This is a genomic window from Collinsella sp. AF39-11AT, assembly GCF_003474585.1.
Lineage (GTDB): Bacteria > Actinomycetota > Coriobacteriia > Coriobacteriales > Coriobacteriaceae > Collinsella.
This window is the reverse complement of sequence record NZ_QROG01000017.1, coordinates 1-48,238: the sequence shown is the minus strand read 5'-3', so window position 1 is coordinate 48,238 and position 48,238 is coordinate 1. Positions and strand designations below refer to the sequence as shown.

Genomic DNA, 48,238 nt, shown 5'->3' with positions numbered 1-48,238 from the left:
ATCCGGTCCGACCGGGCCGCGCGGCAAGGAGATATATTGCCAGACCGCGAAGCGATGTGGGACGTCAATTCAACTCTTCACAAGTCCTACACAATGTATCGCTTCCTATATAAGAAATAGAAAGGCTGGTGCAGAAATACTGCACGTATCAGATGATGACCCTTCGGTTTAGAGATATATAAAGATCGGTCACCTGTAACTGTCTATCTACCCGCGCTTTTGCTAAATAAACCAGCGCTTTAGATAAAAAGAGGGAGCGCCGCGCACAGCGCGACACTCCCCTAGCGATTCAAGAGAATCAATTAGGCCTCGAGAGCCTTCTTGGCGATGGTAGCCAGCTCGTTGAAGGACTCGATGTCCTCGTAAGCCATTTGAGCCAGGACCTTGCGGTCGAGCTCGATGCCGGCAACCTTCAGGCCGTGCATGAACTGAGAGTAAGAGATGTCGTTCAGGCGAGCAGCAGCGTTGATACGGGTGATCCAGAGAGAGCGGATCTCGCGCTTCTTGTTGCGGCGATCACGATACTGATACTGCAGGGAGTGCTGGACCTGCTCTTTAGCATGCTTGTAAGTACGCGAAGCGGCACCGTAGTAACCCTTCGCACGGTGCATAACGGTACGGCGCTTCTTCTTGGCGGCAACAGCGCGCTTAATACGTGCCATGTTCTATCAACTCCTAGACGGTAAAACGAAAAATGGGAACGCGAACTTAGGCGAGACGCGACTTGATGACCTTGCGGTCGGCAGCGGCAATCTCGGTCTCCTGACGGAAGCCACGCTTACGCTTGGTGGACTTCTTGCTCAGGATGTGGCTCTTGAAAGCCTTGGCGCGCATAAGCTTGCCGGTACCAGTCTTGCGGAAACGCTTCTTGGTGCCGCTGTGGGACTTCATCTTAGGCATGAAATACTCCTTAATCGGTTACAGAACACTAGTTACTTGGTATCGCTTGCCGCTTTATCCTCATCGAAGGCGCCCTTAATCGGGGCGAGCAGCATAAGCATGTTACGGCCTTCCATCTTAGGCTTGGACTCGACCGTAGCGTAAGGCTTGAGATCCTCGGCGAGACGCTCGAGAACGTTAAGACCCTGCTCCGGGTGAGCCATCTCACGGCCGCGGAACATGATGGTGATCTTAACGCGTGCGCCCTTCTTGAGGAAACGCAGAACGTGGCCCTTCTTGGTCTCGTAGTCGCCAACGTCGATCTTGGGTCGGAACTTCATTTCCTTGACCTCGACCTTGGACTGGTTCTTACGAGCGGCCTTGGCCTTCATGGCCTGCTGGTACTTGAACTTACCGTAGTCCATGACCTTGCAGACCGGCGGCTCCGCGTTGGGAGCGATCTCGACCAGGTCGAGACCCTGATCGTCGGCGACGCGCTGGGCATCGCGGATGGCGAACAGGCCGAGCTGAGAGCCATCGACGCCAATCAAACGGCACGAAGATGCAGTGATCTCGTCGTTGATGCGGGTGTCATCAGACTTAGCTATTTTCCCTACCTCCATTCATAAAAAAATAACCCGGCGCTTCTTTGCAACCAGGTCGTACACATAGACATCCTCGGTATGAGGAAGGGAATCTAAGTTGTATGACCAGTCAGCTGCTCATTGGCGCCAAAAGGTGGGAACCCTCAGGTTCCTCTTTAGGGCATTGCGGGAACAACGCCTTGCGAATAATAACACGTACCGCGCGTTATCACATTACGTACACGAAAAAGGGGGCCGCAACCCCCTTGAAGCGCAGGTGCATGTATGGTGCCCGAGGCGAGACTCGAACTCGCACGTTGTTGCCAACGGTGGATTTTGAGTCCACTGCGTCTGCCAATTCCGCCACTCGGGCACGTAATGCGTGAGTTAGTTTATCACAGCTTTCTGTTGATTAGTCCGAAAATGGAACTTCGAGCATTTCGATGAGTTCGACCGAACGGAGCATCTCACGCTGGCGGCACCCGCGTCCGTTAACCGAGGCTTCGCCCATCTGGTTGTCGTAGGGATCCTCGCGCATGCCGTCGAAAGCAGGCACAAACTCAGCCTGGAATCGATCGTTGGCCACCATACGCCACGGGTCGAGATTGCCAAAGTAGTGACGACGACGCCACTCCTCCCCCATCCTGCGTGCGGAGGAACCAAACGATACGTCGGCGTTAAGCCAACCGGTCTGGGGTGTATAGAACTCGGCCCAGTCGTGCGGTCCCACCGAATCGGGCGCAACATACAGGCCGCTCTGCCAACGGGCAGGAACGCCCGCGATGCGGCACATGGTGATAAACGTGAGCGCCATAACGCCGCAATCGCCGCGGAGCGAGTGTGCGCAGTCGTCGGCAATAGATCCCAAAAGCAGGTACGGTGGCTGATAGCGATAGTCGATATGCTGTGTCAGGTAATCATAGATAGCACGGGCGCGATCGAGCGGATCCTCGAGCCCGTCAACGACATGTTCGGTCAGTTGTTGTAAATATGGCGTGAACTCAATGTGCGGACGGTCCTCGGAGGTGTCCTCGGGCAGCGGCGCGTCCATACACGGATGCGCCGGAAGCGCACCCCCATAGATATCGCGATAAGCGGCATCGATTTGATAGCGATAGGTCACTGAGAACGAGCGATCAGTCAAGGAGACCCACGAGGCAGTACGCGCCGAGGCGCTCGCAGGAGCAACGGCCCCCTCCGGCGTCATATCAAGCATCTCGACCTGAGATTGCTGGCGGCAGGCGGCGGCAACGGGAAGCCACGCGCGAACAGTCTCTCCCTCCAAAGCACCGGGGACAGACACGCATGCCTTAAGCGTGATGGCGCGAGACAGCCCGCCCCGCGACTCCATCTCCTCGAGCATCTGGTTGCGCAGCGCAATTCCATCCGTAGAATCGGGACGCAGACCCGGGACCTCCTTGGGGTACACGCGAAGTGAATCGAGGAAGTTATCGAGAACAAACAGCTCGCCATCGATAAAGCGCCAGTCAATACGCTTACGATTAATCAGGTCATCGAACTGCTCTTCGGTAAACTCAGGCCACTCCTCGCGAATCATCGCAATGGCCCGATCACGCGACACCGAAAAATGAAGCGGCGTCTCGAGCATGCGATACCGCTCTGCACGAACACAAGCAGCCAGCGAAGGCTCAGGGTTCTGCTCCAAAAGGCGATCGCAGGCAGCAACAGCCTGCGTCAAATATCCGGCATCCTTAAGACGAAGAATCTCAGGCGTTAGCCCAATATCGAGATGGCGAAAATCATCACAGCAAACATCGACAGAGCAACCAACAGGGCCCTCGTCAATAACCTTCTCATCCGAAGGCAGTACATCAATAACAGCCATACCAAACTCCAAGTCATTAGAACTCTTGAAGCACATTGTAGCGAGATAAAAAAGAAAGCCCCAATAAAGGAGCTCTCAACACCGATAAACGGTACCTCTAAAAATGAATTCAGACTTGTAAGCCTGCGGCGTTAAACGAAGGAAGCCCCGTCCCCCGGAACCGTTTCCTTGGCGCGACTTCTGGCGAAGCCAGTAGCCATTTTAATTCAGCCCAGTAACCCTGTAGCGAGTTAACAAAGGAGGCCCCGTTTCCCCGGAGCTGATTCCGTCGCGCGACTTCTGGCAAAGCCAGGTGAGCGCGAGGGAAACAGCGTAGGGGAAACGGGGCCTCCGGCGGGAAGTTAAACCGCTACTTACGCCTTGTTGACGGAGCCAAACTCCTCCATGAGCTCCTTGGTGCGGGCAACGATGTTGTCGCGACCAGGCTTGAGGAGCTTGCGGGGGTCAAAGCCCTTGCCCTGCTGATCCTTGCCAGCCTCGATGTACTCGCGGACGCCCTTGGCGAAGACGAGCTGCAGGTCAGTGTTGACGTTGATCTTGGAGATGCCCAGGGAGATGGCCTTCTTGATCTGATCCTCGGGGATGCCGGTGCCACCGTGCAGAACGAGGGGCAGGTCACCGGTCTGGGCCTTAATCTCGCCCAGACGCTCGAAGGAAAGACCAGCCCAGTCGGCGGGGTACACGCCGTGGATGTTGCCGATGCCGCAGGCGAGGAAGTCGACGCCCAGGTCAGCGATCTGCTTGCACTCAGCAGGATCAGCGAGCTCGCCGCTGGAGGTCACGCCGTCCTCGGTGCCGCCGATGCCACCGACCTCGGCCTCGATGGACATGCCCTTGGAGTGGGCAAGCTCAACGAGCTCCTTGGTGCGGTCGAGGTTAAGCTGGAAGGTCTCCTCGTGAGAGCCGTCATACATGATGGACGTGAAGCCGGCCTCGATGCACTTGAAGCAGTCTTCGTAAGAACCGTGATCGAGGTGAAGGGCGACGGGAACGGTAACGCCCGTGGCCTCGACGGCAGCCTTGACCATGTCGGCGCAGACCTTGAAACCGCCCATCCACTTAGCGGCACCAGCGGTGCACTGAAGGATCAGCGGAGACTTGGCCTCCTCGGCGGCCTGGAGAATAGCCAGGGTCCACTCGAGGTTGTTGGTGTTGAAGGCACCAAGACCGTACTTGCCGGCCTCGGCCTTCTTGAGCATGTCTGCTGCGTTGACGAGCATAAAAGAAACCTCCTGTAAGGTTGCTCCGATAACGCCTGAGATTTTACCACGGCGCACCCGAGCATAAACGTTCGTTTGTTCACGAATATCGTCCAAACAGACTTTTTTGACCGTTTGCCCTACGAAATCGACCCGTTGGGGAAAAATAGCTTGACGTTTGGACGCTTCTCGTGCTTCAAAAGCCGACTATTAAGCTACATCTGCATGAAAGGGCTCTGCATGAGCTCGCGTGCCATGGTGGTCGAATCGCCATGGCCGGTTAGGCAAACGGTATCGGGCGGGAGAAGCTGGGCGAGCTTGGAGAGCGAGCGCAGGATCGCCGCCTCGTCTCCTCCAGAAAGATCGGTGCGGCCATGCCCACCCGGGAATAGCGTGTCGCCCACAAAGGCAATGTTCCCCTGCTCAGTGGCGGCGAACAGAACGATGCCGCCCGGTGTGTGCCCGGGCACCTCAATTACCTGCAGGCAAATGTCGCCCAGCTCAATGGTGTCGCCCTCGGCAAGCAGCCGCGTCGGCTCACCTGGATCGGGCGTCTCGATGCCCCACATCGCTCGCTGCTCCTCGATATTCGCATGCGGCACTGCTGCGTCCTTGCCACACAGCTCGTACAGGACGTCGGCGCCAACGGCGGCCCGAACTCCAGCGACACCGCCAACATGGTCGGCGTGACCGTGCGTGCAAACGGCGCCGAGCACCTGCACATCGGGGTGTTCGGCTCGAATATGCTCCACCAAGCGCTCGCCTTCCCATGCGGGGTCGATAATCACGCACTCATTGTCCGAAATGACAGCATAGCTATTGGTCTGAATGGGACCGTTTACGAGCGTCTCGATCTCGACCGATCCCTTGGGAGTTAAATCCAAGGACACAGCACTCATGTCCCTCTCCTCTCTATAGAACTCGAGGCATCAAACGATGCCTCGAGTGTAGCGAATATCGATAATATGGCACGTTCGTCGCGACTAAACGCGGCGCTTAAGCTGGGCTCCACCCTCGCCGGGCATCAAGCGACGCGCGTCGTAGACCGAGTCAACGCTGCTGATAGAGGCCAGCAGCGGATCCAGACCACTCGCGTCCGAGATCTCGACCATAAAGCGCAGGGTTGCAATACCCTCGCGGTTGGTCGACGTGGCGGCAGAAAGGATATTGCCACCCGCATCGCCAATGGCAATGGTGACATCCTTGAGCAGGCCCATGCGGTCCAGGCACTCGACCACGATCTCGACCTGGAAGAGGGTGTCGGCAGCGCCGTCCCATTCCACATCGATCATGCGCTCGGGATGCTCCATAAGACCCTTGACGTTGGGGCAGTTGGCGCGATGCACCGAAACGCCACGACCGCGCGTGATGAAGCCGACGATGTCGTCGCCCGTCACGGGGTTGCAGCAATGGGCCAGACGGACCAGCAGGCCGCTGTTGCTCTCGCCCTTGACGATAATGCCGTTGCTGGCGCTCTTGCCGCGCTTTTGCGGCTTGCGGTTGGAGCCGCGGGCAGGCTGCTTGACGACCTCGGCGATAGCCTCGGCCTTGGTGAGCTGTTCCTCGGGTTTGGGGTCCAAGATTTGCTCGACCTTATTGCCAACGGCACGTGGGGCGACTTTGCCCGCACCAACGGCGGCAAACAGGTCCTCGAGCTGCTTATAGTTAAACTGCTCCGCCACGGCGTTGAGCGCACGCGTGGATCGTGGCGTAGAGATGCCATATCCGCGCTTGCGCAGGTCCTTAGCCAGTATATCGCGGCCGGCGGCAGCGTCGTCGTCCTTGGTCGCGGCGGCGAAGTAACGGCGGATCTTTGACTTGGCGGAAGGTGTCTTAACGATCTTGAGCCAATCACGCGACGGCTTGGAACTCTTGTTGGTCAGAATCTCGACACGGTCGCCCGTCTTGATCTCGTGCGTGAGCGGGGCCACCGCACCGTTGATCTTAGCGCCGACGCAGTGGTTTCCCACCTCGGTGTGAACGGCGTAGGCAAAGTCGAGCGGCGTGGAGCCGGCACGAAGCGCCATGACCTCGCCCTTGGGCGTAAAGACGAAAATCTCCTGATCGAAGAGGTCGACCTTCAGCGAATGCAGGTATTCCTTGGCGTCGGTGATCTCATCAGACGCAGCCCAATCGAGCGAATGTTTGAGCCAGTTAATCTGGTCATCCAGACGCTGGGCATCATTGGTCTTAGACGCAGACGATCCGCCCGATTTCTTATACAGCCAGTGGGCGGCAATGCCGTACTCGGCCTGCTCATGCATCTCGTAGGTTCGAATCTGAATCTCGAGCGGACGAGCCGTGGGTCCGATAACCGTCGTGTGAAGCGATTGGTAGTTATTGACCTTGGGCATGGCGATATAGTCTTTAAAGCGACCGGGCATGGGGTGCCACAGCGTATGCACCGCACCGAGCGTGGAATAGCAATCGCGCACCGAATGGGTGATGACGCGCAGCGCCACCAGGTCGTAAATCTCGGAGAACTCCTTGCCCTTGCGCTTCATCTTTTGATAGATAGACCAATAGTGCTTGGAACGGCCGTTGATCTGAAAGCCCTCCAGGCCAATGCGGTTGAGCTCATCGGTGAGCGTCTTGATAGTCTCGGCCAGATAGCGCTCGCGAACCTCGCGCGACTCGGCTACCATGCGCGAGATGCGCTGGTAGGCATCGGGCTCCAGGTAAAAGAAGGACAGGTCCTCGAGTTCCCACTTGATAGAGCTCATGCCCAGACGGTCGGCCAAGGGCGCGTATACGTCCATGGTCTCGCGGGCCTTAAACAGGCGACGGTCCTCGCGAAGGGCCGCCAGCGTACGCATGTTATGCAGGCGGTCGGCAAGCTTGACGATAATGACGCGGATGTCCTTGGACATGGCAAGGAACATCTTGCGCAGCGTGAGGGCCTGCTTCTCGTCCATGCTGTCGACTTCGATGTTGGTGAGCTTGGTCACGCCATCGACGAGCTCGGCCACCGTATCGCCAAACAGGCCGGAAACATCGGCAAGCGAGGTCTCGGTATCCTCGACGGTATCGTGCAACAGCGCGGCGCACACCACATCGCAGTCCATCTTGAGATCGGCCAAAATGATGGCCACCTCGACGGGATGGTTGATGTACATCTCACCCGAGCGGCGCTTTTGGTTGCAGTGCTTCTCGGCAGCAAAGCAATAGGCCTGCTCCACCTTAGAGAAGTCGTCCTCATTCATATATTTGAGGCACAGGCGCTCTAGCTTGTCGTAGCTGTCCGCCATAATCTCGGGCGGCAGCTCATCGGCATGCTTATAGTGCTCCATCTCCGAAAACGGCTGGAGGGTGGAATCATGGGCGGTACGGGCTGCGGCATCCATCGAGGTCCCCTTCCCCTAGGCCCGCGGTACGATCGGGCGGTTAACTTTGGCTAGCATATCAGAAGCGCACGAATCGAGCGCCCAGCTCCGGAAAGCCGAGAACTCCATGCGCGAGCGCAAGCCCTCCAAATAGCGAATTGACCTGCTCAATTGCACGCGGCCAGGGTTTTCGGCCATCGCGATGCGACGCGTATCGTCAAACCCCGAAACGCGACAGAAACCGAGCTCTTCGAAGATTCCCAGGCCGCTTTCCACCGAGCGCTCGTCGACCGGCGTGCGAGCATCGATGGCAAGGCACATCTGCGCAATGTCGATATCGCTTGCGCAGAATGAATCGTCCCCCGTCTTGCCACGGTTGGAGCGCCACATGGTCTGCAGCGCTCGATAGAGCGTGACAAGCTCATCGCGCTCGGGCGCGTAACAGTCGAGTAGGCGCTCGTTAATGCGAGCGTCACGCGACGAATAGAGCAGGTGAATCACGGCAGGTTGGCCGTCGCGACCGGCGCGTCCGCTCATCTGGTTGAACTCGATGGCGCCAAAGGGCATGTGGTAGAGCACGACATGGCGGATATCGGGCAAGTTCACGCCCTCACCAAAGGCAGAGGTCGAAACGATGCAACTGAGGTTTCCGTCACGAAACGCTTCCTCTACGCGGCGGCGATCGGAACGCGCGAGCCCGGCGTTATAGAACGCGATATGGGTCGCACAGTCTGGCACGCGTTTGCGCAACGTCTTGGCGAGCGCCACGGACTGGTCGCGCGAATTGACGTAAATGACGGTCTTCTCCCCCGTCGCCACGATCGACACCAAACGATTCTCGCGGCTCGCAAGGTCGCGGTCGTCCTCGAGCTGCAGGTTCTCGCGCACCGTCTCGTCGACCACCGTGCGAGTAATCGGCAGCATGCGGGCAAGCTCGGCCACGACCGGAGCCGTCGCGGTGGCCGTCGCAGCCATAACAACCGGGTCGCCCAGGGCTTTGAGGATATCGGGCATGTCGAGATAGGCGCTGCGGTCGCCGCCCTTGGCAAGGCCGGCGTGGTGCGCCTCATCGATAACGACAAAGCCGATGCGGCCCGAACGCGCGAAGCGGTCACGGTGGATAGATAGGAACTCGGGCGTCGTGAGCACGATACCGGTGCGGCCCGAAGCTAGGCCGGCGAACACATCATCGCGTGCGGCCTCCACGGTCTCGCCGGTCAGCACGCCAACGCCAATGCCAAGCGCTGCCATCGTCGACGAGAGGTGATAGGCCTGGTCGGCAACAAGCGCACGCAGCGGATAGACAAAGATGCTCGCACGTCCGCGAAGGACAGCCTCGCGCGCAGCATGTACATGGAAGATGAGAGACTTGCCGCGGCCCGTTCCCATAACGGCCAAGACGCTCTGGTGGTCGGCCAAGGCATCGAGCGCCTCAACCTGCGCGCGGTGCGGCTGGTTCGATCCGATAAAGCTATGGATAAGCGAGCGCGTGAGCTCGGTATAGGAAAGCTGGGCGAGCGTCTCGCGCTTACGCGACTCCAGGCGCAGGCCGGAATCCGCCGGCTGCACGCCACGACGAAGCTCGCATGCCGGATCGTCGACGCTGGGCAGCGTGGTATCGCGGACCAGAACATCCTTGATCATGAGCTTGGGCTTCACACGCCCCTGCCAATGCTCGGCAACGGCCTCGAACACCAAGTCGACAGCGCTATCGCAGTTGATGAGCTTATCGATTTGCGGCACGCGGAACATAATGGCCGGCACACTCGCGGCGCCATCGGTCGCCACAAAGCGCATGTGCTCGCCGGTTTTGCCCACCACGGCGCGGTCGCACATCGTCACGCCCTCGGCAGCCAGCAGCGGCACCTTGTTGCCCTGGCCAAACGGCTCAAGACGGGAGATCTGCTCGATGGTCTCGATATTCAGCTCGGAAAGGTCGACGGTGGCGGCGACCTCGTCGGTGTCTTCAAAGTCCTCGGCGGGAAGCTCCGATAGCACGGCGGAAAGGCGGCGGCGGAACTCATCGAGCTTGGATGCCTCGATGGTCACACCCACCGCACCGGCATGTCCGCCGCGACGAATCAGCAGGTCGGAACAACGCTCGACGGCGTCGAACAGGTTGACCTTGCCCACCGAGCGACCCGATCCGCGCGCAACGCCGTCCTCAATCGAGAAGAGCAGCGCCGGCACGTGATAACGGTTGGTCAGGCGGCTCGCTACGATACCCTTGACGCCCTCGTGCCAGCCCTCGCCACCCACGACGATTGCGCGACCGCCGTCATAGGTCTCCTCGACCTTTGCCATGGCGTCGCGTGTGAGCTCCGCCTCGATCTCGCGGCGCTGACGGTTGATTTCCTCGAGCTCGGCTGCCAGTGCACTTGCCTCGATAGGATCGCGGGCAAGCAGCAGGTCGAGCGCCAGCTTGGGATCAGCCATGCGGCCGGCAGCATTCAGACGAGGGATGAGCGAAAACGACAGGCCGTCGGCCGTAATGGTAGAAAGGTCGGCCTTGGCAAGTGCGGCAAGCGCGATATAGCCGGGACGGGCCGTCACGCGCATCTGTTGGATGCCCTCGGCGACCAGTGCGCGATTCTCGGGCGTGAGCGGCATCATGTCGGACACGGTGCCCAGCGCCGCGACCTCGATCAGCGAACGCCAATACGACGGCTTGCCCAAACGCTCGCCCAGGACCTGCACCAGCTTGAGCGCCACACCGGCACCGGCAAGCTCGCGCGAGGGACCCTCGTCCTCGAGCTTGGGGTCGGTCAGGGGCACGCCCTGCGGCACCTGGTCGGACGGCTCGTGATGGTCCGTGACCACCAAATCGATCCCCAGGCTCTCCAGATAGGAGACCTCCTCCTTGGCGGCAATGCCGTTATCGACGGTCACGATCAGGTTGGGTTGGGCGAGCTCGTTGACGCGGTCGAGCGCCGCACGCGACAGGCCGTAGCCCTCGTCAAAGCGATGCGGAATAAACGGCGTGACGTTGGCGCCAAACGAACGTAGCGCCTCGGTCAACAGACAAGTCGACGTAATGCCGTCGACGTCAAAATCGCCAAAGACCGCGATGTGCTCGTGGTTGCGAATAGCGCGCTCGACGCGGTCGGCAACGACCGCCATGCCCGGAATAATGAGTGGGTCGGCCCAGTCGCGATCGAGCGAAGGCGTCAAAAACAGCTGGCCTTCCTCGATGGATGTTATGCCGTGCGCAACCATAATGCGCGCCACCAGCCCGGGTATGCCCAGGCCAGCCGAAAGCTCCTTTTCGAGCTCGGGGTTTTGCCGAGCGACTGCCCAGCGATGCGTCGTCTTAAGCGATGACATAGGCGCCCACCCCCGATAGGGGCAGGTCGCCGCGATACCTCTCACGGTTCATAGCGATGAGTCCTCTGTGTATACCCGCTTCGGCAGGCAGATCTGTTGAACGGATTTATTATACCGTGCAGCGCGGACGCACAACGTCCAGCACGCCGCGGTTTCGATAAACGAGGGCGGTAATACCCTCGAAATAATCGAGCGTTTCTGACGCACGGACGCATGCGAGCGTCTAGCATATCCATTCAAAACGGATTCACGAGCAAAGGGAGTCACAAGAGCATATGAAGCAATGGGTTGGACTGGGCAAGTTTCTTGCGGGGCACATGCAGGTCATCGTTCCGATTTGCGTGACGCTCGGCGTGCTCTTTCCCCGGCAGATCGGCGTGCTCAAGCCCATCGTTCCCGCCCTGTTTGCCTTTATGACGTTCCAAGGTGCGCTCAGCAACACCTTTCACCAGGTGGCCGAGGTGTTCCGCCGTCCCCTACATTTGATTTTGGCGTTATTTGTCTCGGCCGTGCTCATCCCCATCGCGGCGTATGCCATGAGCTCACTGTTCTTTGGTTCCAACCCAAACCTTGTCTGCGGCATCGCGCTCGAGTACAGCGTACCCGTGGCAGTCACCGCCTTTATGTGGATTAGCATGTTCGGCGGCAACGGCCCGCTCGCGCTCACCATCATCCTGACGTCCTCGGTCATCTCGCCCGTGACGATTCCGCTCACGCTGAAGCTCCTGCTGGGTGCCACCGTCGCAATCGATGTTCCGGGCATGATGCAGAACACGGCCTTTATGATCGCCATCCCTGCCGTGTTCGGCATCGTGATCAACGAGCTCACGCGCGGATGGGGACATGAGAAACTCTCCCCCGCGCTTTCGCCCGCCTGCAAGTTCATGATGATGGGGGTCATCGCGTCCAACTCCACCGCCATGAGCGAGTACGTGTTGCACATGAATGTTGAGCGCTTGGAAGTCGCCCTCTTTATTTTGGTCTTCGCCATCAGCGGCTTTGTCGTCGGTTTTCTGGTCGCCCGTGCGTTGCACCTGCCGTATAGCGAGACGACCACCATGTGCTTTACCTGCGGCATGCGTAACATCTCTTCGGGCGCCGTCATCGCCACGCAGTACTTTCCAGGCGAAGTCGTGTTTCCCGTCATGTGCGGAACGCTGTTTCAGCAGGTGCTCGCCTCGGTTATCGGACATCTCTTTGAGCGACTGACCGGCGAGGAGCGCGCCGCCCAACGCAAGCGCGTCGAGGCCGGCCGCGACGCCATGGGACGCTAGACCGTCCGCGTTACGCGGGTGTTAGTCTTGCTATACGAGCGTTTCCAGATGCGCACGCAGGCGATCAGCATCGATATCGAGCGTGGTCTCGGCATTAACCTGGGCCAAACGATAGCCGACAAAGTAGGGCGAAACCACCCAACGCGGAAGCGCCTTGGCAATGGTCCGGCCGTCCATGTGGTAGAAGAACAAGTTGTACGACTCCGCGCGGCCGCCGTGGTGCTCGTGCAGGATATAGCGCAGGGCCACCTGAATCGCATCGGCAAACAGGTCCGCTTCGGCTTGGTCGCGGGCGTCGTCGCTGGCGGCGATTCCCTGTGGAGCCGAGACGTTGACCTCAAAGAATCCCATAATCGGTTCGGTTGAGATGTTGACCGAGATTCTCCCCTGCTGCCAGACAGCGATGCCTTCAAAGTTGGCTAAGGTCAGCGCCGCATAGCCGTCCTCCTGTTCCAAGCCCACAATCTGCATGTGTGGATGGACGAGGCTGCCGCCCGAAAGCGGACCTTTGTTCTTATACATGAGTACACTGCGGTACTGCTGGGAATCGATCATCTGCTGCCAACAGCCCAGAGCAAACCGCATCACATGGTGGAGTTCATCCGGCTCATAGGTCACCAAGTCGGCATCGTGATCTGCCGATTCAATCAACACGGTTTGACGGGTGGCGCGCAAGGTCTTGAACCTATTCTCGAGCCAGATGCAGTCACCATCGCGCTGGATGATGTTGGCGAGCCCCTCCGTGTCACAAAAGGGGCACGCGGTGCCAGGGCGACGATTATCGTCGGGCTTACCGCTCGCCTGCTGGACGTCAAATACCAGCGCCACGGGTTATACCTCCAGCGGCACGATCTTGGTGCCATGGAGTTCGGAGACGCCCAGTGCCGCCGCCACGGTATCGCGATTGGCCGTGGAAATGCCGCCACCGGGAAGAATGGTCAGGCGGTCGCCCGCATACTCGACAAGACGCGACAGGTGCTCCAGGTTGTCCTCGATCGGCGTTCCGGCAGCACCACCATGCGTCAGGATGCGCGTGATGCCGCAGTCGGCGAGTGTGTCAATGGCATCGAGCTGAGCCTCGAGCGAGAGCTGGTCAAAGGCCATGTGGAAGGTGATATCGATGACCCCGCGCTTGCACTCCTCGGTCGCGCAGCCCGTAGCCATCACGAGGGCGCCGAGGGTGAGCTCGTCGAGCGCCCAGCCGCCGGCACAGGGCTTGCAGCAGCCAAAGACCAGGCCGTCAACGCCGGCGCTCACGGCAAGACCCAAGTCCATCTCCATCATGCGCAGCTCGTCCTGATTGTAGTGAAAGTCACCGCCACGCGGGCGAATCATGCACATCACTCGCGCGTCATGCTCGTGAGCATAGCTGACCGTAGTGCTGATAACGCCGGCCGAGGGCGTAGTGCCACCAACGGCAAGGTTGTCGCACAACTCGATGCGCTTAGCACCGGCATCGATAGCCGCCGGCACACGCTCAAAGTTCTCGGCACAAAACTCGTACAGCATAGATAGACCCCCAAAGACAGCAGATGTTTTCCGACGGGCATTGTCACACACCCCCATGAAGTTGCGGTGGAATAAGGACTCTTTTGACCTCTGAGGCTCCCATTTAGTCCCTATTCCACCGCAACTTAAAGGGAATAGTCGTTGGCATCTGCCACAACGTCGATGTTTTGGCAACGACAGCGAAAACCCGCCAGAGCGAGCAAGGTGCCTTGAAACGAGGCGGCATTGACCTTCTGGTCATGCCGCCGAAGTTGAAAGGCAGATTGCCGCTCTGGCGGGCTTGCAGCGTCGAGCCGTTACGCGGTTTGGTAAAACCGCGTAACTAGTTAACCGCCCAGGTAGGCTTTACGCACGTTATCGTCGTGCAGGAGCTCTTGGCCGGTGCCGGTCATGGTGATCTTGCCGGTCTCGAGCACGTAGCCACGCGTGGCGATCGAGAGCGCCATCTGCGCGTTCTGCTCGACCAGAAGCACCGTGGTGCCGGCCTTGTGCAGGTCCTCGACAATCTGGAAGATCTGCTCAATCAGAATCGGCGCCAGGCCCATGGAAGGCTCGTCAAGCATGAGCAGTTTGGGGTTACTCATAAGGGCGCGCCCCATAACGAGCATCTGCTGCTCGCCGCCTGAAAGGGTGCCGGCGACCTGGCGACGACGTTCCTTCAGGCGCGGGAACTGCTCGTAGACGCGCTCCAGGCCCGGAGCCACCGTGGACTTGGGCTGCGTATAGGCACCCATCTCCAGGTTCTCCTCGACCGTCATCTGCAAAAAGGCGCGACGTCCCTCGGGAACCTGAGCCAGGCCCTTACCAACCAGCTTATCAGCGGGCGTATGGGTAATGTCCTCGCCCATAAACTTGATGGAGCCGGTCTTAGAGCGCAGCAGGCCCGAGACCGTCTTGAGCGTTGTGGACTTGCCGGCACCGTTCGCACCGATCAGGGCCACGATCTCGCCCTCGTTGACGTTAAAGGAGATGTCCTTGATGGCGTGGATGGCGCCGTACCAGACGTTGATGTTGTAGACGGAAAGCATCGGCTCTGCCATTTAGTTCTCCCCCTTATCCTGCTTGCCCAGATATGCCTCGATAACGGCATCGTTGTTCTGGATTTCCTCGGCCGTGCCCTTGGCGATAACCTTACCAAAGTTGAGCACGCAGATGCCCTCGCAGATGTTCATGACGAGCGACATATCATGCTCGATAAGCATGATGGCAATGCCAAAGGTGTCGCGAATCTTGACGATGTTCTCCATGAGCTCGGCGGTCTCGGACGGGTTCATGCCGGCGGCAGGCTCGTCGAGCAGCAGCAGCTTGGGGTTGGTGGCAAGCGCGCGGACGATCTCCAGGCGGCGCTGAGCGCCGTAAGGCAGCGAGCCGGCCTGTTCGCTTGCCAGATGCTCCATATCAAAGATGGACAGCAGCTCCATGGCACGCTCATGGGCGGCCTTCTCGTGCTTCCAGTACGTCGGCAGGCGCAGCACGCCCTCAAAACCGGAATAGCGCTCCTGGTTGTGCAGACCGACCTTGACGTTGTCCTCCACCGTCATGGTGTTGAACAGGCGGATGTTTTGGAACGTACGGGCGATGCCCATGCGGTTGACCTGATAGACCGACTTGCCCGAGGTGTCCTCACCGTCGAGCAGGATGGTGCCGTGCGTGGGCTGGTACACCTTGGTGAGCAGGTTGAAGACCGTGGTCTTACCGGCACCATTGGGGCCAATCAGGCCGGCGATCTCGGTCTTGCCGATAGTCAGGCTAAAGTCGTCGACTGCCTTAAGGCCACCGAACTCAATGCCCAGGTGGATGCACTCGAGCGCCGGGCGCTGGCCCAGATCGCGATCGGGAACGATGGCGCCAGAAGGATACGGGACCATCTTGCCCTTGTTGAACTCAAATTTACTGGGCATCGGCTGCCACCTCCTTCTTGGAAGCAAAACGGTCCTTGACGCGACCGAAGAACGCTTTAAGCTGCGGGTTGTTGGTAAAGATCATGACCAGGATCAGCACGATGGCATAGATGAGCATGCGGTAGTCCGAGAACTGACGGAGCAGCTCGGGAAGTACCGTGAGCAACGCCGCTGCGATGACGGAGCCGCGCATATTGCCCAGACCGCCCAAGACCACGAACACCAGAATCAGAATCGACGTGTTGAAGTCGAACTTAGTGGCGGAGAGCTGCGAGAAGTTGCCGCCGAAGAGGGCTCCGGCAGCGCCGGCGAGAGCGGCGGAAACCACGAAGGCGATCATGCGGTACTCGGTGACGGAGATGCCCACGGACTCGGCTGCAATCTTGTTATCGCGCACGGCCATGATGGCACGGCCGGTACGGCTGCGCACCAGGTTGAGCACGATCACGAGTGCGACCATGACCAAGATGGCACCGGCAAGGAAGGTCGAGTACGTCGACACGCCCGAGGCGCCCTGGGCGCCCTTGATGATGGCGGTGCCGTCCTCGAGCAGGTGCAGGTCGTCGATCGTGGAGTTGCCCGTGATGTTAAAGATCACATGCAGGCCGTGGGAGTCGACGCCCACGATAAGGCAGGTGACGATCTCTTTGATAATCTCGCCAAAGGCCAGCGTCACGATAGCCAGGTAATCGCCGCTCAGGCGAAGGACCGGGATGCCGATCAAGAAGCCCAGGATGGCGGCAGCGATGGCGCCGACCACGATGCTGATGACAAGACGTATCGGATCGGAGGGAACGGCGCTCTCGAGGGCGACCGCGGTAACGATGCCTGTATAGGCGCCGACGCTCATAAAGCCCGCGTGGCCCAGCGACAAGTCGCCCGCGATGCCGACGACGAGGTTAAGGGAGATAGCCATGACGATATAGGCCGTGATGGGAACCAGCTGACCGGCGATCATGCGCGGAATCATGTGGTTAGACTGCATAAAGAACACGATGGCGAACGCCACAAGGCACATGGCGTACGTAACAAAGTCGTGACGCGTCTGCTTGTCTTTAAGAAACTTCATAACGCTCACCTACACCTTCTCGGGGACGTACTTGCCCAAGAGGCCGGCAGGCTTGACGAGCAGGACGATGATCAAAACACCAAAGACGATGGAGTTGGCAAGGCTCGTGGAAATATAAGCCTGTGCCATCGCCTCGATGATACCGATGAGAATGCCACCGACAAAGGCACCGGGGATGGAGCCGATGCCACCGAAGACAGCGGCATCGAAGGCCTTGATGCCAGGCATGGCACCCGTCGTGGGCTGCAGCACCGGCGAGTAGGAGCACAGCAGCACGCCGGCGATGGCGGCAAGGGCGGAGCCGATGGCGAACGTCATCGAGATGGTGCGGTTGACGTTGATGCCCATGAGCTGAGCGGCGGCCTTGTCCTCGGACACGGCGCGCATGGCTTTGCCCATCTTGGTCTTGCCTGTAAAGAACATCAGGCCGGCCATGATAACCAGGCAGGCGACGATGGTGACGAGCGAGACGGCGCTTACGTTGAACTTGGCCAAGAACTCCGGCACCTGGAAGGTGACGAGCGAAGTGAAGTTCTTGGGCGTGGCGCCCCACAGAAGCTGCGCGGCGTTCTGCAGGAAGTAAGACACGCCGATGGCCGTGATCAGAACGGCCAGAGGGCCTGCTTGGCGCAGCGGCTTGTATGCCAGACCCTCGATGAGAACACCGAGAACCGTGCAGACCACACAAGAGAGAATTACAGATGCCCAGCCCGGGAGGCCGAGATACGACGTGGCGCAGAACGAGACATAGGCACCGACCATGATGACGTCGCCGTGAGCGAAGTTCAGCATCTTGGCGATACCGTAGACCATGGTGTAGCCCAACGCGATGATGGCGTAGACGCTGCCCATGGACAGGCCGTTGACCAGGTATTGGATAAAGACTGTCATGTTCCACATCCCCCTTTCGAATAGGTTTCCAGTTGATGTATGAAACAGGGACGTTACATCGTCCCTAGATACCAAGCAAGCAGGGAAGGCCAAAACCTCCCCTGCTTGGGATCAAAACCGCTCTATGTAAGGCGGCCTATTAGGCCTGTACGTACTTGCCGTCGGTGATGACGTACGCCGTGGGCTCCTTCTGGACCTGACCCTTATCGTTCCAGGTGAGCTTGCCGGTCAGACCGTCAACGGTAATCTTGAGCATAGCCTTGGACAGCTTCTCGGCGACCTCGGTCGGGTCGGCGTCGACACCAAGACCGGCCTCCTTGAGGGCCTCGGCCACCGCGTGCACACCGTCGTAGGCGTCAGCGGCAAACTGGTCGGGGGTATCGCCGTACTTATCCTTGTAAGCGTTGACGAAGTCGGCGTTCTTCTCGTCGTCGGCAGAGAACGGGGTCATGAGCAGCAGACCCTCGGCAAGAGAGGTGTCGAAGCCCTCAACGCCCAGGATGCCGTCCATGCCGTCGCAGCCCATCATCTTGACGTCGTAGCCCATGTCCTTGGCGTTCTTGAGCAGGACGGAGGCCGGGGTGTAGTAGATCGGCGCAAAGATCATGGTGGCGCCGGCCTGCTTGGCCTTGGTCAGCTGGTTGGTAAAGCTCGTGGCGGAGTCGTCCTTAAAGGTCTCCTCGTCGACAATCTCGAGCTTGGACTCAGCAGCCTGAACCTTAAAGGCATCCGCGACACCCGAAGAATAGGCGTCGCCGGAGTTATAGAACAGCACGAACTTCTCGTCCGCATACTTCTGCGCCAGGAACTTGGCAGCGTTGACGCCCTGGTTGGGGTCGGTGAAGCAAACCTGGAAGACGCAATCCTTGCCGTCGGTGACGTCCTCGGAGGACGCGGACGGGGTGATCATGAACGTCTTGGGGTCGTTACCACACTCGGCGGCAACGGCAACCGACGCGCCCGTGGTGGTCGGGCCGACGAGGGCCTGCATGCCCCAGTCGAGCAGGGTGTTGAAGGCGTTGACGGCCTTCTCGCCATCGGCCTGGTCATCCTCGGCCTTGCTGGCAAGCGGCAGCTCCTTGGTGGAGAAGTCCTTGCAGCCAAGCTCGACGCCCTGGGTAACAGACTTGCCGTAGGACGCGTTGGCGCCGGTCAGCGGGCCGATGGTGCCGATCTTAAACGAAGCGTCGCCCGAAGCGGAACCACTGTCGCCGCCGTTGGAGGAGCAGCCCGCTAGAATGGACATCGCCCCCAGACCTGCTGCGCTCGCGATAACGCTCCTGCGATTCATAACAGGGTTCAATGACTTACCGGTGAGGCTCGACATGCGGCTCTCCTCTCAAATCTCGTCGGGTTTTGGTTGCCCGACAGGCCATCCTTCGCCGTGTTCGGCGTTCGCAAAATAGTAGACGCTTTAGTTAGGAAAAGTGGCGATTATTTCAACTTTTCTTTGGATTTGTTCATTTATCCATATTTCTGCGTATTTCTATTTTTTTATGCAGTAATGCCACTTTATTGTGTAAAAGTAATGTTTCCATTCTGTTACAGGCGACCCCGCCCTGAATAAAACTGCCTCATCGGTTGCGCTTTATGCACACTTAGGCAGCGATGTACTTGCCGTCCTGAATCACATAGGCCGTAGCAGGCTTTTCGACTTGGCCCTCGTCGTTCCACGTGAGCTCGCCCGTCAGGCCCTCGATCTTGATTTTACGCATGGCCTTGGCGAGGTCGCCGGCAATGTCGGCGCCGTCGGCCGTAATATCGATGTCTGCCTTATCGATAGCCTCGACAATCGCATGGACGCAGTCATAGGCATCGGCGGCAAACTGGTTGGGCGTCTCGTCGTAGGCGTCCTTATATGCCTTGACGAAGTCGGCGTTCTTCTCATCGTCGGCAGAGAACGGGGTCATGAGCAGCACGCCCTCGGCAAGGGAGGTGTCGAAGCCCTCAACGGAGAGCAGGCCGTCCATGCCGTCGGTACCCATGAGGGTCATGTCGTATCCCATGTCCTTGGCGTTCTTGAGCAAAACGGACGCCGGCGTGTAGTAGATCGGCGCAAAGATGAGCGTGGCGCCGGCCTCCTTGGCCTTGGTGAGCTGGTTGGTAAAGCTCGTGGAGGAGTCGTCCTTAAAGGTCTCGGCATCGACGATATCAAGTTTGGACTCCTTGGCCTGCTCGGCAAAGGCATCGGCAACACCCGAGCTGTACGTATCGCCGGAGTTGTAGAACAGGGCGATCTTGGCGTCTGCATACTTCTCGGCCAAAAACTTGGCAGCACTCGCGCCCATGGTGGGGTCGGTAAAGCAAACCTGGAAAACCGTGGTCTTGTCCTTGGTGACGTCGAGGGACGAAGCAGAGGGCGTGACCATGAGCATATCGTCGGCGATCTCGCCCGAGACAGCGACGGCGGCACCAGTCGTGACGGGGCCGACGAGCGCCTGCATGCCCCAGTCGCACAGGGTATTGAAGGCGTTGATAGCCTTCTCGCCGTCGGCGACGTCATCCTCGGACTTAAGCGAGAGTTTGAGGTCCTTGGTCGAGAAATCCTTGGCGGCAAGCTTGGCACCCTTCTCGGCCGAAACGCCATAGGTTGCCGCGGCGCCGGTCAGAGGGCCGATAACGCCAATCTTGAAGGTCTTGCCGTCATCGGCGGTGCCGCCGTCCGAGCCACCCGACGAGCAACCAGCGAGTGCGGCGGTGCTGCCGAGCGCCGCAGCGCCGGCGAGAAAGTTCCTACGGCTGAGCGTGCTGTTGATGTTGAACATGGTGTCCCCTTTTTCGCTGGCCGCGGTGCGGCCGTCTTGCGGTACAGGGCAAACCTTATGGCGCAAACGTTGACAGTTTGTTACGGAAGTCCGTTTGTAGCGAGCGTGTTTCCAATGTTTCCGCAGCGTTTCGGGGGTGCCGTTTTGTGCGGCTCCTGTTGCCTGGCGAGCACGCGCCCCCGGTTCACGCTAGAATGCACTCAACCTTTAAGCGGTTAATCCATCCATAAGATGCACGAAGGAGCTATCTATGAGCGAATCCCTGCGCACCGTGAACGTCGGTCTGATCGGTCTGGGAACCGTCGGCGGCGGCGTGGCCCGTCTGATCAAGAGCCACCACGATGAGTACCTGGCAGCCTACGGCATCGACCTTAAGCTGACCCGCGCCTGCGCGCTTGCTTGGGAGCAGGCCGAGGCGGCAGGCATTGAGCGCGAGGCCTTTACGAGTGACTGGCACGACGTCGTCACCGACCCCGCCGTCGACATCGTCGTCGAGCTCATCGGAGGCGAGCATCCCGCAACCGAGATCTTTACCACTGCCTTCGAGAACGGCAAGCATGTCGTCTCCGCCAACAAGGCTCTGCTGGGCCGCCATGTCGAGACGCTTGCCGAGAAGGCGCGTGAGTGCGGCGTGCAGATTAAGTGCGAGGCCAGCTGCGGTGGCGGCATCCCCATCGTCAGCACGCTCGAGCACGACCTGGTGGGCAACAAGATCCTGACCATCGCCGGCATTCTCAACGGTACCACCAACTACATCCTGTCGCGCATGGACGCCGAGGGCGCCGATTACGCCGACGTGCTTGCCGACGCGCAGGCCAAGGGCTATGCCGAGGCCGACCCGTCCGCCGACGTCGACGGCTTCGATGCCGCCAGCAAGACGGCCATCCTCGCCTCCATCGGCTTTGGCACCCGCGTTACCACCGATGATGTGTACCAGCAGGGTATCCGTACCATCGGCGCCGAGGACATCGCCCAGGCCCGCGAGCTCGGCTACACCATTAAGCTGCTCGGCATCGCCCGCAACACCGACGCCGGCGTCGACGTCCGCGTGCATCCCACGCTGATCCCCGCCGACCACATGCTTGCCAAGGTCAACGGTGCCATGAACGCTGTCTACGTGGTAGGCGACGCCGTGGGCGAGACCATGTTCTACGGCGCGGGCGCAGGCTCCTTCCCCACCGCGAGCGCCGTCGTGGGCGATATTCTGTCGCTCTCCGAGCAAATCAGCCGCGGCGTGGCCCCGCTGCCCGAGATTGAGCCCTATGGCCACAACCTCGCCTTTAAGCCCATGGACGAGCTCCAGACCAAGTACTATGTGCGCCTGAAGGTCGCCGACCGCGTGGGCGCCCTGTCCGAGACGGTCGACATCTTTGCCAAGCACAACATCTCGATCTCGCTCATCAACCAGGTCGAGGACGGCAAGTCGGGCGTCAGCGATGCCTGCTCGGTCATCTTCCTGACGCACCGCGCACTCGAGAAGGACGTCCAGGCTGCCGCCGCCGAACTTGCCAGCGTCGACTGCGTGGCCGAGGTCGCCAACGTCCTGCGCATCGAGGACGTCGAGGCTTGGACCGAAGACGTCATGGCGAACTAACCCAACGCTCGCCCAGCAATACGCGCCTTGAGGGCTCCCGTCCGATGTGGGACGGGAGCCCTTTTGTCTCCTGCCCTAAGCACGACGGCAGAGCACATTTGCGCGAGCCGCTCATCGGTAACACGGGCTACCGTTCACCGATATGCAAACGCGGCCGATTCCGGCTACCGCTACGCTGTGCTGCGAATGTCCGCCCGCGATGAGAGGAAGCACCATGTTGCTCGAGGGCAAGAAAGCAATCATCACCGGAGGCACGCGCGGTATCGGCTATGCCATCGCCTGCCGTTTTATCGAGGAAGGCGCTGCCGTCACCGTATTTGGCTCGCGCCAGGAAACTGCCGACGCAGCCGTTGAGAAGCTGGCGGCCGCCTATCCCGAGGCCAAGGTCTGGGGCCGCTCCTGCGACCTCACCTCGCTCGAGGCCGTAACCGAGGCCTTTACCCAAGCTGCCACCGATATGGGCGGCCTGGACACGGTCGTCAACAATGCCGGCATCTCCCAGCGCTCGCCCCTTTTGGACTACACTGCCGAGGAGTTTGCAAAGGTCATGGACCTCAATGTCGTCGCCGTCTTTAATGGCCACCAGGCTGCCGCCAAGATCATGACCGAGGCCGGCCACGGCGGCACCATCACCACCACGAGCTCGATGGTCGCCAAGTACGGCCAGCCCTCCGGCGTCGGTTACCCCACGTCCAAATTTGCCGTCAACGGCATGGTCCAGTCGCTCTCGCGCGAGCTCGCCCCCATGGGCATTCGCGTCAATGCCGTCGCACCTGGCGTGACCAAGACCGACATGGTCGCTAACCTGCCCGAAGAAGTCATCAAGCCCATCATCGCCACCATTCCGCTGGGCCGCATGGGCGAGCCCGAGGATGTCGCCAACGCCTTTGTTTTCCTGGCGAGCGACATGTCCTCCTATGTCACGGGCGCCGTGCTCCCCGTCGACGGAGCCGCCCGCTCCTAAGGAGCCACAAGCTTTGGCTTCAAGCTTCAACATAGCTCAACCAAAAAGGCGCGCCGTCTGAATCAACTGCAGACAGCGCGCCTTCTCCTGTTATGAAAGGGAAACTATGTCCCAGTATTTCGGATCAGAACGGGGCACGGTTTCCCCCAGGACCTCCTTGCGGAAACTGCATCCCACTCTGAGCGCCCATTCCGGGACACAGCTTCCCAACGGCCCCCGTTTCGGAAACCACATCCCGTTCCGAGCCTTCAAAGCGGGACGCGGCTTCCCCGAGAAAGTATCGACTACTTACCGTCGTCGTCTTCGGCTTCTTCGCGCGCATAGAGCTCCAGCATGCGGCGGCGGTATTCGCGCACAGCGAGCTTGGCGCGCTCCAGGCGGCGGCGCTCACGCGGAGTCAGCTCGGACGGGTCGACCTCGTCTCCATAGGTCTTATCGGCAAGCAGGTGCGCCGCGTCCACGATGCGGGCATCGATGTGGCCGCTCGCTGCCTCGGCGGAAAGACGCTCGGCAATCGTATCGAGCGTAGGCAGGCCCTCGAATACGCGACCATGGCCATGCGAGGTCAGCAGCTCGTGCTCGCGCGCGAGCAAGCTCGCTAGGTCGTGGTGGGCGCGCAAGATGTCGAGCGCATCGGATGGATGCTCGGCAACCTCTGCCACGGCGGCGACCGGTGCGGCATCCACCACGCGGTAGAAGAGCTGCGCGAGCAATGGCATCAAGAACACCGTGATGGCACCGGCGGCAACCATGACCGACGCAATATCTTGCGACAGCGCGCCCGCGTTGACGGCAACGCTCGTAACGGCAACGATGATCGGCAGCGCCGTGGTGCAGTACAGGGCCACGGTAATGCGACCATACGCCGACACATCGCGCGTCGCAGGACAAATGCTCATGGAAATAAGAATGGGCACGGCACGAATAATCAACAACGCCACGATAAAGCCCGCGAGCAAGCCCGGGCGCGACGCCACGGCCGTCAGGTCGATCTTTGCGCCCGACACGGTAAAGAACACCGGAATCAAAAAACCGTAGGCCAGACCGTCGAGCTTGGTCTCGAGCGTATGGTTGCCCTCGGGGATGATATAGCGCAGGACAAAGCCAGCGGCAAAAGAACCCAACACGATGTCGAGATCAAAGACAGCCGAGAATGCCACGAGCGTGACCAGGATGAGCACCGTCAGGCGCACGAAGGTCTGCGACGTGGTATCGGCGCGCTCCTCAACAAATGCAAAGAAGCGGCTGCCGACGCGCTTGGAGCGGCTCGGGACCACGGCCAGCAACACGCAAACCACCGCAAACAAGCCAAGGATAACGAGCGTTTGGATGCCAGTGCGGGCAGACAACAGCACCGACATGGCGAGCACGGGACCGAGCTCGCCCCAAGTGCCATACGCGAGAATCGAGTCGCCCACGCGCGTGCCGGTGAGCGAGCGCTCACGCATGATGGGCACAAGCGTACCGAGCGCCGTCGAAGTGAGGGCAAGCGTCACGGCGATACCGTCGAAATGACTGACTGAGAACCACGGGGTAAAGCGCACGGCAAGCCAGGCGATACCAAACGTGACGACCCACGTCGCCAAGCCGTAGCGCCCCTCGACGCCCGTGATGCTCTTGGGGTCGATCTCAAAGCCGGCAAGCAGGAACAAAAAGGCCAGGCCCAGCTCGGACACCAGCGAGACCTCAGCATCTACATGGATGACGCCGAGCATATGGGGTCCCAGTACCGCGCCGAGCACGAGCAAAAAGACCGTCTCGGGAACGGGTTTTCCGGGAATCGCCGAGGCGATAAAAGGACTCGCAAAGGCCACGAGTGCGATGATGGCGAGCGAAACGAATGCCATGTGATGCCTTTCTCTTGTTTGCGCTTCACTGTAGCACCCTCGCCGTCCTCAACGCGCCGCGAGCTGTCGTATCATAGTGAGGTTTACAAACATGTGGCTCAAGGCGACCGCAGGGCAGACCCCGCAAACCGACCGCTGCCGCATACCGTACCGTACGCCCAACCGATCAGGAAGGCAGGAACCAATGGTCTCTCGTATCTACGTGGAGAAGAAACCCGGGTTCGACGTCGAGGCTCAGCAGCTCAAGGGCGAGCTGACCGAAATTCTCGGCATCAAGGGCATCGAGGCCCTGAGGATTATCAACCGCTACGACGTCGAGGGCATCGACAAGGAGCTTTTCCGGTCCTGCGTGCCGACCGTCTTTAGCGAGCCCCAGGTCGATGTGACCTACGACGAGCTCCCCGCAAGCGATGGCGCCGTCTTTGCCGTCGAATTCCTGCCTGGCCAGTTTGACCAGCGCGCCGACTCCGCCAGCGAGTGCGTGCAGCTCATCAGCCAGGGCGAGCGCCCCGCCGTGCGCTCCGCCAAGGTCTATATGATCTCGGGCGCTCTGGACGAGGCCGCCATCGATGCCATCAAGCACTACGTGGTGAACCCCGTCGAGGCGCGCATCGCCTCGCTCGACCTGCCCGAGACGCTGTACATGGAGACCCCCGAGCCCCAGCCCGTCGAGGTGCTCGACGGTTTCCGCGAGCTCGACGAAGCCGGCCTTGCCGCCTTTATTTCCGAGCGCGGCCTTGCCATGGACGAGGCGGACATCGCCTTCTGCCAGCAGTACTTCCGCGATGAGGATCGCGACCCCACCATCACCGAGATCCGCGTGATCGACACCTACTGGTCCGATCACTGCCGCCACACCACCTTCGGCACCGTCCTGGACGACGTGACGATCGACGACGCCGTGGTGCAGCAGGCCTTCGACCGCTACATGGAGATGCGCCACGAACTCGGTCGCGACACCAAGCCCGTCTGCCTCATGGACATGGGCACCATCGGCGCCAAGTACCTCAAGAAGACCGGCGTCATGACCGATGTCGACGAGTCCGAGGAGATCAACGCCTGCACCGTCAAGGTGAAGGTCGATGTCGACGGCGAGGACCAGGACTGGCTGTTCCTATTTAAAAACGAGACCCACAACCACCCGACCGAGATCGAGCCCTTCGGCGGTGCCGCCACCTGCGTGGGCGGTGCCATCCGCGACCCGCTGTCGGGCCGCAGCTACGTGTACCAGGCCATGCGTGTCACCGGCGCCGGCGACCCCACCGTCCCCGTGTCCGAGACGCTCGAGGGCAAGCTGCCGCAGCGTAAGCTCGTGACCACTGCTGCCGCCGGCTACTCCAGCTACGGCAACCAGATCGGCCTTGCCACCGGTCAGGTCAACGAACTCTATCACCCCGGCTACGTCGCCAAGCGCATGGAGGTCGGCGCCGTCGTGGGCGCTACCCCGGCAAACCACGTGCGTCGCGAGTGCCCCGCCCCCACCGACAAGATCATCCTGTTGGGCGGCCGCACCGGCCGTGACGGCATCGGCGGTGCCACCGGCTCCTCCAAGACCCAGAACACCGAGTCCATCGAGACATCGGGCGCCGAGGTCCAGAAGGGCAACGCCCCGGTCGAGCGCAAGCTGCAGCGCCTGTTCCGCCGCGGCGATGCCTGCCGTCTGATCAAGCGCTGCAACGACTTTGGCGCCGGCGGTGTCTCGGTCGCTGTAGGCGAGCTTGCCGACGGCCTGTATGTCGACCTTGATACCGTGACCAAGAAGTACGACGGTCTTGACGGCACCGAGCTCGCCATCTCTGAATCCCAGGAGCGCATGGCCTGCGCCGTCGCCGACGGTGACGTCGAGGAGTTCATGGGCTACGCCGCCGAGGAGAACCTGGAGGCGACCGTTATCGCCGAGGTTACCGCCGAGCCGCGCATGCGCATGGCCTGGAACGGCGTCGCCATCGTCGATCTGTCCCGCGAGTTCCTCAACTCCAACGGTGCGCCCAAGCACCAGGTCGCCCACGTCTGCGCCCGCAGTGTGTGGCAGCCCAGCTGGGCCGGTACCACGCTCGCCGAGCGCATGACCTCGCTCGTCACCGACCTCAACGTCGCTTCCAACAAGGGCCTTTCCGAACGCTTCGACTCCACCATCGGCGCCGCGACCGTGCTTATGCCTTTTGGCGGCAAGACGCAGCTCACCCCGAGCTCGGCCATGGTCGCCAAGTTCCCCGTGGACGGCGAGACCACCACAGCGAGTGCCATGGCATGGGGCTTCAACCCCTATTTGATGGAGGCCGACCAGTTTGCGGGCGCCTACCTGTCCGTGGTCGAGTCCATCGCCAAGCTCGTTGCCGCCGGCTTTGAGCACAAGCGCGCCTACCTCTCCTTCCAGGAGTACTTCGAGCGCCTGCGCACCGAAGCAGAGCGCTGGGGCAAGCCCATGGCTGCCGTCCTGGGTGCCCTTATGGCCCAGGTCGACCTGGGTGCCGGTGCCATCGGCGGCAAGGACTCCATGAGCGGTTCGTTTGAGGACGAGACCGGCGAGCTCAACGTTCCGCCGACCCTGATCAGCTTCGCCGTCGCCGTGGGCAAGGCCGCCCGCGCCGTCTCGCCCGAGTTCAAGGGCCTCACGCACCGCGTCGTCCGCATCGCCCCCGCCACCTACGGCGAGGATTACCGCCCCGACGCCCAGCAGCTGCTCGCCGCGTTTGACGCCGTCGAGGCGCTCACCGCCAACGGCGACGCCCTGGCCGTCTCCACGCCCGGCTACGGCTGCGGCGCCGAGAGCCTCTTTAAAATGTGCGTCGGCAACCAGATCGGTATCGAGCTTGCCGAGGATGTGGACGTGGAGAGCCTCTTCACCCCGCTCTACGGTAGCTTTATCGTCGAGCTCGCCGAGGATGCCGAGCTGCCCGAGGTCGCCGACGGCGTTGTCGTCGAGCCCCTGGGCACCACCGTCGAGGGCTATGTCATCGACACCGGCTCCGAGGTCATCGAGCTCGCCGAGCTCCAGGAGGCCTGGGAGAGCGGCATCGAGGGCGTCTTCGCCTACCGCAGCGCCGGCAAGACCCCCGAGGTCGAGACCATCGACTTCCGCGCCAAGGATATCCACGTGTACGGCGGCGCCAAGATCGCCCGCCCGCGCGTGATCATCCCCGTGTTCCCCGGCAACAACTGCGAGTACGACAGCGCCCGCGCCTTCCGTGCCGCCGGTGCCGAGGCCGACACCTTCGTGATCAACAACCTCACGCCCGAGGCCGTCGCCGAGAGCACCCGCGAGCTTGCCCGCCGCATCCGTGCAAGCCAGATCGTTATGATCCCCGGCGGCTTCTCGGGCGGCGACGAGCCCGACGGCTCTGCCAAGTTCATCACGGCGTTCTTCCGCGCTCCCGAGGTCACCGAGGCAGTCCGCGACCTGCTCAAGGCCCGCGATGGCCTGATGCTGGGCATCTGCAACGGCTTCCAGGCCCTGATCAAGCTCGGCCTGGTGCCCTACGGCGACATCGTCGACGCCACGCCCGATACGCCCACGTTGACGTTCAACACCATCGGTCGCCACCAGAGCCGTCTGGTGCGCACCCGCATCTCGTCCAACTTGTCCCCGTGGCTGTCGCAGTGCAGCCTGGACGACCCCTACACCGTCGCCATCAGCCACGGCGAGGGCCGCTTTGTCGCCAATGACGAAGTGCTCGCCCAGCTGATCGCCAACGGCCAGGTCGCCACGCAGTACGTGGGCGAGAACGGCAAGCCCAGCATGGATCTCTCCGTCAACCCCAACGGCTCCGCACTCGCCATCGAGGGCATCACGAGCCCCGACGGCCGCGTCCTGGGCAAGATGGGCCATGCCGAGCGTCGCGGCGACAACCTGTACCGCAACGTGCCCGAGCATGTCCCCGGCGATAAGTTCATGCCGATCTTTGAGAGCGGCGTGGCCTACTTCGCTTAAACCTTTCCCATCGGGTACAATCCCCTCGGGTAACAACACCCGCCACCGACGCATCCGGTGGCGGGTTCTTTTTTGCTTCGCGCATGCAGGAAGGACATCATGGAAAGCCGCAAGCCGTATCTCGCCACCCTGCCCGGACTCATCCTGGGTTGTCTTGTTTGCTGTGCACTCTGGGGATCGGCCTTTCCCTGCATCAAGATCGGCTACGCACTCTTTGGTATCCCGGCGCACGATAGCGCCTCGCAGCTGCTCTTTGCGGGCTTGCGCTTCACGCTTGCCGGCGCCCTGGTTATCGTTGGGATGAGTGCGGCCCAACGCCGCCCCCTCATTCCGCAGGCTCGCGACATCAAGCCCATCTTTGTCTTGTCGCTCTTCCAGACTATCGGGCAGTACTTCTTTTTCTATCTGGGCCTCTCGCGCGCCAGCGCCATGTCGAGCTCCATCATCGAGGCCAGCGCCAACTTCCTCGCAATCCTCTTTGCCGCCCTGGCATTTCACACCGAGAAGCTCAATACGGCCAAGGTGCTTGGCTGTGCGCTGGGCTTTGCCGGCGTCGCGCTCGTCAGCCTCTCGGGCGCAGATGGCACCTTTGGCTTCAGGCTCGATGGCGAGGGCTTTATCCTAGCCTCCACTGTCGCGGGTGCTCTTTCGACCTGCCTGATCGGCATCTTCTCGCGCAAGCATGACGGCGTCTTGCTCGCCGGCTGGCAGTTTTTAGTCGGAGGTTTGGTCCTTACCGTCATCGGGTTTTTGATGGGCGGCGCGCTCTCCCCCACCGCGATCATCCCCGCCATCGCACTCATTATCTATATGGCACTCATTTCCGCCGTCGCGTACTCGCTATGGTCGCGTCTGCTTGCCGTCAACCCCGTCAGCCGTGTGTCGGTCTTTGGCTTTATGAATCCAGTCTTTGGCGTACTGTTGAGCGCTCTGCTGCTCGGCGAGGGCGCTGGCACGAGCCCTGTTACCGTACTTGTTGCCCTGCTGTTGGTCTGCGGCGGCATCATCATCGTCAACAGGCCCAAAAAGGCCTAGCGAGCTCACCTTTTTAGGGAGGATGTTCGCACACTTTAGCTTAATGGAGTACATCGGAGAGCCGAGGGCCGCCACGCCCGCCAGCGTGCGCCCTTTTTCTAGCGTATCTGGGCGCCGGCTTTCTTCTTCTCGCGCTTTACGCGGTAGAGCTCCGCATCGGCAGCGCGAAGCAAGTCTTGCCAGGTATCGACGCCATCACCAACCCGTGCGTAGCCGATGGACATCCGCAACAGATACGGAACCTCGGCGCGCGCGAGCTCATCGTTGATTGTCGCGCACAGATGCATGATATCCTGTTCCGCCACTGCCTTTTGGAGCACCACGAACTCATCGCCACCATAACGTGCGATAAAGCCGCCAGACGCCGAGCAGACTTCTTTGAGCGCAGCGGATATGACCTGAAGAGCGTGGTCGCCCTCCACATGCCCATAGCGATCGTTAATCTGCTTAAAGCCGTCGCCGTCCATCATAAGCAGATATACATCTTCGGCCTGATCCACATTTGAGAAGAGCGACAGCATATAGGTCTCAAAACGGTTGCGATTGTTAAGTCCAGTCAACGGGTCGGTCGAGATGAGCTGCTCCTGGTAGATGATGTAGAGCAGCAACATGCTAATCATTATGCCGACACAAAGGCCGGGCACCGAGTATACGACCTGAAAGGTACCGCCCACCAGGGCCGGAATGGCGAAAAATGCCAAGGTTCGATAGATGGCCTTCGTCTGCAGGCTCTCGACCCTGCGAGATTGCACAAATGCATGCAGGGACGTATGTATAACGTAACAGTAGCTGACGATGGGCTGGATCATATAGGCAAAGCCGCGACGATACACGCCCTGCGAATCGATATAGAACAGGGCGTGCGTCCAGTAACTGGTAAACGCCAGCACGACCACCAGAGCCGTAGGCAACGCTACAAGCACCACCCTATAGCGCGAGGTCAAAAGGCGAGAACCCTGCACCGTCTCGGAATAGATAAACCAAATGAGACACGCGATAGCAAAGAGCGAAAACGAAACCGCGTTGGAAATCCAGTTGGCAGCAATGCCCAACGTGCCGTCCACACCGTCCGAAAGCGTCCAGATCATATCGAATAATATGTACGCGGCAGAGGTGTAGCCAAGCATGCTAAACAATAGCTGCTGGGTGCTCGAGAACAAGGAGCGACGACTTCGCACGGCAAGCCCGATAAGAACAATCATGCATAGCACGAATATCTCAATCTTAAGTGCCTTAACCACTAGCGCCATCCCTTCAATACCCAAGTGGTCAGAATCGCCCAATTCGAATCAGGGCAATAAACACCCCTTTACTCCGCAGGGGTAAAGGGGATAATAGCAGAGCGCCCGAACATCACTGCAAAACAGTTTCTGTTCGGGCGCCCATACGGCGCGAATTGCACACGCCGGCATCATTGATAGGTATCGATTGCTACTCGCCATCGATGTCAGTCGCGACGGCTTCCTCGATGGCCTCGACACCGACAGGCGACAAATCCTCCTTGCCTTGGCAGAACTTCTTGTCGACCCAGCCAGTCAGAATCGGAGCCATGACCGCCGTGATGATAACGGCGGTGGCGATCTGAGCGTACGCGGTGGGCGCAAGCTCGGCGTAGCGCGGTGCGACCTCGGCGAGGGCAACCGGTGTGGTCATAGCCGTGCCGGCAATGGTGGAGCAAGCCACAGCGGCCTTGCCATTGCCGCCGCACAGACGCTCGAACGCAAAGGTGATGGGACCGACGACAAACAGCGTGACAAGGCCCAGCAAGATGCCGGAAATACCGCCGGTGATAAAGCTCGACAGGCTCATGGACGCACCGAGCTGAAATCCGATGACGGCAATCGCGGGATTGGCACCGGGAACCAGCAGGTTCTTGATAAACGGGAACAGGTTGCCCAGAACCATGCCGATAACGAGTGGCAAGATGGAGCCGATAATGGTGCCAATGGGAATGTTGGCGAGGCCGGAAACACCGAGGATGATCATCGTGACGGCGGGGCCGGCCGTAAAGAACAGGATACCGACGGCGCCCTGCTCAGACTCATCGCCGAACTCGCCCATGATGCCCGTATAGAGCGCCATGTTGCAAAACGTGATGCCGCCGATGATAGACACGGAGCTCAGACCCAGGAAGTTGTCGTTAAAGAAATATGCCACGCCCAGGCCGAGAGCCGCTGCGACGACCAGCTTGGGAATCAGCACGACGATGCCGGTCTTGATAGCGCCCGGCGTGGACTTAAAGCTGATGCCGGCGCCCACAAACAGCAGGATCGCGGCGACGATGGTATTGGAGCCACCGCGGCAGGCAGCCGTAAAGAATCCGCCGATCTCAAAAACCTGCGGGCAGAAGGTGTTGAGCAAAAGACCGACGATCATCGGATAGATCATGATGTCGCCCGGGATGCGCGGGACCTTGAATTTCTTTTGCTCGTTGGCGGTCGCTTCCTGTGCCATGAAACCCCCATTTCCGCTGACGGGGTACAAAAGCCCACGTCACGCTTTGCTACAGTAAAGTTTGACCATGGTACCAGAAGAAATAGACCAGCTCGGTGAAAAATTCGACAAGTTGGGATGGAACGAGATTCGGCGCCCGCGACGCCACCCCTATATAAGGCTCAAGACGATATAGAGTACGATGCCCGAGACGCAGCACCAAAGCATCGATTTTGTCTTGACCGCCACGGCCACGACGCCGGCAGCCGCAATCCAGGGAACCAAGGCAGGCCAGGGTCCCGCGTCGAACGCGCCGGGGCTCGCCAAGTCGTTGGCGACCAGCGCGGCAAAGGCAGCGGGCGGGATATAACCCAGGGCCTCGGTAATGCGGGGCGACAGGGTCCGCCCGCGCAAGGCAAACGCCGGCGCGATGCGAAAGAACGCGATAGCAGCCCACGACGACAGCCACAGAACCAAGAACTCGTTAGCGGGCATGGCGGGCACCTCTTCCGTCTAATACAGCATCGCACGCCAGCGCAATGGCAATGCCGACCACGACGCTTGCCGGCACGGCAATATTCGTGAGGCCCAAGAACTTGCATACGGCGACGGACACCGCGCCCGAAACCGCCGCGACAACGTTGCCGCGCGACAGCCGCTGCGAAAAGAGTAGACAGATAAAGAGCGACGTGCAGACGAAACTCGCAATAGCGGTGGGAACATCGACAACGGCACCGACGATGGCACCCATCGTGCACGAAGCGCCCCATGTCGCGATGAGGATCACGTTGAGCACGAAGGATTCGCGCGGGCCCCAATCCTCCCCCTCAACCAGCTTGGCAAGCGAGATGCCGTATGCCTCCTCGGTGAGCGTCGCGGCAACAGCCAGCGTCTGACGCTTCGAGGCGCCCGCCAGATGGGGTGCGATCGATGCCGAGTAAAGAGCGAAGCGCGAGGAGATGGCGGCGACGCTCGCGATAATCGAAGGTGCCGGTACGCCCGCCAGCCAAAGATTGCAGATCATAAACTGGCCGCTGCCCGTCACAAACGTGCTGCTCAGAGCAAAGACCATCCAGGGCTCCATTCCCGTCTGCCCCATGATCATTCCGCACGGCGCGCCTATTGCAACATAGGTAAGCATCACTGGCCAGACGATTTTAAAGATCCTAAGGACCATGCCACTCCCATTCTGGTAAGTCGTCTGCAGCGCGCCTTGCAACGCAGCAGAAATATCAACCGGTGGCAATAAAGTTCACCTACAATTGCCACCGGATCGAAAGACACAACTTTTTAGGAAGTCATTATGACAGCTATCGATCGAGACCGGGCGCGCGCGGCCTTCAAAAGCTACACCGATGCCTACGACGCCACCAACCCACGCATCGCGCTCAAAATCGAGCATACGTACCACGTGGCCGAGGCATGCGATGCCGTAGCGCGCGAGCAGGGCTGGTCGTCAGAAGATATTGACCTGGCATGGCTTTGCGGCCTGCTACACGATATGGGCCGCTTTGAGCAGTTGCGGAGCTGGGACACCTTTAAGGACGCCGAGAGCATGAGCCATGCAGCGCTGGGCATCGAGGTCCTCTTTGGCGAGAATCCCGCCGATGCACCCGCCGTAACGAGCATCCGCGACTTTATCGATGACCCGGCAGAGGACGAACTGATCCGCGCGAGCATCGCCCACCACAGTGATTTTCGCCTGCCCACGGAACTCGACACCCGTACACGGAGCTTCTGCGAGATCGTGCGCGATGGCGACAAGATCGACATTATGCGCGCCATCGCCGACAGCACCGTCGACACCATCCTCAAGGTGGATGAGGACACGTTTCTCGCCAGCCACTTCTCGACACCGGCGCTTACCGCCTTTGACGAGCATCGCTGCGTCGCGCGTGACGAGCGCAACGAGCCGGCGGACTACCTGGTGGGGCTCATCTGCTTTATGTTTGAGCTCGTCCATCCGGCAAGCCGTGCACTGGCGCGCGAGCAAGGCGATATCCACCGCCTGCTCGACGCGCCCTTTGGCATTACGCGACCCTTTACCGACCCCGCCGCGCAGGCAACCTGGAGCCGCCTTAAGGACGAGCTGCGCGACTGGCTGGCAAGCGCTTAGCACTCGAGCTGAGCCAGCAGTTCCTCAACGATCTCAACGGCATCGCCGACGACCTTGTACTGGGCGGCACCGAAGATGGGGGCATCCGGGTCCTCATTGATGGCGACAATGCACTCCGCCCCACCGATGCCGGCGAGATGCTGGATAGCGCCCGAGACACCGATGCTCACGAGGAGCTTGGGCGAGACCGATACACCCGTCTGGCCAATTTGGTGGCGATACTCCAACCAGCCTGCCTCCACAATGGGACGCGTGCAACCAAGCTCGGCACCCAGGGCATCGGCGAGCTTTCGCATCAGGGGCAGATTCTTCTTGGAGCCGATGCCGCGGCCCACCACGACCAGACGCTCGGCATCGGCAATTGAGGCCTGCTGTCCCCACTCCTCGGCGGGAATCGAGATCTCGACGCGGGCCTTAACGTCATCCGCAAGCACTACCTGGGTAATCGTGCCGGAGCGGCTATAGTCAAACTCGGGCGCCTTAAAGATGCCGGGGCGCACCGTTGCCATCTGAGGACGGTGGTTGGGGCAGATAATGGTGGCCATCAGGTTGCCGCCAAACGCCGGGCGCGTCTGCTGCAGCAGACCCGTCTCCGTATCCATAGAAAGCACCGTGCAATCGGCCGTAAGACCCGTCTGCAAGCGCACGGCCACACCGGGCGCCAGCTCGCGACCAAAGGCGGTCGCGCCGTACAGAATGGCCTCGGGCTTGCGCTCGGCTACCAAATCGCAGATCAAGCGAGCGTAGACCTCCACGTCGTTCTGACGCAGGCGCTCGTCACGACAGACCAGAACTTCGTCCGCACCGGCGCAAATCAGATGCTCCAGGTCCCCGAGTGAGCCCTCGGGACTCATGCCGACCAGTGCCACCAGACGGCAGCCGCGGGCATCGGCAAGCTCGCGCCCCTTGCCCATGAGCTCGAAGGCCACGGATGCAACGGCATCGTGCTCGTCAGTCTGCACGAAGATCCAGATGTCTCGATATGCGTCAAGGTCTGCCGCGCCGGCGGCCTCGTCGCGCTCAATCGAGATGGCGTTGACGGGGCAGGCGTCGACGCACCCACCGCACAGGATACAGCCGTCGGTTACGCGGGCACAGCGATTGGGGCGCTCACCCTCCACCACAATGCCGCCCGAGGCGCAGGCGCGAACGCAGCGACCGCAGCCGATACAGGCTTCGCTATCGATAATCAGCCCGCTCATCTATGCCATCCCCTCAATAATCTTGGCAAGTTTTACCGCCTGCTCGGACGCCGTTCCCTCAACGGCCTCGCACGTTTGGTCACGGTCGGGCACAAACGAGCGCACGACCTGCGTCGGTGATCCGGCAAGACCGCAACGCGCGGGGTCGGCGTTCACGTCGGCGGCACTGACCACGCGCACGTCCGCCTCCTCCGCCGCGCGAATACCGGCAATACTCGGCATACGCAACTGGCCAATCTCCTTGGCAGTCGTCATCGCGCACGGCATCTCAAGACACACCGTCTCCTCGCCGGCATCGCATCCGTGAACGAGCGCCAGCGAGCCACACGTCGTAAAGCCCGCGCTTTGCACGCAGCTCACGTCGGTCACGCAGGGAATCTCAAAGGCACCGGCAAGCTCGGGACCAATCTGGGCCGTATCGCCATCCACCGCCATCTTGCCGCAGATGAGCAGGTCGAAGTCCTCGTCGAGTGCCTCGATGCCGCATTTGAGAGCATAGGTGGTCGCCAGGGTATCGGCACCTGCAAAGGCGCGATCGGTCAGCAGCAGCGCGTCGTCGGCGCCTCGAGCGATGCAGTCGCGCAGCAGCGACTCGGTCGCGGGGATGCCCATCGACACCACCGTCACGCGCACATCCATGCCAAAGCCGATAAAGTCGTCCTTCAGCGCCAGCGCGCATTCCAAAGCGCTCGCATCAAAGGGATTAATGACCGCCTGCTTGCCATCGCGCACGATGGTATTGGTCTTGGGGTCCATCTTGACCTCGGTGCTGCCCGGCACGGCCTTGACGCACACCACCATATGGAAATCACTCATCTTCACGCGCCCCCCTTCTGGACGAGCTCATCCAAGAGCTTCTCCGAAAACAGGTTACCGCGACCCAGTTGCCCGGCAGGATCGAGCTGGAGCTTGAGCCGCGCCGACTCGACCATGGCCTCGTGACCGTACATCGTCTCCAAGAAGCCCGCCTTGATCTTGCCGACGCCGTGTTCGGCGGAGACGGCGCCGCCCATGGCCGTGACCTCGGAAGCCCACCGGGCAAAGAGTTCTCCGCCGCGGCGGTAATCCTGCGCATCGCGCGGCAGAATGTTCACATGCAGATGGTTGCTGCCGATGTGCCCCCAAGCGGCAGATTCAAGCCCACTTTCGGCCAACGTGCGGCGATAAAGGGCGATGACATCGGCCAGGCGTGCGTTGGGCACCGACATGTCCGAGCCCAGTTTGGTGATGGTGGGATCCGTGCGGCGACGCTCGTCGATGAGCATGTTGACGCTCTCGGGCACCGCATGGCGGAAGAATCGCTGGCACTCGCGATCGACTTCGGTGCGCGCGACCCATGTCGCATCGTCGCTGCCGCCCGCAAGCTCCAGTACCCACCCCAAGTGATACAGCTCCTCAGTCGCCTGGGCTTCGTCGTCGCAGTCGAGCTCCACGTAGACACAGACCTTGGCGTCTTTGTCGAGTGCCGGCAGTGAGGCAAATGCGGTCGATCGCTCGCGCTGGCGGCGAAGGATATCTAGGGCGCCGGCATCGAAATACTCAATAGCGGCCGCGTGGGACAGGACCGGGCGCACGGAATCGGTAAAGGCAACGGCCTTGTCCTCGCTATCGAAAAAGCAGCTCACGCCCCACGCAACCGCGGGAGCAGGCTGCAGGGCGATCTCGAGCTCGGTGATAACGCCGAGCGTGCCGCATGCGCCGATAAAGAGATCGATGGCGTCCATATTGTCCGCAACAAAAAAGCCCGAAGCATTTTTGGTCTTGGGCATGGTGTAGTCAGGAAGATCGAGCTCAAGCGAACGACCTTCCACCGTCACAAGTGACAGGCGACGGCCCTGAGCAAAAACCTCACCGCGGTGAAGCTCGAGCAAATCGCCATCTGCCAGCGCAACGTGAAGGCCCGTGATATGCGGGCGCATGGGGCCATAGGCATAGCTGCGGGCACCGGAGGCGTTGCATGCCGCCATGCCGCCCAGACAGGCAGATGCCTCGGTGGGATCGGTGGGAAAGAATCGCTCGGGAGCTTCCTGGAACTCCTCGTAGGCCTCAAGCGATGCCTGGTCCCAGCCGGCAGTCGGCAGCACTTTTTTGCCCAGTTGCTTGCGCAGCTCAGACAACACGACGCCGGGCGCCACACGCAAAAGAAAGCGGCCCTGCTCATCGCGGCGAATGCCTAGGTAGCGATTCATACGGGAAGTATTGAGAATGTGACCGCCATGAGGCACGGCGCCGGCGGCAAGACCGGTCCGGGCGCCCTGAACCGTCACCGGGACACGCTCGGCATGGAGCGTTTTCAAAATGGCGCGAACCTCGTCCTCCGTTGTCGGAAACGAGATGCTCGAGGCCTCGCCCGATGTGCGAGACTCATCGCGGCCATACTCCTCGAACTCGTCGGTGAAGGGTTTGATGGTTGCAGACACGCGAACTCCCCCTTTAGCTAACTACAGTGTTTGCAGGGAGATGTTACCGCATCGTTTCGTCGACGTGTTCGAGACCGTCTCCATAATTGGCGATTTTTACGTTCGTGCAATTCGGCGAGCGGGAAGGTTTCCTCGGCAGACGATGCTTTTGACACATGTCGCTTTACCGCCAGCGACCACGCAATTGGCGCTCAAAAAAAGTTGAAGTAATTTTTACCATCTTTTACCTGCGGAGATGTCAATCCGTCAAGCATTTGGTCAGAAATTGGTCAAGTAGTGACTGATACGGTCGGCATCAACAGCCAAAACCAATGGAAGTTTTGGCCCCAGAAGCAGGGAGGTTCCCATGGCATATTACTGGCCCCAGTACGGCGTCGCCATCGAGGTCGACGACGATCCCTATCTCCTGCCTTTCGACGAAGAGGCGTTCCCCGATACGGCGGTCTACCACGTCACCACCGATGTTATCTGCGACCCCGAGTCGTTCTCGGCGCTCGCCCGCCACATCGCGCGTATCCACGACATCGAGCTCCCTCACGACTTCGACGAGCTCATCTACTCGCGCCGCCTGATGCTTCACATGCTCTTTGGAGCGGACCCGTCCACGTTCGCACGTGTCTACACCACCAAGGACGCCGCATGAGTGCGAAGAAGCCGCCCCGCCTTGCAGGGCTGGGGCGTCGCAAGAAACTCGTCGTTGTCTGCCTGGCTATCGTCTGCGCCCTCATCGCCGTAGGGCTATACGCCTGGCAGTCGCAGCCCGTGCCCGAAGCGGGCGCCTCAGTCACGACGGCAGAGGGTAAATCGCGCCAAGAAATCCAGGATGAGCTCGACGCCATCGTCCGCGACAACATGATGACGATCTCGGTCGCGCCGGTCGCACAGTTGCAGGAAGGCGGCAAGTTGCGCGTCAACGTGCAAAACGTCCAAGACAACAAGTTTCCCCAGCGCTTTCGCGTGATTCAAAACGACGAGACCATCTATGAGTCCGGTGTGGTCGAAGCCGGCAAGACGGTTGAGACCTGCCCCGCCGGCGATATCCAAGAAGGCGAGGCATATATCGAGATTCAGGCACTCGATGCCAAGACCTACGACACCCACGGCAATCCGACGCGCGTCAAAGTGCGGGTTGAGCAAGCCGAGAACTAGCTTTTTCGGCCGACGCGGCACCGCACGCAATTCACCAGCATTCGTCCAATCATCGCGGGGACGGCCCGCGGCGAATAGAAAGGAACGACCATGGACATCACCAGGAACATGAACGGAGCCAGAGCGCTCGTCGTGGGCGCAGGGCTCGCGCTCGCGCTCGCAATGGGCGCCGCCCCGACGCCAGCTCTGGCAGCCGGGCGCGTTGGAACCACGAAAGTAATGGTCAGGACCGAGATCGACAACGTAGAGTTCAAAGTTCCGACGGTTATTCCCTTCGTCGCCAAGGCCGACGGCACGCTTCAGGGCCCCTCAGAAGACGCGACCACCATCGACAATCATTCGGCCTACGGCATCCATGTCACCAACATGAAGATCGACGCCATGAACACCTGGACCATTGCCGCCGACGCCAAGGCCGGAACCGCGCAGAATTCCATCGACTTTAAGGTCGGCCCCGACGGCGCACTCCAGAACGCCAGCGCCGCAATGCAGGAGACGGGCCTCGATCTTTCCAAGAATGCAGCCTTCGACATGGGCTACCAGGGCATTGCCGGCGGCACGGACAAAATTAAGCTCAAGACAAGCGGAAACGTCGCCCGCGTCACGCGCGACATCTTCCGCGTAACCGGCGAAGGCGATCAAGTTGCAACGATCACCTGGACGGTCGAGCCCGGTGCGCACACGGCATAAGGCCGTCGCCCTGGCCACCGCCGTCAGTATCCTAGCGTTTGGGCCAGCCATGGCCTTTGCCCAGCAAGAACAGGCGCAGGCCGCCACGCAGGTGACGGTCGACCTCTCGGAGCTCGACCGCGGCAACTGCAAGGAACCGTTGGCACAGACAGACGACAGACGATGGCTCTTGGCAGCAGGCGCCACGACAGCAGGCGCGGGAACCGCCGGCCTCGGTCTGCACATCAAACGCAGCCAGAAACGAAACACGGACAGGCCGCACTAAATTAGCTAAGGAGACCCCATGGCATCGAAGAACCTTTTGCCCGTCGTCGCACTCTGCGGCGCGCTCGCAACCGGAACGCCTGTCGCCGCTTGGGCGACTCCCGTCATGGCAGACTCCTTACCAGCAGCCCTAAGCTCCGCACCAAATCCGTCGAGCGCCATTGCGTGCAAGCGTTTTTCGTTCGCACAGGCCGCAATCTCAACCTCGGGATGCCTTCGTCGTAATACGGACGGCTCGATAGTCGTGGATATCAATCGTTCGAACAAGGCAAACGGCTCCCAGGCGGGGTGCGCCGTCTGCACGTGGCGCTCGATTGTGCTCGATGCAGATGGCGATCCGTGCGATTTGGGGTTGCGCATCGATATCGCTTCGGTCGATGACTCGGCGAACGGAGCGAAGGTCGCCTTCGACGATGCGTTTTTCGAGAAAGGAGGCGGTATATGTCTGGGCTGCGCCGCCGCGAATGCAGACGATGTGCAGCCCACCCTCTCATTCACGGCATCGCTGCGGCTGACCAAGGCGGGCACCGATGCCATCGCGGCGGGAGAAGCATCCCTGCTGTTCTACGCCGCCAGCACCGAAGACACAGACATTCATTTCGAGAAGCCAGCCGGATCGCTCAGCCTTACGCGCGGGACGGAGGCAGGCCCTATTGCGATCGATACCCACACGCTAGGCAGGCAACGCATTCTTGCCGACCCGGCGCTTCTCGAGATGGAGTGGAACGGATCCGGAGCCGTCGGGATTGTCCCCTCCGCGCTTGACGCCAAGACGCTCCCCTCAAACGACGAACCCATCAACGCAACCATACAAGAAGAGAGCACGGACAAAGAAGCAGGTGCGGGCGACACGCCGTCGCCGACAAACAGCGTCCCAGCTTCTTTCGAAGCACCGAATGAGCCCGCTACCGGTCCAAACGATCCCGAGCTCGCGGACAGTCTGGGGCTTGCTGATCCTCAGGAGATCGATGAAGGTAACTGCTGCGTGCTTGCCGCCCTCGACCACACAGAGGTCATCGATGCTGCAAACATCGAAGTTGCCGCCGCCAATCAGCCCGTCCGCAAGTCGGCCATCATCGCATTTCCCGAATCCATCGAAGTCGTCTTTTTGCCATCGGGCGAGGTCGTGGCCCCAACACTGCTCACCTTGTTGGGCGCCAAGAATACTCGAAACGAAATTAAAAAGGTCACGGTTGTCGACCCTGCAACCACCGCTAAACTGCGTCTATACGCCGTTGCCCCAGACGGAGGCAAGACCTTGGAATTCGATGGCGACACACTTCTAGCCTGGCGCCGTCTGGACATTATGCAAGACGTCTCGTATCAGATCGAACTCGAAGGGTTTGATCGTGCCCGCGATGCCAATATCATCGCCGCGGCTGTTGAATCCCCGCAGCGGCTTATGACACTGCGCTTTGACTACTATCCCTATGTCCCGACAACCACCTGAGGCTTAAATGCTGCGCATCATTCCTAATACCACTTATATAACGTATTAGATGAGTCGCGATGTGCCTCGCATTTCGTTCTGCTACGATTGCCACGTTGGCATCAATACAGGAGGGCTCATGCCGGGCTTGGGAACAATCATCAACGTTGCGCTTTTAGTTGCGGGCGGTCTTTTGGGATTAGCGGGCGGCCGCTTCATTACACCGCGCATCCAAGACACGCTCATGAAAGCATCGGGGCTGTGCGTCCTGTTTATCGGCCTGGGCGGCACCATGCAAAAGATGCTCATCATCGATGGAAAGGCGCTAGCGACCACCGGTACCACCATGCTCATCGTCTCATTTGCGCTCGGTTCGCTCATCGGCGAGGCCATCAACTTGGAGGCCGCCATCGAGAACCTTGGCGAATGGCTCAAGCGCAAGACTGGCAGTGAGGGCGATAACGAGTTCACCAACGCTTTTGTCTCGACTTCACTCACCGTGTGCATCGGCGCCATGGCCATTGTGGGATCGATCCAGGACGGCCTGCTCGGCGACTGGTCAACGCTTGCCCTCAAGGGCGCACTGGACTGCATCATCGTCTGCACCATGACGGCCTCGCTTGGCCGCGGCTGCATCTTCTCCGCCCTGCCCGTCGCCGTGTTCCAGGGGACGATCACGTTGTTTGCCGGCGCGCTCTCCCCCATCATGACCACAGCAGCCCTCAACAGCCTTTCGCTCGTAGGCTCCATGCTCATCTTCTGCGTCGGCGTCAACCTCATCCGTCCTCAGACCTTCCGCACGGCCAATATGCTTCCCTCCGTCGTCATCGCCGTCATATACGCCCTCCTGTTCTAAATCTATCAACGCAGCGGTATCTCGAACATCTGTTTGATGCTGTGCTATGATATGAGGTCACCGTAGCTGCGTTCGAGAGGAGGAGCGGTGGCCGACCAGGACATCAAGATGCTCATCGAGCGCATTATGGCCGAGGCCCGGACCCATCAGTCCGCCCGCTTCTCAAACGAAACCTACGCAGACGAGCCGATTCTCAAAACCGGCCGACAGATGCAGAATTTCCTCCCCGACCAGTACCGTAAAATGCGCGAGATATCGCGCTGGCAGGATGACCCCAAGGGCGGTGCGGGCCGCTGGCTTTCGGAAGCCGAGCTTTTTTACCGCCAGGGCCTGCTGATGGCCGACTTTGAGGACGACTGTCCCTACAACGGCACCTTTAAGTCGTACTTTCCCACCTACAACGCCATGAGCGACCGGCAACTGCGCGGCTACTTTACCTGGCGTGCCCAAGTGCGCCGCGGAACCGTCGAGGAAACGTCTACGTCCTTTGCCTTTCTGTATCTCTATGAGCTGATCTGCGGCATTGGCGTAGATAATCCACTCGATGGTTTTAACAAGATCAAGGCTTTTTGGGATGTCTATCGCGCCTTCGAGCCCGGCATCGACCGGTTTGCGCGCGTGTGGCTGCAAGATTACGCCGTGTTCCACGGGCTCGACCCCAAGCTGCTTCGCGACTCTAAAACCGTCATGTTCGATAACGCCCTTATCGAACTGCGGCGCGCGGCACGAGACCTTGTACCGGCACCGTCCGGCCAGACCCCTAAGCGTCGCAAAACCTCCGAGCCCACGCTCCCCCTTCCGCCCGATGAGGTGCGCGAGGAGCGACTCATGGCCGCCATCAACGCCCTCTCCACGTACAACCTAAGTAGCTCGCGGCTCGACCGCAGCCACCACCGTGATCTGCGCCACGTGGCGTGCGCCGTGTATGTCCGCATGGCGCGCTACTATGACACGCACCGAAAGACCGGCATCGTGGCAAGTTTATTTGGGGAGGAGACGGCCATGCCCTACACCATGTTTGCCTCGGCCGTATTCTTTGCGCCCGAGCGCCACGAGGACTGCGAATACCGTCTGGACCCCATCCATATCTACCGTTGCCAAAACGGTTTTTGGGAATGCATGCGGATTCACGGTAGCAGGCAAAAGAGCAGCAAGCTCGGTGAAATGATGCGCGCCTGCGACCAACGCCTGCGCCTGGCGCTGGACCCCGCCCATCCCCTTAAGGAAGAAAAGGTCCCCAAATATCTGGCCAAGATTATCGATGACGAGATTGTGGCATGGCTTTCGTGGGACGCCGCACACCAGCCCGTCAAGATCGATATCGATTTGAGCCAGCTGGGGCACATTCGGAGCGCTGCCGCACAAACGCGCGAAGCGCTTTTGATCGACGAGGAACGCGAGGACGGCACGCTTGCGGATGCCGAGGTGACAGTTGCCGAACGACGGGAAGCCAAGCCCGTGGCCGGCACGATCGCCGAACCAGTCGCGACGACCATGCAGCAGGACGAGGCTAGCGAGCCGACCATCTCCACCGAGCAGTTTGGCGTCGTGGCCCCGCTCCTCGCACCAGCACCCACGTCCGCTGACACCGCGTCCGCACTCGATCCCGCCGCAGACGCCTATCTTCGAGCACTACTCGAGCAAAACGCAGCGCAGACGGCATCGGCGGTGGCGCAGTCGGGCAAGAGTGAGGACATGCTTGTCGATACCATCAACGAGGCGCTCTTTGACCTGGTGGGAGACACCGTTATCGAATTCGGCGCGGCAGGGCCGCAGATTATCGAGGACTACGAAGCAGACGTGAGAGGATACCTAGACCATGAGTGATACCGCATCCGCAGCACCCCGCGTGCCCAAGCGCGTCGCTGCCGTCATTCTCAACTCGCTCAAGGGCGGCGTGGTCCCGCGCATCGGCCTTCCTTACATCACCGTAGGGCGCGAGGTCGAGATCCGCGCCCTGCTCACCGATTTAAGTCTCATCGCCGATGGCGGCGCGAGCTTCCGCTTTTTAGTCGGTCGCTACGGCGCCGGTAAGAGCTTTTTGCTCCAGACCATCCGCACGCACGCCATGGGCGAGGGATTCGTCGTCGCCGATGCCGACTTGTCGCCCGAGCGACGCCTGCAGGGCGGTCAGGGGCAGGGCCTTGCCACCTACCGCGAGCTCATCCGCAATATATCGACCAAGACGCGCCCCGAGGGCGGTGCGCTCAACCTTATTCTGGATCGCTGGGTCGCCTCGTGTGCCAACGTCGACGAGTCGGTCGTCAATGCCCAACTGACCCCGCTCGAGGAGATGGTCCACGGCTTCGACTTCACCCGCATGCTTCGCCGCTATCGCACGGCCGTATCCGAGGGCGACGAAGAGGCCATGAGCCGCGTGACCAAATGGATCCGCGGCGAATACCGCACCAAGAGCGAGGCTCGCGCCGAACTGGGGTCCTCAACCATCATCAGCGATGACGACTGGTACGACTACGTCAAACTCATCGCGCGTTTTTTGGTCTGCAGTGGCTACAAGGGCATGCTGGTGCTCATCGACGAGCTCGTGAATCTGTATAAGATTCCCAACGCCATCACGCGCCAATACAACTACGAGAAGATCCTGACCATGTACAACGACACGCTCCAGGGCAAGGCGCAGTACCTAGGCATGATCATGGGCGGCACGCCAACCTCCATCGAAGACCGCCGCCGCGGCGTGTTCTCCTACGAGGCCCTGCGCAGCCGACTCGCTCAGGGCCGCTTTGCGCGCGAAGACCTTAAGGACATGCTCGCGCCCATCATCCGCCTGCAGCCACTCACCTACGAGGAGCTGCTGGTGCTGATCGAAAAACTCATGCAAATTCACGCCGGCTACTTTGGCTGGACGCCCACGCTTACCGAGAACGACTTGGTGGACTTCCTCAAGATCGAGTTCGGTCGCGTGGGAGCCGACACGCATCTGACGCCGCGTGAAGTCATTCGTGACTTTATCGAGCTGCTCGACATCCTATGCCAAAACCCCGACGCCAACGTGGCCGAGCTGCTGCAAAGCGTCGGCGGCGACGCGTTGGCGCCGGCAACCGCAACAGGCGACACCGGCACCGCAGGCGGCGACCGCAACTTCGCCGAGTTCACCATCTAACCCACCAAAAAGGGACAGGTTTATTTTGGCAGGTTTTATCTGGGCAAACGTTGAAGCAGTAATGCAGCAAGCCGTTGCCAGCCGCGTTGAGAGATTCGTTGTTGAAAGGAGGCCCCGTGAACGCCTTTGACCGCTACGCCCCGTTTATCCAAGACTTCATCTACTCCCACGATTGGGAGAGCTTGCGCTCTATCCAGGTTGCGGCGGCAGATGCCATCTTCAACACACAGGACAATGTGCTCCTGACGGCATCCACGGCTTCCGGCAAAACCGAGGCAGCCTTCTTTCCCATCCTGACCGAGTTTTGGGAGAACCCGCCCGCAAGCGTGGGCGCCCTCTACATTGGCCCCCTCAAGGCGCTCATCAACGACCAATTCTTCCGCCTCAACGACCTGTGCGAAGAAGCCGATATCCCCGTCTGGCACTGGCATGGCGATGTCTCGCAATCACACAAGGCCAAACTCATCAAAAAACCGAGCGGCATCCTACAGATTACGCCCGAGTCGCTCGAGGCACTCCTGATCCATAAGCACATGGCGATCCCGCGCATGTTTTGCGACCTGCGCTATGTGGTTATCGACGAAGTCCATTCGCTCATGCGCGGCGACCGCGGCGGGCAGACGCTCTGTCTTATCGAGCGCCTCTCGCGCATGGCAGGCGTGCAGCCCCGCCGCATTGGCCTTTCGGCCACCATCGGCGACCCCGAGCGCACGGGCGCCTTTCTCTCGCAGGGAACGGGGCGCGACTGCGTTATCCCCCGCTTTGAGGAACCGCGCCGCGTGTGGCGCATCTCCATGGAGCACTTCTACAACTCGGGCCCCCAGGCTCAGCAGCGGGGATTCATGGGCACAGGTCCTCAAGAGGCCGAAGTACTCGCGTGCGAGCGCATCGAGGCAGCGGCATCCGCGGCGCTGCCCGCCGGCGCCCAAGACATGCGTCACAGCGGACAGCTCACACAAGAGGAGCGCCATCAACGTCGTGAGCGGGCACGGGGCAAGGCCGCTCCCAAGGACCGCCAAACTTCCTCGGCCCCCGAGGGCGAAGTCGACATCCCACGAGCGACCGAGCAGGCGCTTCTCAACCCCACCGACACGGCGCCCGACAACGCCGACCCCGGCATGGGCTATATCTTCGAACACACCCGCGGCCGCAAATGCCTGGTCTTTGCCAACTCGCGCGAGGAGGCAGAGGCCGTATGCTCCATGCTGCGTAGCTACTGCGAGAGCCGGCACGAGCCCGACCGCTTTCTCATCCACCACGGCAATCTTTCGGCATCGCTGCGCGAGACGGCAGAAGAGCTCATGCGCGACGAGGAACAGACACAGACGACCGTCACCACCTCTACGCTGGAGCTCGGTATCGATATCGGCCGCCTGGAGCGCGCCTTCCAGATTGACGCGCCGTTTACCGTCAGCTCCTTTTTGCAGCGCATGGGGCGCACAGGCCGTCGCGATCTTCCGCCCGAGATGTGGTTTGTCATGCGCGAGGAAGAGCCCGAGCCGCGCACGATGATGCCCGAAACCATTCCCTGGAAGCTCCTGCAGGGTATCGCGCTCGTACAACTCTATCGCGAGGAAAAGTGGGTCGAGCCACCCGAGCTCGATCGTCTCCCCTACAGCCTGCTCTATCACCAGACTATGTCGACCCTCGCCAGCACCGGCGAGCTCACGCCGGCCGAACTTGCCCAGCGCGTGCTCACGCTCAGCTATTTCCACCGTGTCTCGGCAGACGATTACCGTGTGCTGCTACGTCACCTCATTAAGATCGACCATATCCAGGTCACCGAAGGTGGCGGGCTCATCGTGGGTCTCGCGGGCGAGCGCATCATCAACAACTTTAAGTTCTACGCCGTGTTCCAGGAAAACGAGGAGTTTACCGTCCGGAGCGAATCGGCCGAGCTGGGCACGATCGTTAATCCGCCCCCGCCCGGTGAGCGCATCGCCATCGCCGGACACTGCTGGATTGTCGAGGAAGTGGACTGGAAGCGCCACACTGTCTTTGCCACGCAGGTCAAGGGCCGGGTGCCGGCCTACTTTGGCGACTGCCCCGGCGACATTAACACGCATGTGCTCGAGCGTATGCGCCAAGCGCTCACTGAGCACGCAGCATATCCGTACCTTATGGGTAACGCACGGGCTCGCTTGGCGCAGGCTCGTCATACCGCCGAGATTTCGGGCGCGGGAACTAAGCCGCTCATCAATCTGGGTGGCGACACCTGGGTGCTCTTCCCCTGGTTGGGCAGCTACGCCTTCCTAGCACTCGAGCGCATGCTTAAAATCAAATGCGCCGCTGAGCTGGGCCTTCGCGGACTCGACCCGTCACGCCCGTACTTTATGCAGTTTAAGATGAAGGCCGACGAGGAGACGTTCTTTGAGGTGCTCGCCGCCGAGGCCGAAAAGGACTTCGATCCCATCGAGCTCGTCTATCCTGGCGAGGTGCCTTACTTTGACCGCTACGACGAGTTTGTTCCCGAAGAGCTCGTGCGCAAGGGCTTTGCCGAAGGCGTGCTCGACATAGAGGGCATGAAGCAGCGTGTCCGCAGCTGGCGCGACCACGCCTGAGACCAGTCTTTCTGGGACGTGTCTCTATGGTTTTGTCAACCGCGTGCTTCGCGCCATTT

Annotated in this window: 39 protein-coding genes and 1 tRNA gene; 15 read left to right on the top strand and 25 right to left on the bottom strand. The window is 60.6% G+C overall.

All coding sequences use genetic code 11. The features are described from left to right. Positions 1-302 precede the first annotated feature (302 nt). From rplT to recJ, 9 genes are all read right to left on the bottom strand, one after another. Complete coding sequence (gene rplT / locus DW037_RS07655; protein WP_006234421.1) at positions 303-662, bottom strand: 50S ribosomal protein L20; 360 nt, start codon at positions 660-662, stop codon at positions 303-305. A gap of 46 nt (positions 663-708) precedes the next feature. Further along, positions 709-900, bottom strand: a complete 192-nt coding sequence (rpmI, locus tag DW037_RS07650) for a 50S ribosomal protein L35 (protein ID WP_006234422.1) — start codon at positions 898-900, stop codon at positions 709-711. 32 nt (positions 901-932) lie between these two features. After that, the gene (gene infC, locus DW037_RS07645) at positions 933-1,502 is read right to left on the bottom strand and encodes a translation initiation factor IF-3 (protein ID WP_006234423.1); all 570 of its coding nucleotides are present in this window, start codon (positions 1,500-1,502) and stop codon (positions 933-935) included. A 247-nt stretch (positions 1,503-1,749) separates the two neighbouring features. Next, positions 1,750-1,836 (bottom strand) — tRNA-Leu (locus DW037_RS07640). 39 nt (positions 1,837-1,875) lie between these two features. Continuing rightward, positions 1,876-3,309 carry a transglutaminase-like domain-containing protein gene (locus tag DW037_RS07635; protein ID WP_117582921.1) on the bottom strand — a complete coding sequence of 478 codons (1,434 nt, stop codon included), beginning with the start codon at positions 3,307-3,309 and terminating at the stop codon, positions 1,876-1,878. Between the two features lie 353 nt (positions 3,310-3,662). After that, positions 3,663-4,529, bottom strand: a complete 867-nt coding sequence (gene fba / locus DW037_RS07630) for a class II fructose-1,6-bisphosphate aldolase (protein WP_035137086.1) — start codon at positions 4,527-4,529, stop codon at positions 3,663-3,665. Between the two features lie 194 nt (positions 4,530-4,723). Further along, positions 4,724-5,407: an MBL fold metallo-hydrolase gene (locus DW037_RS07625; RefSeq protein WP_117629661.1), complete on the bottom strand. Its 684-nt coding sequence runs from the start codon at positions 5,405-5,407 to the stop codon at positions 4,724-4,726. An 84-nt stretch (positions 5,408-5,491) separates the two neighbouring features. Then, positions 5,492-7,852, bottom strand: a complete 2,361-nt coding sequence (locus tag DW037_RS07620) for a bifunctional (p)ppGpp synthetase/guanosine-3',5'-bis(diphosphate) 3'-pyrophosphohydrolase (protein ID WP_117582919.1) — start codon at positions 7,850-7,852, stop codon at positions 5,492-5,494. A 15-nt stretch (positions 7,853-7,867) separates the two neighbouring features. After that, positions 7,868-11,155 (bottom strand): single-stranded-DNA-specific exonuclease RecJ, encoded by a 3,288-nt coding sequence (gene recJ / locus DW037_RS07615; protein WP_117582918.1) that lies wholly within the window; start codon positions 11,153-11,155, stop codon positions 7,868-7,870. Between the two features lie 275 nt (positions 11,156-11,430). On the opposite strand from recJ, the gene DW037_RS07610 reads away from it, so the two are divergent. Next, on the top strand, positions 11,431-12,429 hold the full coding sequence (locus tag DW037_RS07610) for a bile acid:sodium symporter family protein (protein WP_117582917.1): 999 nt from the start codon (positions 11,431-11,433) through the stop codon (positions 12,427-12,429). 30 nt (positions 12,430-12,459) lie between these two features. Here DW037_RS07610 and DW037_RS07605 read toward each other — a convergent pair whose 3' ends face one another. The 8 genes from DW037_RS07605 to DW037_RS07570 form a co-directional block, all read right to left on the bottom strand. Further along, the gene (locus DW037_RS07605) at positions 12,460-13,257 is read right to left on the bottom strand and encodes a DUF4931 domain-containing protein (RefSeq protein ID WP_117582916.1); all 798 of its coding nucleotides are present in this window, start codon (positions 13,255-13,257) and stop codon (positions 12,460-12,462) included. Positions 13,258-13,260: 3 nt separating this feature from the next. Next, entirely contained in the window at positions 13,261-13,938 is a 678-nt protein-coding gene (locus DW037_RS07600) for a copper homeostasis protein CutC (RefSeq protein ID WP_117582915.1), read from the bottom strand. 326 nt (positions 13,939-14,264) lie between these two features. Continuing rightward, on the bottom strand, positions 14,265-14,966 hold the full coding sequence (locus tag DW037_RS07595) for an ABC transporter ATP-binding protein (protein WP_035137222.1): 702 nt from the start codon (positions 14,964-14,966) through the stop codon (positions 14,265-14,267). A 12-nt stretch (positions 14,967-14,978) separates the two neighbouring features. Then, positions 14,979-15,839, bottom strand: a complete 861-nt coding sequence (locus DW037_RS07590) for an ABC transporter ATP-binding protein (RefSeq protein WP_117582914.1) — start codon at positions 15,837-15,839, stop codon at positions 14,979-14,981. Beyond that, positions 15,829-16,908, bottom strand: coding sequence for a branched-chain amino acid ABC transporter permease (locus DW037_RS07585; protein ID WP_117582913.1), 1,080 nt, complete (start codon positions 16,906-16,908; stop codon positions 15,829-15,831). The genes DW037_RS07590 and DW037_RS07585 overlap by 11 nt, the downstream gene beginning before the upstream one ends. 9 nt (positions 16,909-16,917) lie before the next feature. Next, on the bottom strand, positions 16,918-17,799 hold the full coding sequence (locus DW037_RS07580) for a branched-chain amino acid ABC transporter permease (protein WP_117582912.1): 882 nt from the start codon (positions 17,797-17,799) through the stop codon (positions 16,918-16,920). 139 nt (positions 17,800-17,938) lie between these two features. Further along, positions 17,939-19,126, bottom strand: coding sequence for an ABC transporter substrate-binding protein (locus DW037_RS07575; protein ID WP_117582911.1), 1,188 nt, complete (start codon positions 19,124-19,126; stop codon positions 17,939-17,941). Positions 19,127-19,397: 271 nt separating this feature from the next. Then, on the bottom strand, positions 19,398-20,564 hold the full coding sequence (locus DW037_RS07570) for an ABC transporter substrate-binding protein (protein ID WP_117582910.1): 1,167 nt from the start codon (positions 20,562-20,564) through the stop codon (positions 19,398-19,400). A gap of 250 nt (positions 20,565-20,814) precedes the next feature. On the opposite strand from DW037_RS07570, the gene DW037_RS07565 reads away from it, so the two are divergent. Together DW037_RS07565 and DW037_RS07560 are read left to right on the top strand one after the other, a co-directional pair. Continuing rightward, positions 20,815-22,158: a homoserine dehydrogenase gene (locus DW037_RS07565; RefSeq protein ID WP_117582909.1), complete on the top strand. Its 1,344-nt coding sequence runs from the start codon at positions 20,815-20,817 to the stop codon at positions 22,156-22,158. 214 nt (positions 22,159-22,372) lie between these two features. Then, positions 22,373-23,122, top strand: a complete 750-nt coding sequence (locus tag DW037_RS07560) for an SDR family NAD(P)-dependent oxidoreductase (protein WP_117629660.1) — start codon at positions 22,373-22,375, stop codon at positions 23,120-23,122. A 284-nt stretch (positions 23,123-23,406) separates the two neighbouring features. Here the strand turns inward: DW037_RS07560 and DW037_RS07555 are convergent, their stop codons facing one another. Continuing rightward, a complete protein-coding gene (locus DW037_RS07555) occupies positions 23,407-24,969 on the bottom strand; it encodes a cation:proton antiporter (RefSeq protein WP_117778880.1) in 1,563 nt (520 codons plus the stop codon). Between the two features lie 184 nt (positions 24,970-25,153). Here DW037_RS07555 and DW037_RS07550 point away from each other — a divergent pair, with 184 nt between their 5' ends. After that, the gene (locus DW037_RS07550) at positions 25,154-28,900 is read left to right on the top strand and encodes a phosphoribosylformylglycinamidine synthase (RefSeq protein WP_118373109.1); all 3,747 of its coding nucleotides are present in this window, start codon (positions 25,154-25,156) and stop codon (positions 28,898-28,900) included. Positions 28,901-28,999: 99 nt separating this feature from the next. Beyond that, positions 29,000-29,935 carry a DMT family transporter gene (locus DW037_RS07545; RefSeq protein WP_118373107.1) on the top strand — a complete coding sequence of 312 codons (936 nt, stop codon included), beginning with the start codon at positions 29,000-29,002 and terminating at the stop codon, positions 29,933-29,935. A gap of 98 nt (positions 29,936-30,033) precedes the next feature. Here DW037_RS07545 and DW037_RS07540 read toward each other — a convergent pair whose 3' ends face one another. From DW037_RS07540 to DW037_RS07525, 4 genes are all read right to left on the bottom strand, one after another. After that, positions 30,034-31,176 (bottom strand): diguanylate cyclase, encoded by a 1,143-nt coding sequence (locus DW037_RS07540; RefSeq protein WP_158571970.1) that lies wholly within the window; start codon positions 31,174-31,176, stop codon positions 30,034-30,036. A 190-nt stretch (positions 31,177-31,366) separates the two neighbouring features. Beyond that, positions 31,367-32,389, bottom strand: coding sequence for a 2-keto-3-deoxygluconate permease (locus DW037_RS07535; protein ID WP_117799931.1), 1,023 nt, complete (start codon positions 32,387-32,389; stop codon positions 31,367-31,369). A gap of 150 nt (positions 32,390-32,539) precedes the next feature. Further along, positions 32,540-32,863 carry an AzlD domain-containing protein gene (locus DW037_RS07530; protein WP_117635480.1) on the bottom strand — a complete coding sequence of 108 codons (324 nt, stop codon included), beginning with the start codon at positions 32,861-32,863 and terminating at the stop codon, positions 32,540-32,542. Next, complete coding sequence (locus tag DW037_RS07525) at positions 32,853-33,509, bottom strand: AzlC family ABC transporter permease (RefSeq protein WP_255413692.1); 657 nt, start codon at positions 33,507-33,509, stop codon at positions 32,853-32,855. Before DW037_RS07525 ends, DW037_RS07530 begins: the two co-directional genes overlap by 11 nt. A gap of 162 nt (positions 33,510-33,671) precedes the next feature. Here DW037_RS07525 and DW037_RS07520 point away from each other — a divergent pair, with 162 nt between their 5' ends. Next, a complete protein-coding gene (locus tag DW037_RS07520; RefSeq protein WP_118373103.1) occupies positions 33,672-34,484 on the top strand; it encodes an HD domain-containing protein in 813 nt (270 codons plus the stop codon). Here the strand turns inward: DW037_RS07520 and DW037_RS07515 are convergent. Genes DW037_RS07515 through DW037_RS07505 form a run of 3 tightly spaced genes read right to left on the bottom strand, consistent with a single transcriptional unit; the run spans position 34,481 to position 38,106 of the window. Then, a complete protein-coding gene (locus DW037_RS07515; protein WP_118373101.1) occupies positions 34,481-35,686 on the bottom strand; it encodes an electron transfer flavoprotein subunit alpha in 1,206 nt (401 codons plus the stop codon). The genes DW037_RS07520 and DW037_RS07515 overlap by 4 nt on opposite strands. Beyond that, the gene (locus DW037_RS07510) at positions 35,687-36,502 is read right to left on the bottom strand and encodes an electron transfer flavoprotein subunit beta/FixA family protein (protein ID WP_117848252.1); all 816 of its coding nucleotides are present in this window, start codon (positions 36,500-36,502) and stop codon (positions 35,687-35,689) included. It abuts the gene before it with no gap. 2 nt (positions 36,503-36,504) lie between these two features. After that, positions 36,505-38,106: an FAD-binding oxidoreductase gene (locus tag DW037_RS07505; RefSeq protein WP_118373099.1), complete on the bottom strand. Its 1,602-nt coding sequence runs from the start codon at positions 38,104-38,106 to the stop codon at positions 36,505-36,507. A gap of 346 nt (positions 38,107-38,452) precedes the next feature. Here DW037_RS07505 and DW037_RS07500 point away from each other — a divergent pair, with 346 nt between their 5' ends. The 9 genes from DW037_RS07500 to DW037_RS07460 all read left to right on the top strand — a co-directional run bounded on the left by DW037_RS07500 (position 38,453) and on the right by DW037_RS07460 (position 48,179). Further along, entirely contained in the window at positions 38,453-38,749 is a 297-nt protein-coding gene (locus tag DW037_RS07500; protein WP_118373097.1) for a hypothetical protein, read from the top strand. After that, positions 38,746-39,255, top strand: coding sequence for a hypothetical protein (locus DW037_RS07495; protein ID WP_118373096.1), 510 nt, complete (start codon positions 38,746-38,748; stop codon positions 39,253-39,255). The genes DW037_RS07500 and DW037_RS07495 overlap by 4 nt, the downstream gene beginning before the upstream one ends. Positions 39,256-39,345: 90 nt before the next feature. Then, positions 39,346-39,945: a hypothetical protein gene (locus DW037_RS07490; protein ID WP_089573324.1), complete on the top strand. Its 600-nt coding sequence runs from the start codon at positions 39,346-39,348 to the stop codon at positions 39,943-39,945. After that, complete coding sequence (locus DW037_RS07485; RefSeq protein WP_117563505.1) at positions 39,929-40,210, top strand: hypothetical protein; 282 nt, start codon at positions 39,929-39,931, stop codon at positions 40,208-40,210. The genes DW037_RS07490 and DW037_RS07485 overlap by 17 nt, the downstream gene beginning before the upstream one ends. Positions 40,211-40,228: 18 nt before the next feature. Beyond that, complete coding sequence (locus DW037_RS07480; RefSeq protein ID WP_118373094.1) at positions 40,229-41,659, top strand: hypothetical protein; 1,431 nt, start codon at positions 40,229-40,231, stop codon at positions 41,657-41,659. A 118-nt stretch (positions 41,660-41,777) separates the two neighbouring features. Continuing rightward, positions 41,778-42,494: a DUF554 domain-containing protein gene (locus DW037_RS07475; RefSeq protein WP_172622415.1), complete on the top strand. Its 717-nt coding sequence runs from the start codon at positions 41,778-41,780 to the stop codon at positions 42,492-42,494. An 87-nt stretch (positions 42,495-42,581) separates the two neighbouring features. Further along, positions 42,582-44,321: a TerB N-terminal domain-containing protein gene (locus DW037_RS07470; RefSeq protein WP_233505685.1), complete on the top strand. Its 1,740-nt coding sequence runs from the start codon at positions 42,582-42,584 to the stop codon at positions 44,319-44,321. Continuing rightward, positions 44,314-45,618, top strand: coding sequence for an ATP-binding protein (locus DW037_RS07465; protein ID WP_117629645.1), 1,305 nt, complete (start codon positions 44,314-44,316; stop codon positions 45,616-45,618). The genes DW037_RS07470 and DW037_RS07465 overlap by 8 nt, the downstream gene beginning before the upstream one ends. Positions 45,619-45,734: 116 nt before the next feature. Further along, entirely contained in the window at positions 45,735-48,179 is a 2,445-nt protein-coding gene (locus DW037_RS07460; protein ID WP_117629644.1) for a DEAD/DEAH box helicase, read from the top strand. Positions 48,180-48,238 lie beyond the last annotated feature (59 nt).

Excerpts from the sequence above, each read along its gene's own strand:
- rplT (WP_006234421.1), bottom strand. The coding sequence starts at position 662 with ATGGCACGTATTAAGCGCGCTGTTGCCGCCAAGAAGAAGCGCCGTACC.
- rpmI (WP_006234422.1), bottom strand. The coding sequence starts at position 900 with ATGCCTAAGATGAAGTCCCACAGCGGCACCAAGAAGCGTTTCCGCAAG.
- infC (WP_006234423.1), bottom strand. The coding sequence starts at position 1,502 with ATGGAGGTAGGGAAAATAGCTAAGTCTGATGACACCCGCATCAACGAC.
- DW037_RS07635 (WP_117582921.1), bottom strand. The coding sequence starts at position 3,309 with ATGGCTGTTATTGATGTACTGCCTTCGGATGAGAAGGTTATTGACGAG.
- fba (WP_035137086.1), bottom strand. The coding sequence starts at position 4,529 with ATGCTCGTCAACGCAGCAGACATGCTCAAGAAGGCCGAGGCCGGCAAG.
- DW037_RS07625 (WP_117629661.1), bottom strand. The coding sequence starts at position 5,407 with ATGAGTGCTGTGTCCTTGGATTTAACTCCCAAGGGATCGGTCGAGATC.
- DW037_RS07620 (WP_117582919.1), bottom strand. The coding sequence starts at position 7,852 with ATGGATGCCGCAGCCCGTACCGCCCATGATTCCACCCTCCAGCCGTTT.
- recJ (WP_117582918.1), bottom strand. The coding sequence starts at position 11,155 with ATGTCATCGCTTAAGACGACGCATCGCTGGGCAGTCGCTCGGCAAAAC.
- DW037_RS07610 (WP_117582917.1), top strand. The coding sequence starts at position 11,431 with ATGAAGCAATGGGTTGGACTGGGCAAGTTTCTTGCGGGGCACATGCAG.
- DW037_RS07600 (WP_117582915.1), bottom strand. The coding sequence starts at position 13,938 with ATGCTGTACGAGTTTTGTGCCGAGAACTTTGAGCGTGTGCCGGCGGCT.
- DW037_RS07595 (WP_035137222.1), bottom strand. The coding sequence starts at position 14,966 with ATGCTTTCCGTCTACAACATCAACGTCTGGTACGGCGCCATCCACGCC.
- DW037_RS07590 (WP_117582914.1), bottom strand. The coding sequence starts at position 15,839 with ATGCCCAGTAAATTTGAGTTCAACAAGGGCAAGATGGTCCCGTATCCT.
- DW037_RS07585 (WP_117582913.1), bottom strand. The coding sequence starts at position 16,908 with ATGAAGTTTCTTAAAGACAAGCAGACGCGTCACGACTTTGTTACGTAC.
- DW037_RS07580 (WP_117582912.1), bottom strand. The coding sequence starts at position 17,799 with ATGACAGTCTTTATCCAATACCTGGTCAACGGCCTGTCCATGGGCAGC.
- DW037_RS07575 (WP_117582911.1), bottom strand. The coding sequence starts at position 19,126 with ATGTCGAGCCTCACCGGTAAGTCATTGAACCCTGTTATGAATCGCAGG.
- DW037_RS07570 (WP_117582910.1), bottom strand. The coding sequence starts at position 20,564 with ATGTTCAACATCAACAGCACGCTCAGCCGTAGGAACTTTCTCGCCGGC.
- DW037_RS07565 (WP_117582909.1), top strand. The coding sequence starts at position 20,815 with ATGAGCGAATCCCTGCGCACCGTGAACGTCGGTCTGATCGGTCTGGGA.
- DW037_RS07560 (WP_117629660.1), top strand. The coding sequence starts at position 22,373 with ATGTTGCTCGAGGGCAAGAAAGCAATCATCACCGGAGGCACGCGCGGT.
- DW037_RS07555 (WP_117778880.1), bottom strand. The coding sequence starts at position 24,969 with ATGGCATTCGTTTCGCTCGCCATCATCGCACTCGTGGCCTTTGCGAGT.
- DW037_RS07550 (WP_118373109.1), top strand. The coding sequence starts at position 25,154 with ATGGTCTCTCGTATCTACGTGGAGAAGAAACCCGGGTTCGACGTCGAG.
- DW037_RS07545 (WP_118373107.1), top strand. The coding sequence starts at position 29,000 with ATGGAAAGCCGCAAGCCGTATCTCGCCACCCTGCCCGGACTCATCCTG.
- DW037_RS07535 (WP_117799931.1), bottom strand. The coding sequence starts at position 32,389 with ATGGCACAGGAAGCGACCGCCAACGAGCAAAAGAAATTCAAGGTCCCG.
- DW037_RS07530 (WP_117635480.1), bottom strand. The coding sequence starts at position 32,863 with ATGCCCGCTAACGAGTTCTTGGTTCTGTGGCTGTCGTCGTGGGCTGCT.
- DW037_RS07525 (WP_255413692.1), bottom strand. The coding sequence starts at position 33,509 with ATGCTTACCTATGTTGCAATAGGCGCGCCGTGCGGAATGATCATGGGG.
- DW037_RS07520 (WP_118373103.1), top strand. The coding sequence starts at position 33,672 with ATGACAGCTATCGATCGAGACCGGGCGCGCGCGGCCTTCAAAAGCTAC.
- DW037_RS07515 (WP_118373101.1), bottom strand. The coding sequence starts at position 35,686 with ATGAGCGGGCTGATTATCGATAGCGAAGCCTGTATCGGCTGCGGTCGC.
- DW037_RS07510 (WP_117848252.1), bottom strand. The coding sequence starts at position 36,502 with ATGAGTGATTTCCATATGGTGGTGTGCGTCAAGGCCGTGCCGGGCAGC.
- DW037_RS07500 (WP_118373097.1), top strand. The coding sequence starts at position 38,453 with ATGGCATATTACTGGCCCCAGTACGGCGTCGCCATCGAGGTCGACGAC.
- DW037_RS07495 (WP_118373096.1), top strand. The coding sequence starts at position 38,746 with ATGAGTGCGAAGAAGCCGCCCCGCCTTGCAGGGCTGGGGCGTCGCAAG.
- DW037_RS07490 (WP_089573324.1), top strand. The coding sequence starts at position 39,346 with ATGGACATCACCAGGAACATGAACGGAGCCAGAGCGCTCGTCGTGGGC.
- DW037_RS07480 (WP_118373094.1), top strand. The coding sequence starts at position 40,229 with ATGGCATCGAAGAACCTTTTGCCCGTCGTCGCACTCTGCGGCGCGCTC.
- DW037_RS07475 (WP_172622415.1), top strand. The coding sequence starts at position 41,778 with ATGCCGGGCTTGGGAACAATCATCAACGTTGCGCTTTTAGTTGCGGGC.
- DW037_RS07465 (WP_117629645.1), top strand. The coding sequence starts at position 44,314 with ATGAGTGATACCGCATCCGCAGCACCCCGCGTGCCCAAGCGCGTCGCT.